52 protein-coding genes are annotated in these 47,557 nt (G+C 63.4%); 33 read left to right on the top strand and 19 right to left on the bottom strand.

The genetic code is table 11. From position 1 onward, the window contains the following. A partial coding sequence (locus tag CXY71_RS05540; protein WP_146071654.1) for a YeeE/YedE family protein occupies positions 1 to 571 on the bottom strand: 571 nt, incomplete at its 3' end. A 368-nt stretch (positions 572 to 939) separates the two neighbouring features. Between CXY71_RS05540 and CXY71_RS05535 the strand changes: the two genes are divergently transcribed. From CXY71_RS05535 to CXY71_RS20985, 10 genes are all read left to right on the top strand, one after another. Beyond that, positions 940 to 1,971 carry an NADPH:quinone reductase gene (locus tag CXY71_RS05535; protein ID WP_104134666.1) on the top strand — a complete coding sequence of 344 codons (1,032 nt, stop codon included), beginning with the start codon at positions 940 to 942 and terminating at the stop codon, positions 1,969 to 1,971. Between the two features lie 67 nt (positions 1,972 to 2,038). Next, the gene (locus CXY71_RS05530) at positions 2,039 to 3,727 is read left to right on the top strand and encodes a long-chain-fatty-acid--CoA ligase (protein ID WP_104134665.1); all 1,689 of its coding nucleotides are present in this window, start codon (positions 2,039 to 2,041) and stop codon (positions 3,725 to 3,727) included. 80 nt (positions 3,728 to 3,807) lie between these two features. Beyond that, complete coding sequence (locus tag CXY71_RS05525; protein WP_104134664.1) at positions 3,808 to 4,473, top strand: SDR family oxidoreductase; 666 nt, start codon at positions 3,808 to 3,810, stop codon at positions 4,471 to 4,473. 327 nt (positions 4,474 to 4,800) lie between these two features. Next, positions 4,801 to 5,829: a LacI family DNA-binding transcriptional regulator gene (locus CXY71_RS05520; RefSeq protein ID WP_104134673.1), complete on the top strand. Its 1,029-nt coding sequence runs from the start codon at positions 4,801 to 4,803 to the stop codon at positions 5,827 to 5,829. A 1-nt stretch (position 5,830) separates the two neighbouring features. After that, a complete protein-coding gene (locus CXY71_RS05515; RefSeq protein ID WP_104134663.1) occupies positions 5,831 to 7,345 on the top strand; it encodes a sugar ABC transporter ATP-binding protein in 1,515 nt (504 codons plus the stop codon). 11 nt (positions 7,346 to 7,356) lie between these two features. Next, positions 7,357 to 8,328, top strand: a complete 972-nt coding sequence (locus CXY71_RS05510; protein ID WP_104134662.1) for an ABC transporter permease — start codon at positions 7,357 to 7,359, stop codon at positions 8,326 to 8,328. Positions 8,329 to 8,387: 59 nt separating this feature from the next. Continuing rightward, positions 8,388 to 9,332 carry a substrate-binding domain-containing protein gene (locus CXY71_RS05505; protein WP_104134661.1) on the top strand — a complete coding sequence of 315 codons (945 nt, stop codon included), beginning with the start codon at positions 8,388 to 8,390 and terminating at the stop codon, positions 9,330 to 9,332. Continuing rightward, on the top strand, positions 9,329 to 10,297 hold the full coding sequence (locus tag CXY71_RS05500) for a ribokinase (RefSeq protein ID WP_368665859.1): 969 nt from the start codon (positions 9,329 to 9,331) through the stop codon (positions 10,295 to 10,297). The genes CXY71_RS05505 and CXY71_RS05500 overlap by 4 nt, the downstream gene beginning before the upstream one ends. Then, positions 10,294 to 10,677, top strand: a complete 384-nt coding sequence (gene rbsD / locus CXY71_RS05495; protein WP_104134660.1) for a D-ribose pyranase — start codon at positions 10,294 to 10,296, stop codon at positions 10,675 to 10,677. The genes CXY71_RS05500 and rbsD overlap by 4 nt, the downstream gene beginning before the upstream one ends. Before the next feature lie 107 nt (positions 10,678 to 10,784). Next, positions 10,785 to 11,123 carry a hypothetical protein gene (locus CXY71_RS20985; protein ID WP_158252986.1) on the top strand — a complete coding sequence of 113 codons (339 nt, stop codon included), beginning with the start codon at positions 10,785 to 10,787 and terminating at the stop codon, positions 11,121 to 11,123. Between the two features lie 144 nt (positions 11,124 to 11,267). Here the strand turns inward: CXY71_RS20985 and CXY71_RS05485 are convergent, their stop codons facing one another. Continuing rightward, positions 11,268 to 12,101, bottom strand: a complete 834-nt coding sequence (locus CXY71_RS05485) for an ATP-binding protein (RefSeq protein ID WP_233204439.1) — start codon at positions 12,099 to 12,101, stop codon at positions 11,268 to 11,270. A 614-nt stretch (positions 12,102 to 12,715) separates the two neighbouring features. Between CXY71_RS05485 and CXY71_RS05480 the strand changes: the two genes are divergently transcribed. The 5 genes from CXY71_RS05480 (at position 12,716) to arfB (ending at position 15,888) form a co-directional block, all read left to right on the top strand. Then, entirely contained in the window at positions 12,716 to 13,270 is a 555-nt protein-coding gene (locus CXY71_RS05480) for a hypothetical protein (protein WP_104134659.1), read from the top strand. Positions 13,271 to 13,418: 148 nt separating this feature from the next. Beyond that, a complete protein-coding gene (locus CXY71_RS05475; RefSeq protein WP_104134658.1) occupies positions 13,419 to 14,126 on the top strand; it encodes a histidine phosphatase family protein in 708 nt (235 codons plus the stop codon). A gap of 9 nt (positions 14,127 to 14,135) precedes the next feature. Continuing rightward, positions 14,136 to 14,675, top strand: a complete 540-nt coding sequence (locus CXY71_RS05470) for a DUF3090 domain-containing protein (RefSeq protein ID WP_104134657.1) — start codon at positions 14,136 to 14,138, stop codon at positions 14,673 to 14,675. Further along, positions 14,675 to 15,442, top strand: coding sequence for an SCO1664 family protein (locus tag CXY71_RS05465; protein WP_104134656.1), 768 nt, complete (start codon positions 14,675 to 14,677; stop codon positions 15,440 to 15,442). The genes CXY71_RS05470 and CXY71_RS05465 overlap by 1 nt, the downstream gene beginning before the upstream one ends. Positions 15,443 to 15,465: 23 nt before the next feature. Next, positions 15,466 to 15,888, top strand: coding sequence for an alternative ribosome rescue aminoacyl-tRNA hydrolase ArfB (arfB, locus tag CXY71_RS05460; RefSeq protein ID WP_104134655.1), 423 nt, complete (start codon positions 15,466 to 15,468; stop codon positions 15,886 to 15,888). A gap of 70 nt (positions 15,889 to 15,958) precedes the next feature. On the opposite strand, the gene CXY71_RS05455 is transcribed toward arfB, so the two are convergent. Next, entirely contained in the window at positions 15,959 to 17,830 is a 1,872-nt protein-coding gene (locus CXY71_RS05455) for an FAD-binding monooxygenase (RefSeq protein ID WP_104134654.1), read from the bottom strand. Positions 17,831 to 18,104: 274 nt separating this feature from the next. Between CXY71_RS05455 and CXY71_RS05450 the strand changes: the two genes are divergently transcribed. Next, positions 18,105 to 18,548 (top strand): VOC family protein, encoded by a 444-nt coding sequence (locus CXY71_RS05450; protein WP_104134671.1) that lies wholly within the window; start codon positions 18,105 to 18,107, stop codon positions 18,546 to 18,548. Between the two features lie 491 nt (positions 18,549 to 19,039). Further along, entirely contained in the window at positions 19,040 to 20,278 is a 1,239-nt protein-coding gene (locus tag CXY71_RS05440; protein WP_104134670.1) for an MFS transporter, read from the top strand. A gap of 26 nt (positions 20,279 to 20,304) precedes the next feature. Here the strand turns inward: CXY71_RS05440 and CXY71_RS21420 are convergent, their stop codons facing one another. The 3 genes from CXY71_RS21420 to CXY71_RS05430 all read right to left on the bottom strand — a co-directional run bounded on the left by CXY71_RS21420 (position 20,305) and on the right by CXY71_RS05430 (position 23,188). Then, a complete protein-coding gene (locus CXY71_RS21420) occupies positions 20,305 to 20,667 on the bottom strand; it encodes an FBP domain-containing protein (protein WP_233198173.1) in 363 nt (120 codons plus the stop codon). Between the two features lie 5 nt (positions 20,668 to 20,672). Continuing rightward, positions 20,673 to 20,801, bottom strand: coding sequence for a hypothetical protein (locus CXY71_RS22350; RefSeq protein WP_255411365.1), 129 nt, complete (start codon positions 20,799 to 20,801; stop codon positions 20,673 to 20,675). A 389-nt stretch (positions 20,802 to 21,190) separates the two neighbouring features. After that, complete coding sequence (locus tag CXY71_RS05430) at positions 21,191 to 23,188, bottom strand: HNH endonuclease signature motif containing protein (protein ID WP_104134652.1); 1,998 nt, start codon at positions 23,186 to 23,188, stop codon at positions 21,191 to 21,193. Positions 23,189 to 23,895: 707 nt separating this feature from the next. Between CXY71_RS05430 and CXY71_RS05420 the strand changes: the two genes are divergently transcribed. The 3 genes from CXY71_RS05420 (at position 23,896) to CXY71_RS05410 (ending at position 25,797) form a co-directional block, all read left to right on the top strand. Further along, positions 23,896 to 24,258, top strand: coding sequence for a helix-turn-helix domain-containing protein (locus CXY71_RS05420; RefSeq protein WP_104134650.1), 363 nt, complete (start codon positions 23,896 to 23,898; stop codon positions 24,256 to 24,258). Further along, positions 24,255 to 24,752, top strand: a complete 498-nt coding sequence (locus tag CXY71_RS05415) for an SRPBCC domain-containing protein (protein WP_104134649.1) — start codon at positions 24,255 to 24,257, stop codon at positions 24,750 to 24,752. The genes CXY71_RS05420 and CXY71_RS05415 overlap by 4 nt, the downstream gene beginning before the upstream one ends. A 70-nt stretch (positions 24,753 to 24,822) precedes the next feature. Further along, the gene (locus CXY71_RS05410; protein WP_104134648.1) at positions 24,823 to 25,797 is read left to right on the top strand and encodes an NAD(P)-dependent alcohol dehydrogenase; all 975 of its coding nucleotides are present in this window, start codon (positions 24,823 to 24,825) and stop codon (positions 25,795 to 25,797) included. Here the strand turns inward: CXY71_RS05410 and CXY71_RS05405 are convergent. Continuing rightward, positions 25,769 to 26,347 (bottom strand): CGNR zinc finger domain-containing protein, encoded by a 579-nt coding sequence (locus tag CXY71_RS05405; protein ID WP_199184221.1) that lies wholly within the window; start codon positions 26,345 to 26,347, stop codon positions 25,769 to 25,771. The genes CXY71_RS05410 and CXY71_RS05405 overlap by 29 nt on opposite strands. Before the next feature lie 81 nt (positions 26,348 to 26,428). Between CXY71_RS05405 and CXY71_RS05400 the strand changes: the two genes are divergently transcribed. Next, entirely contained in the window at positions 26,429 to 27,418 is a 990-nt protein-coding gene (locus tag CXY71_RS05400) for a DMT family transporter (RefSeq protein ID WP_104134646.1), read from the top strand. Between the two features lie 108 nt (positions 27,419 to 27,526). Continuing rightward, on the top strand, positions 27,527 to 28,180 hold the full coding sequence (locus CXY71_RS05395) for a YigZ family protein (protein WP_104134668.1): 654 nt from the start codon (positions 27,527 to 27,529) through the stop codon (positions 28,178 to 28,180). Positions 28,181 to 28,641: 461 nt separating this feature from the next. Here CXY71_RS05395 and CXY71_RS05390 read toward each other — a convergent pair whose 3' ends face one another. Continuing rightward, positions 28,642 to 29,184, bottom strand: a complete 543-nt coding sequence (locus tag CXY71_RS05390) for a GNAT family N-acetyltransferase (protein WP_104134645.1) — start codon at positions 29,182 to 29,184, stop codon at positions 28,642 to 28,644. A gap of 287 nt (positions 29,185 to 29,471) precedes the next feature. On the opposite strand from CXY71_RS05390, the gene CXY71_RS05385 reads away from it, so the two are divergent. After that, entirely contained in the window at positions 29,472 to 29,792 is a 321-nt protein-coding gene (locus CXY71_RS05385; protein ID WP_104134644.1) for a hypothetical protein, read from the top strand. Positions 29,793 to 29,832: 40 nt separating this feature from the next. On the opposite strand, the gene CXY71_RS05380 is transcribed toward CXY71_RS05385, so the two are convergent. Then, positions 29,833 to 31,686 carry a DEAD/DEAH box helicase gene (locus tag CXY71_RS05380; protein ID WP_104134643.1) on the bottom strand — a complete coding sequence of 618 codons (1,854 nt, stop codon included), beginning with the start codon at positions 31,684 to 31,686 and terminating at the stop codon, positions 29,833 to 29,835. Between the two features lie 216 nt (positions 31,687 to 31,902). On the opposite strand from CXY71_RS05380, the gene CXY71_RS05375 reads away from it, so the two are divergent. Beyond that, positions 31,903 to 32,229, top strand: coding sequence for a hypothetical protein (locus CXY71_RS05375; RefSeq protein WP_104134642.1), 327 nt, complete (start codon positions 31,903 to 31,905; stop codon positions 32,227 to 32,229). Positions 32,230 to 32,887: 658 nt separating this feature from the next. After that, entirely contained in the window at positions 32,888 to 33,319 is a 432-nt protein-coding gene (locus CXY71_RS05370) for a VOC family protein (RefSeq protein ID WP_104134641.1), read from the top strand. Here CXY71_RS05370 and CXY71_RS05365 read toward each other — a convergent pair. Further along, positions 33,316 to 34,092 (bottom strand): alpha/beta fold hydrolase, encoded by a 777-nt coding sequence (locus tag CXY71_RS05365; protein WP_104134640.1) that lies wholly within the window; start codon positions 34,090 to 34,092, stop codon positions 33,316 to 33,318. The two genes, CXY71_RS05370 and CXY71_RS05365, sit on opposite strands and share 4 nt — an antisense overlap. Positions 34,093 to 34,553: 461 nt before the next feature. On the opposite strand from CXY71_RS05365, the gene CXY71_RS05355 reads away from it, so the two are divergent. After that, positions 34,554 to 34,955: an ankyrin repeat domain-containing protein gene (locus CXY71_RS05355; protein WP_104134638.1), complete on the top strand. Its 402-nt coding sequence runs from the start codon at positions 34,554 to 34,556 to the stop codon at positions 34,953 to 34,955. A gap of 185 nt (positions 34,956 to 35,140) precedes the next feature. On the opposite strand, the gene CXY71_RS05350 is transcribed toward CXY71_RS05355, so the two are convergent. Further along, the gene (locus CXY71_RS05350; protein ID WP_104134637.1) at positions 35,141 to 36,001 is read right to left on the bottom strand and encodes a 3-methyladenine DNA glycosylase; all 861 of its coding nucleotides are present in this window, start codon (positions 35,999 to 36,001) and stop codon (positions 35,141 to 35,143) included. A 106-nt stretch (positions 36,002 to 36,107) separates the two neighbouring features. Between CXY71_RS05350 and CXY71_RS05345 the strand changes: the two genes are divergently transcribed. The 3 genes from CXY71_RS05345 (at position 36,108) to CXY71_RS05335 (ending at position 37,923) form a co-directional block, all read left to right on the top strand. Beyond that, positions 36,108 to 36,269, top strand: a complete 162-nt coding sequence (locus CXY71_RS05345) for a hypothetical protein (protein WP_233204437.1) — start codon at positions 36,108 to 36,110, stop codon at positions 36,267 to 36,269. Between the two features lie 106 nt (positions 36,270 to 36,375). Next, positions 36,376 to 36,846 (top strand): isoprenylcysteine carboxylmethyltransferase family protein, encoded by a 471-nt coding sequence (locus CXY71_RS05340; RefSeq protein WP_104134636.1) that lies wholly within the window; start codon positions 36,376 to 36,378, stop codon positions 36,844 to 36,846. 78 nt (positions 36,847 to 36,924) lie between these two features. Beyond that, entirely contained in the window at positions 36,925 to 37,923 is a 999-nt protein-coding gene (locus CXY71_RS05335) for an LLM class flavin-dependent oxidoreductase (RefSeq protein ID WP_104134635.1), read from the top strand. Positions 37,924 to 38,088: 165 nt separating this feature from the next. On the opposite strand, the gene CXY71_RS05330 is transcribed toward CXY71_RS05335, so the two are convergent. Continuing rightward, complete coding sequence (locus CXY71_RS05330) at positions 38,089 to 38,748, bottom strand: histidine phosphatase family protein (RefSeq protein ID WP_104134634.1); 660 nt, start codon at positions 38,746 to 38,748, stop codon at positions 38,089 to 38,091. A gap of 122 nt (positions 38,749 to 38,870) precedes the next feature. Here CXY71_RS05330 and CXY71_RS05325 point away from each other — a divergent pair, with 122 nt between their 5' ends. Further along, complete coding sequence (locus tag CXY71_RS05325; RefSeq protein ID WP_104134633.1) at positions 38,871 to 39,197, top strand: antibiotic biosynthesis monooxygenase; 327 nt, start codon at positions 38,871 to 38,873, stop codon at positions 39,195 to 39,197. 23 nt (positions 39,198 to 39,220) lie between these two features. Here the strand turns inward: CXY71_RS05325 and CXY71_RS05320 are convergent, their stop codons facing one another. From CXY71_RS05320 to CXY71_RS05305, 4 genes are all read right to left on the bottom strand, one after another. Next, positions 39,221 to 39,514, bottom strand: coding sequence for a putative quinol monooxygenase (locus CXY71_RS05320; RefSeq protein ID WP_233204435.1), 294 nt, complete (start codon positions 39,512 to 39,514; stop codon positions 39,221 to 39,223). A 31-nt stretch (positions 39,515 to 39,545) separates the two neighbouring features. After that, the gene (locus tag CXY71_RS05315; RefSeq protein WP_104134631.1) at positions 39,546 to 40,001 is read right to left on the bottom strand and encodes a hypothetical protein; all 456 of its coding nucleotides are present in this window, start codon (positions 39,999 to 40,001) and stop codon (positions 39,546 to 39,548) included. Further along, positions 39,998 to 40,891, bottom strand: a complete 894-nt coding sequence (locus CXY71_RS05310; protein ID WP_146072750.1) for a DUF6545 domain-containing protein — start codon at positions 40,889 to 40,891, stop codon at positions 39,998 to 40,000. Before CXY71_RS05310 ends, CXY71_RS05315 begins: the two co-directional genes overlap by 4 nt. Positions 40,892 to 41,016: 125 nt before the next feature. Continuing rightward, complete coding sequence (locus CXY71_RS05305) at positions 41,017 to 41,511, bottom strand: hypothetical protein (protein ID WP_146071652.1); 495 nt, start codon at positions 41,509 to 41,511, stop codon at positions 41,017 to 41,019. Positions 41,512 to 41,841: 330 nt separating this feature from the next. On the opposite strand from CXY71_RS05305, the gene metH reads away from it, so the two are divergent. Beyond that, positions 41,842 to 45,459, top strand: a complete 3,618-nt coding sequence (gene metH / locus CXY71_RS05300) for a methionine synthase (RefSeq protein WP_104134628.1) — start codon at positions 41,842 to 41,844, stop codon at positions 45,457 to 45,459. Positions 45,460 to 45,595: 136 nt separating this feature from the next. On the opposite strand, the gene CXY71_RS05295 is transcribed toward metH, so the two are convergent. From CXY71_RS05295 to CXY71_RS05285, 3 genes are read right to left on the bottom strand one after another with little or no spacing between them, the layout of a single operon-like run. Further along, positions 45,596 to 46,048, bottom strand: a complete 453-nt coding sequence (locus tag CXY71_RS05295) for a hypothetical protein (RefSeq protein ID WP_104134627.1) — start codon at positions 46,046 to 46,048, stop codon at positions 45,596 to 45,598. Then, positions 46,045 to 46,545 (bottom strand): permease prefix domain 1-containing protein, encoded by a 501-nt coding sequence (locus tag CXY71_RS05290; RefSeq protein WP_104134626.1) that lies wholly within the window; start codon positions 46,543 to 46,545, stop codon positions 46,045 to 46,047. Before CXY71_RS05290 ends, CXY71_RS05295 begins: the two co-directional genes overlap by 4 nt. A gap of 49 nt (positions 46,546 to 46,594) precedes the next feature. Then, entirely contained in the window at positions 46,595 to 46,819 is a 225-nt protein-coding gene (locus CXY71_RS05285; protein WP_104134667.1) for a hypothetical protein, read from the bottom strand. A gap of 154 nt (positions 46,820 to 46,973) precedes the next feature. Between CXY71_RS05285 and CXY71_RS05280 the strand changes: the two genes are divergently transcribed. Beyond that, a complete protein-coding gene (locus CXY71_RS05280) occupies positions 46,974 to 47,330 on the top strand; it encodes a GntR family transcriptional regulator (RefSeq protein ID WP_104134625.1) in 357 nt (118 codons plus the stop codon). Continuing rightward, complete coding sequence (locus CXY71_RS05275) at positions 47,327 to 47,524, top strand: hypothetical protein (RefSeq protein WP_104134624.1); 198 nt, start codon at positions 47,327 to 47,329, stop codon at positions 47,522 to 47,524. Before CXY71_RS05280 ends, CXY71_RS05275 begins: the two co-directional genes overlap by 4 nt. Positions 47,525 to 47,557 lie beyond the last annotated feature (33 nt).

Here is a 47,557-nt window from a genome sequence, read left to right as displayed (position 1 = left end):
GAAGGTGGGCGATGCCGCTTTTGCGGGGCGGCAGGGTGGCTAGGCGAGCTCCTGGGCGTTTGCGCAGGTGATGCCGGGTCAACAAACCAACCGCGCTGGCCAGCACGGCGATCAGGAGCCAGGGCGAGACGCCAAGCAGCCCGTGCACGGTTGAGGCTTCCACCGTTACGCTGCGCAGGCCGGAGACTCCCGTAGCCAGCACGCCGGTCTTCGAGATCGCGGAGAACAGCGCGTAGAAGATGAGCGCCAGCCAGCTGCCCACCAGACCCTCACCGGCCCGATAGTAGGTGCCCGTGGCGCAGCCGCCGGCGAGCACGATGGCGAAGCCAAAGAGGAAGGCCCCAAGAATTGTGGCAAGCCAGGGAAAGGCGCTGGACGCCAACGAGATTACTCCGACTGCATCCAGGGTAAAGACTCCGACGCTCTGCACGGCGATCACGATCAGAAACGCCGTAATCCAGCGAGTGTTGCCGGTGACCCAGAGATCACGGAACGCGCCGGTAACGCAGAAACGACCGCGTTGCATCGCGAAGCCGAGGGCAATGCCCAGGCCCAAACCAGTAAGAAGCATGTCGTATCCCCGTTCGTTACGGCCTTCGCTGCAGTCGTGAAGGCACTATTGACGCTATGACTCATCATTCGAAGCAGCGCCGCAGAAGTCGCCGGGTGACCCTGTGAGACGACACATTTGACTGCTTTGAGGTTGAGCGCTACGCCCCGAGGCCATGAACCCGTGAATGCGATTCATTGTGGCGGTCGCTGGGGCTTTTCATCCGCCAAGAATTGCGCCGTCTCGCCGCGTTAGCGAGGTCACCTCAACTCTGAATCGGGAGCCGGATTCATCGGCGCCATCGTGCTCACTTTCGCGCGCGGCCATGGAGCATCGACTTGGTCCTCGGCCGCGGGAAACATTTTGACGCACGATGCGTTGCGTTTTACATGAAGACCATTGTGTATAGCCAGACCGGTGACCCGTCCGTACTCCAACTCGTCGATCGCCCAGTGGGTGAACCCAAGGCGGGGGAGGTGCGGGTGCGTATCGTGGTGAGCGGGGTCAATCCCACAGATTGGAAGTCACGTCGCGGCACGGCGCCCGGAGAGGCGCTGGCATTCACCGACGTCGTACCCAATCAGGACGGCGCCGGCATAGTGGATGCGATCGGTGACCGTGTCGAGAACGTCGCCGTGGGCGACCGGGTGTGGCTCGCTCTCGCCGCGTACCAGCGTGCGGATAGCGGTACCGCGCAGGAATACGCGGTACTGCCGGCGGAGCGCGTGTTCGCCTTACCGCCCGAGACGAGTTTCGACCAGGGAGCGAGCCTGGGGGTGCCGGCCGTCACGGCGTACCGAGCGCTATCGGTGGCCGAAGACGGTCCGGACACGCTGTATCCGGGCGCCCTGGCCGGCAAGATTGTGCTCGTGGCCGGCGGTGCTGGTGCAGTCGGCCACGCCGCCATTCAAATGGCACGTTGGGCTGGTGCCACCGTGATCACGACGGTAAGTGGGCCGGCCAAGGCAGCGCTCGCCACGGCCGCCGGTGCTCACCGAGTGCTGATCTATACCGATTCTGACGTGGTGACCCAGATCCGCAACGTCGCTCCCGACGGAGTTGACCTGATCGTGGAGGTGGCCCCAGCCCAGAATTCCGCCCTGGATCTAGCCGTCATCCGCAACCGAGGTTCGATCGCGGTCTACGCCAACAATGGCGGCGACCTGGTGACTCTCGACGTACGCAAACACTTCAGCCTCAACGTGCGCTACCAGTTCGTGCTGCTCTACACGGTCGGCGCCGAGGTCGTGCACCAGGCCGCCGCCGGCATCAATGCCGCACTCGTCGACGGCGCGCTGAACGTGGGAGCGGATGCGGGACTGCCGCTGCATCGCTTCGACCTCGCGCACACAGCGGATGCCCATGCGCTGGTCGAAAGTGGTGTCACCGGCAAGGTGCTCATCGACGTGGCCGCTGCCTGATCGCATCGGTCGCGGCATCCGCAGGGCACGCGCAGGATTCCGCTTCAACTCACGGGAGGATGGGGTCATGGCAAACAATGAACACGAGCAGTGGGTTAAGAACTATCAACCGGGCGTTCCCGCCCAGATTGAACTCCCAACGGAGTCCCTGGTGGCGATGCTCGAGCGGGCAGTAGCCGAGGCCGGCGCCCACCCTGCACTGGAGTTCTTTGGGCGTCGAACGACCTACACCGAGCTCGGCGACCAGATCGACAGGGCCGCCGAGGGGTTGCGCCATCTCGGGGTGCAAGCTGGCGACCGGGTGGCTCTGATCTTGCCGAACTGTCCCCAGCATGTCGTCGCTTTCTACGCGGTGCTCCGCCTCGGTGCGGTGGTGGTGGAGCACAATCCGCTCTACACCTCCAGAGAATTACGTCACCAGTTCGAAGATCACCAGGCCCGCGTCGTCATCGCGTGGGACAAGGCGACGGCCGCCGTGCGTGAGTTTCCGGCCGACATCGAGATTGACCACGTCGTCTCGGTCAATCTCCTCATGGAGTTTCCCACCCTCAAGCGCCTCGCCCTGCACCTGCCGGTGAAGAACCTGCGCGAGTCACGCGCGGCGCTTACGGGCCCGGCGCCGGGAACGATGTCGTGGAAGGACCTGCTCGGTCATGGTGCTATCGACTTCGCGCATCCGCGCCCGTCGGTGGATGACTTGGCCGCCATTCAGTACACTTCGGGCACCACTGGCACGCCGAAGGGGGCCATGCTCACTCATTTCAACCTGTATTCCAATGCTTTGCAGGGTGAGGCGTGGATGCACGGAGCGCAGTACCGCAAAGAAATCTTCTATGCGATCCTGCCGATGTTTCACGCGTTCGGGATGACTTTGTACCTGACGTACGGCATCCGCAAGCAGGGTTTGCTGGTGTTGTTCCCGAAGTTCGAGCCCGGTCTGATTCTCGACGCCATGAAGAAGTCACCCGCAACGGTGTACTGCGCGGTGCCGCCGATCTACGAGCGCACGGCGCTCGCCGCGAAAGAAAGAGGGATCTCGCTGCGATCGTGCAAGTACTGCATTTCGGGCGCCATGAATCTACCCGATCACGTCGTAGAACTGTGGGAGTCAGTATCGGGCGGACTGCTTGTGGAGGGATATGGCATGACCGAGTCGTCTCCGGTCGCCCTGGGTAATCCGTTTCATGCCAGCCGACGTACGGGCACGATCGGTGTGCCTTTTCCATCGACCCTGATGAAAGTAGTCGATCTGGATGACCCGAGTACCGAGGTGCCCGTAGGCCAGCCAGGAGAGTTGTTACTGAAGGGACCTCAGGTATTTCAGGGTTATTGGAACAACCCGGAGGAGACAGCGAAGACGCTTCTGCCCAATGGCTGGCTGCGCACCGGTGATATCGTGATCGTGGATGAGGATGGCTTCACCACGATCGTAGACCGGGCTAAGGAGCTCATCATTACCGGTGGCTTCAACGTCTCGCCCTCCGAAGTGGAGGCCGTTCTGCGCCTGCACTCGAGTGTCAGTGACGCCGCCGCGTTCGGCCGTCCGCTCGAACGGGGCGGGGAGATGGTCATAGCCGCGATCGAGCTCAAGTCGGGTGCCACTCTCGACGAGGATGCCTTGCGGGCGCACTGCCGGGAACACCTCGCGGCGTACAAGATTCCGCGGCGAATCGTGCAGATCGAAAACACGCCACGCTCGATGCTCGGCAAGGTCTTGCGCAAGCAGGTTCGTGAGCAGGTTCTGCCGCTGCTCTGATACCAGGCCAACGATGTTGCTGGGTCGCTCATGATGTTTCCCGAGGGAATATTTCCCCGTAGAGGGGTCTTGCAACCGGTATGACTACTATCGCAATTATCGGTGCAGGCAAGGGACTCGGTGCAGCAGTAGCGCATCGTTTTGGTAAGGAAGGATTTACCGTTGCGCTGATTTCGCGTAACCAGGGGCGAGTGGATGCCCTGGCTGAAGAACTGCGCCAAGAGGGAATCACCGCGAAGGGTTTTGTCGCCGACGTGCGGGACCAGCCGTCGATCACGCGAGCGCTCGAGCAGGTAGCGGAAACCCTCGGCGCGATCGAGGTGCTGCAGTACAGCCCCCTGCCGCAGAAGGACTTCATGCGTCCCGTGCTCGAAACGACACCCGCTGATTTGGTCGGACCGATCGAATTCTCCGTTTATGGTCCCGTCGCGGCGGTGCACCAGGTCGTACCCGGTATGCGTTTCTTGGGAAAGAACCGGGGCACCATCCTGTTCGTCAACGGCGGCACCGCAGTGACTCCGGTACGCAGTCTGACGGGTACATCCATTGCCTTTGCCGGACAGGCCGCCTACGCGCAGCTGTTGAATGAGGTTCTTGGTGAAGAGGGTATCCAGGTGTCCCAGCTCATCATCGGCGGTGGCATCATTGCTGGCCACCCCGAAAAGGACCCGGCAAAGCTGGCCGAGCACCTCTGGAATTTGCACGCGAAGCGCGACCAGTTTCGCCTGCAGATCAGCGCCGACTAATCGGCGTCAGTTTGACGTAATCGACCGCGAGCACCTCACAGCACGTGTTTAAGAAGCCCGCCCGTGTTCACACACGGGCGGGCTTCTCGCGTGCGTGCCACGACGACGCGAAATAGCACTAACACTAACCAGCCGAGACCCCATTTTTCTTGACGTGGTTCAGGGAACCATCCGTAGATTCCGCAGACCCAAGATCTAGGTGCCGTCTCAAGCACGCTTGAGGATCAAGTCCAGTTTGGCGGGTCACGTTGACACACGTTCACTCCGCGATCTAGTATGGAATCGATTCCATGGAATCGATTCCACGACCACGATGAGGTGAAAGAGATGGTGGACATCACAATTAAGGATGTGGCCGCGCTCGCTGGCGTTTCTGCAGCCACCGCGTCCCGCGTACTCTCTGGTAATCCCGCCACCTCTCCCCAGGCTCGGGACAAGGTCGCAGCGGCAGCCATCGAGCTGGACTACCGGCCCAACGCGCAGGCCAGGGCCCTGCGCTCGACCCGGAGCGATTCCATCGGCCTGCTGGTACCAGACGTGCGCAACCCGTTCTTCGCCGACCTCGCCCATACTGTTGAGCAAGCAGCCCTCTCCGAGGGCTATGTCACCCTGCTCGGCAATGCCAACGAGCAGAAGGAACAGCAGGACCGGTACCTGGAGACGCTGATCTCTCGGCGGGTGGACGGCATCATCGTGGCGCCACTTGGCGACGGTGGCGGCAGCATCCGTTCCCTGATCGAGCGCGAAGTTCCCACCGTCTTCGTAGACCGCACAGTCGACGGCATCGACGTGCCGACCGTAACCACCGACAGCGCAGTAGGCATTCGTCAGACCGTAGAACACCTCGCCTCCCTCGGGCACACCAGGATCGGGTATATCTCCGGTCCGCAGGCGACCTCGACCGGACGCGACCGGTACGCAGCCTTCGCTGCGGCTGTGACCGACGCCGGTCTCAGTCAAGACCTTGACCTGGTCTACTTCGGTGACTTTCAGGCGGCGAGCGGCTCGGCGGGCGTGCACGTTCTGCTCGAACTGAACGACCCACCCACGGCGTTGCTTGCCGCGGACAGCCTGATGGCCGTCGGCGCGATCGCCATCCTGCACAAACTCGGTTTGCGCATCGGCACGGACATCGCCCTGGTTGCCTTCGATGACATCGAGTGGTTCGCCCTACTCGACCCGGCCCTCAGCGTCATCTCTCACAGCGTGGAGGACATGGGCCGGATCGCCTTCGACCTTTTACTTGAGGTCATCGCCGGGCAAACCCCCCAATCGGTGGTTCTCCCCAGCGAACTCGTCATCAGGGCCTCGTCGTCGGTGCCCATCCTGCCCGCATCCAGCCGAAGGAAGAACTGACATGACTCAACAACCACTGCTGACCTTGCAGAATGTAGGAAAGGTCTTTGGGTCGGTCACGGTCATCAACGATGTCACGGTCAGTGTGTATCCCGGCCAGGTTCAGGTGTTGCTCGGGGAGAACGGCGCTGGCAAGTCCACGCTGATCAAGATGATGGCGGGCGTTTACCAGCCGGACTCCGGCCACATCGTCGTTGATGGAAATACGGTTACCCTGCCGAACACTCGCGCGGCGGAGGCGCTGGGCATCGCCACGATTCATCAGGAACTGAACCTTGTTCCCAGCATGAGCATTGCCGAAAACGTCATGCTCGGGCGGATGCCGACTAAGCACGGTCTCGTAGACCGCCGGGCCTTACGCCAGCAGGCCCGTGCCGCTCTAGCCCTGATCGGGTTGGATATCGACGTCGATGCCCTGGTCGGAGACCTGGGCATCGCCCGGCAGCAGCTGGTCGAGATCGCCAAGGCGCTGAGCATCAACGCCCGCATTTTGATACTCGACGAGCCCACCGCGGCGCTGACGCGCCACGAAACCGAAAACCTGTTCGCTGTCATGGCCGACCTACGCCAGCGAGGCGTCGGCATGCTGTTCATCAGCCACCACCTCGACGAGATCGCCGAGGTCGGAGACACCGTCACAGTACTGCGCGACGGCGAATTTATCGGAGAGGTTCCGGCTTCGACATCCGAAGACGAGCTCGTCAAGCTAATGGTCGGCCGCGGCATTGAGGACCAGTTCCCCAGAGTGTCCGAAAATCTGAGTCAGGCCGTGGAAGTGCTCACCGTAGAGAACCTCACCTCGACCGGACTATTCAGCAACATCAGTTTCACCGTCAAGGCGGGCGAGGTACTCGGCATCGCGGGTCTGGTCGGCGCCGGACGTACCGAACTCATCCGGGCCATCGCGGGCGCAGATCGGTACACTTCCGGCACGGTGGCCGTGCGCGGCCAGAACCTACCGAAGGGCGATATCAAGGCCGCCATCGCCGCGGGCATCGGGCACGTACCGGAGGACCGCAAGGGACAGGGGTTGGTGCTCGACGCGTCCGTCAATAACAACCTTGGCTACGCAACCCTTGCGTCTACCGCGAAGCTGGGACTGGTTGATTTTGCCGGTCAACGCAGGCGGGCAACCGAGGTAGCGAAGAGACTTCGCATCCGCATGCACACGATCGACCAGCCCATCGGCGCACTCTCCGGAGGGAACCAGCAGAAGGCCGTGTTCGGCCGCTGGATCATCGCCGCCTCCACGGTCCTGCTGCTCGACGAACCCACTCGCGGCGTGGATGTGGGAGCCAAGGTCGAGATCTACGAATTGATGAACACGATTACCGCGGCCGGGGGAGCGATTCTCATGGTCTCCAGCGAACTGCCCGAGATTCTCGGCATGAGCGATCGCATCCTGGTGATGCGCGACGGCCGGCTGGCTGGCGAGCTCAGTTCCGCAGAGGCTACCCAAGACGCAGTTATGACACTCGCCGCCCGCGATGTCGACGAGAAGCACGAACAGAGATAGGGAAGCACCTCATGTCCACCACCACCCTGCCGACGCGGCGACGCGGCGTCGACTACAAGAAGTTCCTCGCCAACAACGGCGCCCTGGTCGGCCTTGTTGTTCTCTGCCTCGCCCTGTTCATCGCAACCCCGGACTTTCTGACGGGGCCGAACCTGCTCAACATCGGTATCCAAGTATCCACTGTTGCCGTGCTGGCCTTCGGGATGACCTTCGTCATCGTGGCTGGCGGCATCGACCTGTCCGTCGGAAGTGTGGCGGCTCTGTCGGCTATGTCCTCCGGTTGGATGTTCGCCAGTGCTGGCCTCCCCGGCTGGCTCGCTCTCGTAGGCGGTCTGGTAGTCGGAGCGCTGGCCGGAGTAATCAACGGTTTGGCGAACGCCTATGGAAAGCTGCCGTCCTTCATCGCCACCCTCGCAATGCTCAGCGTTGCCCGCGGACTGACCCTGGTCATCTCCGATGGCCGGCCGATCAAGACCGCGCCCGAGGTTTCCTTTCTCGGCGGCAACCTGGGACCGGTGCCGATGCCGATCGTCATTCTCGTGATCGCTGCCCTGGCCGCGTCGTTCCTGCTCAACCGCACCGTGATCGGTCGTTCGATGTACGCCGTCGGCGGAAACGCAGAAGCCGCACGGCTATCGGGTCTGCCGGTCAAGCGCATCCTTGTCACCGTCTTTGCCCTGGCCGGACTCTTCGCTGCCCTCGCCGGACTGCTGCTCGCCGGGCGCCTCGATTCCGCGCAGCCCCAGGCGGCGGCCGGTTATGAACTCGACGCCATTGCGGCCGTCGTAATCGGTGGCGCCTCGCTCTCCGGTGGTCTCGGCCGAATCTCGGGCACCCTCGTGGGGGCTCTGGTCCTGGTCGTTATCCGCAATGGCCTGAACCTGCTCAATGTCACTTCATTCTGGCAACAGGTCGTCATCGGCCTCGTGATCGCCCTCGCAGTGGGCATCGACGTGCTTCGTCGCAAGACCCGCAATAGCTGACTCGTCGGCTGCTGGCAACTTTTCATCATTTCCACTCCATCTCACTCAAAGGAAACACAATGAAGTCATCCCCGTTCCTCAAAATCGCGGCATTGACCGCTACGGCCGCCTTGATCCTGGTCGGAACCACTGCCTGTGGCCGCGGCGGCGGCGCAGAGGCCTCCGGCGACAAAATCGTGATGGCCATTTCCACCCTGAACAACCCGTTCTTCGTGGAACTGCGCGACGGTGCAGAGGCGGCAGCCAAGGAAGCCGGAGTGGAGCTGAGCATCGTTGACGCGCAGAACGACTCTGCCACGCAGGCCAACCAGCTCGCTACGGCCGCCTCCAGCGGTGCCAAGGCCGTCATCGTAAATCCGGTGGACTCGGATGCCGCCGCCTCGGCAGTGGAGGCCTTGATTGGTGCCGGAATTCCCGTCATCGGAGTTGACCGCACCGTCACCGACGTCGACCTGGCATCACTCGTCGCCAGCGACAACGTGGCCGGCGGCCGTCAGGCGGCCGATGAACTCGCCAAAGCCATGGGCGAAACGGGCACGGTCATCCACCTGCAGGGGGTAGCCGGAACGTCAGCCAGTCGGGAGCGCGGCGCCGGCTTCGACGAGGGCATGCAGGCATACCCCGACATCACCGTGGTCGCCACGCAGACGGCCAACTTCGACCGCGCCGCCGCGCTCGATGTCACGACCAACCTGCTGCAGGCCAACCCGGGTGTCACCGGTCTCTTCGCGGAGAACGATGAGATGGCCCTCGGCGCCATCCAGGCGTTGGGCGCACGGGCCGGCTCTGAGGTCTTTGTCGTCGGCTTCGACGGCACCACCGACGGACTCGACGCCGTCGAGGCCGGTACCCTCGTCGCCACCATCGCCCAGCAGCCGGCCGAACTCGGCAAGCTCGCCATTGAATTCGCCATCAAGGCCATCAAGGGCGAGACGATCGCGAAGACCGTTCCGGTCGAGGTCGTCTCCGTCACCAAGACGAATGTCGGCGACTTCGCCAAGTGAGTCACCTCGCCAGGAGTGCCCTCATCTCACCCGCCAGCACTAGCACCAGCGCGCACGGTTCGGTCGTCGTCGTTGGATCCATCAACGTCGATCAGCTGATCCGCGTGCAGCGCCACCCGAAGCCGGGAGAGACGCTCATCGGAACGTCGATGGAATACTTACCCGGCGGTAAGGGGGCCAACCAAGCCGTGGCCGCGGCCCGGCTCGGAGCCAGTGTGCGCATGGTTGGAGCAGTCGGTCGGGATTTGCAGGCCGACGTCGCGACCGCGATCCTGACCGATGTGGGTGTCGACCAGTCGGCCGTGCGAACGGTCGGTGAACCCACTGGGCTGGCCCTGGTCAGCGTGGATGATGACGGCGAAAACACGATTGTGGTCATTCCTGGCGCCAACGCTCTGATGGGTGCACAGGCTGTTCAGTCCAACGCGGGCATCATCGCTGCTGCTTCTGTAGTGGTGCTCCAAGGTGAGATTCCCGCCGAGGGAATCGCGCAGGCGGCGCGGTTGGCAACGGGACGGGTGGTGCTGAATCTGGCTCCCGTGATCGAATTGGATGCTGCGACGATCCGGCGCGCCGACCCGCTGGTCGTCAACGAGCACGAGGCTGCCCTCGTGCTCGCACAATTAGAACCGCATCGCGCTGTCCCCACCGAGGAGGCCAAGCTGGTGAGCCGACTGCTGGGGTCGGGCGTCGCATCCGTTGTGCTGACGCGCGGCGCCAAGGGAGCCATCTGTGCTGATCGGGATGGTACCAACATTGTGGCATCGCCGACGGTCGTCGCCGTCGACAGTGCGGGGGCCGGCGATGCATTCGTGGGAGCGCTCAGCGCCCAGCTGGCTGCCGGGGTGAGCCTGCCTCAGGCCGTTCGCCTGGCCGTACGAGTCGGGGCGTTTGCGGTGCAGAGCCGTGGAACCCAGACCTCATATCCCACACTGGCCGACGTGCTGCCGACGGTGAACGCATGAAAAGGAGAGGCATCCTGAACGCCGAGCTGTCGGGTGCACTGGCCCGGCTCGGTCATACAGATATCGTTCTGCTCGCGGACTGTGGCATGCCGATCCCGCAGGGGGTTCCCGTGATCGACCTTGCTGTGGTGCACGGTATCCCGCGGTTCGAACAGGTTCTGGACGCACTGCTCGATGAGATGCTGTTTCAGGGTTGCGTCGCGGCGGAGGAAGCAAAGACCGCCCCCGCTGGAGCTTGGCTGGCCGAGCGTTTCAACGAAATCGAATACATCAGCCACGCAGAGTTGAAAGCATTCTCCGCGTCGGCGAAGCTGTTCATTCGCACGGGGGAGGCAACGCCGTTCGCCAATGCGGCGCTGGTCTGCGGGGTCTCCTTCTAAAACCGACCGCCCGCTCCGCTCGACGAAGCTGAGCAGCACTGTGCCCGAGTACGCCCCCGATCTCGTTCACGAGCATCCCCATGCTAAAGAGCTCGGCGGTCTCTTCGATGATCGAAAAGACCGCCGAGCCGTCGTGGGTGGCGGTGACGATCCTGGCGGTGGCTCCGGTGGGCACGATGACGAGGTTATCGCCGGCCCCGGCCGGCGATACGACCGCGAACGTGCCGAAGGTATCGTCTGCCCCGGATTGCACGGTGTCGGCCCTGGGCGAGAACGATGTTCAGGTCGACGAACCACCAGATTCCCAGGCCGCCAAGCGTCAGCAGCTTTGCAATACCCGAGTCGACCTTGCCCAGCGGGTCCGTGATGCACGCCATATTCGCGGCCTGACCCGAGTCAACCTTGCTGCGGCCGCCAGAGTGGAACCGGCCTGCTTTCACCGATGACGAGGATGCCCCGCACACGCCGATTTGCCAGCCTCTTCGTCGTCATAAGAGCTGGACAAAGCGGGCATCCGCGAACTTCCTGCAGAACTGCACCCGAAGCACGACTCGCTGTGTGCGCCGTTTGCGACGGGAAGCCCTCAACCGTTATTCGTTCTTGGCGCGAAGGTAAGCACGGAGATGAGGTACCGCAAAATCGATCAGCCCCCAGCCCGCGTCAACGATGACTCCCGCGTCGATGAGCCGGCGGCGGTATACACCGGCATATTTCTTGGTTCGCCCGAGTTGGTCGGCGATGAGGGCAAGCGCGACCGGTCCATCGTTTCCGGCCATTTTCGCAAGAAACGCTCGGTCGACGTCGGATAGATCGGCCAGTGATGCTTGGAGGACGGTCGTTCCGAGTCGATTGCGTGCTGCGACGATGCCGGCGTCAACCGCTTCGTCGGTCAGAGCGCCGTCGACTGCGCGCCGCCACACTTGGTGGCCGACCAGCTGAATCAAAAACGGGTAGCCTTCGGTCGCTGCCGCCGCCCGCGTGAGCTGTGTGTCGGTGAGCGAAATTCCCGTGTCGATGAAGGTGCGAGCCAGTGCCGCGCGCACGTCCGAAAGCAGGACGTCACCCAGGTCAATGCGGTCCGCTCGACGCAGGAACGTGGATACGTCCTCGTTCAACAGATCGCTGACGGCCTTGGGGATTCCCGCCATCAGCAAGCTGATCGGCAGATCTTCCCGGATCAGATGTTGGATGACCGCTGCGAGTTCGAGCAGATCGCCACGATCGACAGCGTGGATCTCATCGATGGTGATGAGAAGGCCGGTGGCGTGAGTGTCGAGAACACGAAGGAGGTCGGTGGCCAGTTCACGCCACGCCACCTGATGCTCCGGGGGCAGCTCGGTTGTGAGGCCGAACCCTGCGGCGATAAACGCGGTGATGCGTCTGTTTGGGGGGCCGTCGCCGAGCTCGTCACGGTGAGCGATCATTGCTTCAGCAAGTCGCACCATGAGTCCACGAGTGGCGGTNTTCAGCAAGTCGCACCATGAGTCCACGAGTGGCGGTTTCGGAAATGACGATCCAACCGTGCTCCTTGGCCAGATCCTCGGCTGCGGACAGCATGACGGTCTTGCCTATACCCCGGGGGCCGGTGAAGATGGTGAGCAGGCCAGGTGAACCGGAGCCGTCTTCCAGGCCCTCGCGGAAGCCCTCCAGAGCGTCGGTGCGTCCAACGAGGAGGGGCGGTCGGGCGCCCGCAGTGGGTTTGAACGGGTTACGCATCGCACTTCCTTTAGAAGTTTTTAGGAGGTTTTTCTCCTTTGTGCATGTTGCCTGAATGCTAGCTGATGTCGGCATTTGTGCAAGTCCTGGTGCAGAGCCGCGGCTGTGAGTGCGGCGGAGGCGAGAGAATCGATCAGTCCGTCCTGCGCGTAGAGCGTGCCGCCAAGGAAGCTAGTCGAGAGTAGGACGAGGCAGTGAGCCTGACGCCCTTCCGATATATCCGCTCCAGGGAATTTCGCAGGATTCACGCAGAACGCTATTGGATTCTCCCGTTGATGTCAACGGAAGAATCACGAAGGGCGGCGCGACGTACGATCAATGGATGCCGCCGCGCTCTCCACTGCCGCAACGTCACGGCCTCGAGGCCGCGTGGGTCTGCACGCCGGAACGGGCGCAGTATCCGCTTCGGAAGACGATGGGTGCCTGGCTGGACGAACGCTTGTCGGAGTTCGTGGACGTGGCCGGTTTTCTGGCTCAGGGGCGCTTTGTCTACGAGACCGGCACCGCGGTCGCCGGTCGTGACCCCTACCGGCCGCACACCTTCGTCTGGTTCCACCGCGATCTGGCCGAGGAGACATTCGTTCCAGGGCCAATTCACTTGATTTATCGCGACGATCGCATCGTCGTGATCGACAAACCTGCCTTTCTCTCGACCATTCCTCGCGGGCGCCACGTCGTGCAGAGCGTGGTGGTGCGCCTGCGGATTCCGATCAGTGACGACCCGATCTACCCGATCGTGCAGGAGATCGCGAGCGACGATTTCACCCGGCCCCTGCAACTGCTGGCGAACGAGGTGCGCTTCACCGACCCGATCGACGGTCGCCTGCGGCAGTTTGCCAGCGGGCGCACGCCTCCGTTGCGCAGCGCGGTCAGCTGAGCACGGAGTTCTGCCGCCGTGTTGCAGCAGGCGGTCCTGAAGCTGGCACGTGTTCAAACCCGGGCGAACTTCTCAAACATGTACCGCGAGCCCTGGGGATCGACAGTGCGCGTCCAGTGCTCGTCAAACGAATGCCTAGGCTAGACCTATGGCCACAGTCATTCTCGTGCGGCACGGCCGCACCACCGCAAACACCGCCGGGATACTCGCCGGGCGGGCAGCCGGAGTGCGGCTCGACAAGATCGGGCAGGACCAGGCAGCTCTGACGGGAAAACGCCTCGCGGTGGTGCCCCTGGTCGGCGTGGTCTCAAGCCCCTTGGAACGCTGCCAGCAGACTGCGCAGCTCATCCTCGACCAGCAGAGCGGTTCCCCGATCACGCCGATTGACGACGATCTCACCGAGTGTGATTACGGCCGCTGGCAGGGCCGGACCATCAGCGATCTGGCCAAAGAAGACCTCTGGTCGGTGGTGCAGACGCAACCCTCGGCCGTGATCTTTCCCGGCGGCGAATCGATGGCGGCGATGCAGGCGCGGTCGGTGGCCGCGATTCGACGCCACGACGCCGCCTTCGAGGCTCAGCACGGGCCCGGTGCCGTGTGGGTGGCGGTCAGCCACGGCGACGTCATCAAGTCCATTTTGGCTGACGCGCTTGGCATGCACCTCGACCTGTTCCAACGCATTAACGTCGGCCCCGGGTCGGTGTCGATCGTGCGCTACGGCTCCGGCCGGCCGAGCGTCTACGCCACCAACACCGACGGCGGCGATCTATCGTGGCTGGCCAACAGCATCCACTCACCGGATGCTGCTGTCGGCGGTGGAGCCGGTCATCAGCCGCCGCGCACCTCGAACGCGTAAAATATTCACATGCCTACAATCGTCCATGAGTTTGACTGGCCCGACCGGGTCGTCGTCGGCACCGTCGGCCTGCCCGGGTCGCGCACGTTTTACCTGCAGGTGCGCAGTGGCACCCGTATCGTGAGTATCGCGCTGGAGAAACAGCAGTCGGCGCTGCTCGGCGAGAAGATCGATGAGATCCTCGACCAGTTGATCACCTTCGAGGGAAACCCCTTCAGTATTCCGACGACGACCCCCATTGAGCTCGTCGACAACGACCCGCTTGAGCAACCCGTTGCCGAGGAATTTCGCATCGGGGCGATGAGCCTGGGCTGGGACCCCTCAACGGTGCAGGTCGTGATCGAGGCCTACCCGATCACCGACGATGACGAGGAATTGCTCGATCCGGCAGACGTGGCTGAAATGCTGCTGGTGCGCATCCCCGTCGGCACGGCGCGGGCATTCGCGAAACGCACGCGTGAGGTCGTCGGCGCCGGGCGACCGATGTGCTCCCTCTGCGGTTACCCCGTCGACGCCGACGGGCACACCTGCACCCTGCCCGAAGCCTGATGCCGATTCCCGACCTGGTCAATGGTGAGTTGAAGCTCACCGGCCGCATCACGACGGCCTCGAATGCAACGTTCCTGGGGAGCATCGACGGCACGGTGGTCGTCTACAAACCGGTAGCGGGGGAGCATTCGCTGTGGGATTTTCCCGACGGAAACCTCGCCAGTCGCGAGGTAGCCGCCTACCTGGTCTCACAGGTCTTCGGCTGGAACGTCGTGCCGCGTACCTGGCTGCGCGACGGCCCGATGGGCGAAGGCATGGTGCAACTGTGGCAAGAGTCTGACGCCGCGCAGGCCGCTGTCGACGTCGTCGCGGCTGATGCCGTTCCGGATGCCGGGTGGCGACACGTACTCGATGGGAGAGACGAGCGCGAACGCATGGTCACCCTCATTCACGAAGACAGCGCGGCGCTTCGCCGCATGGCTGTGTTCGACATCGTCGTGAACAATGCCGATCGCAAGGGCGACCATATTCTCGCGATGCCCGACGGTCACCGGCACGGCGTTGACCACGGGCTCACGTTCCATGTCGAACACAAGCTGCGCACCGTGCTGTGGGGTTGGCTCGGTGATGCGCTCACGGCCGACGAGCTTGAGGGCATCGACCGCGTCACCGCTGGCCTGTCTGCTGAGCTCGGCAACACCCTCGCCGGCCTGCTCCGCCCCGAAGAAGTCGCGGCGCTCGCCGAACGCTGCGGCCGGTTGCGGTCCGAGGGTGAGTTCCCCGCCCCGAGCGGCGACATGCCCGCCGTACCCTGGCCCCTGTTCTGAGTCATCTGTGGGACGCTTGACGCATGGATCTTGAGGTGTCGCCGGCGCTCACCATTCCCGAGCGCGAACTGGGCTGGCGCTTCTCGCGGTCGTCAGGCCCGGGCGGCCAGCACGTCAACACCTCCGACAGTCGCGTCGAGCTGTCCTGGAACGTGGCCGAATCGACCGTTCTTTCCGATGACGAGCGGATGCTGCTGCAAACTCGCCTCGGGCACCGTCTCGTTTCCGGGGTGGTCACCATCGCCGCGAGCGAGCAGCGTTCCCAGCTGCGCAACCGCGAGATCGCCCTGCGGAAGCTCGCCGACCTGGTGGCCGCGGGGCTGGCTGCGAAACCACCCGCCCGCCGCGCGACCAAACCCACCAAAGGCTCAGCCCGGCGGCACCTCGCCGTCAAACAGCAGCGCTCAGCCACGAAGCAGAACCGCCAGCGGCCGTCGGCGGAGTAGGCCGGCGACGCGGTGGCATCCGCTCGCAGAGAAAGCTGCCGCTTGACGCAGCGGCATCCGCTCGAAGCGGCTACCGCACGAGCAGCATCTGCCGAAAATACACCGCGAGCTCGTCGGTCGCCGTCAGCGGCAGCACGTTCGCGACGTACTGGTCGGGGCGCACGACGACGATGGCACCGTCGCGGCTGATTCCGCGCAGGGAGTAGATGTCGTGTTCTGGATCGGTGGCATAGAGCTTTTCGTAGTCGATCAACCCGAACGGGCCGGTTTTGGGTAAGAAAACCTCGGAAACCCGGCTGATGTCGACCTCGGCGTGGGCCTGCTGGTAGACCACCTTGATGTCGAAGACGCTGTCGATGTCCGTGCCGGCGGGGGTGTGGGCGAGCAGCGGCGAGTCGCCAGCCGTGCGCATCCACTCTGCCCATGTAGCTAGTTCAACGGAGGCGGCGTCGGCAAACGCGTAGATGCGCCAGCGGCCGTCGGCGCGGTGGTGGTGGCCAAGTTCGACCTGGTTGGCGTCACCGACGCGCACCACCGAGGCGGACTTGAAGCGCTTACCGATCGGAAACCCGGTCGCGAGCGACTGGTGGGTCGCCTCGCCGATCAGCATCGACGGCGGATACTGGGTCATGAAGCCGGCCGGAAACTCTGCCGTCTGCGTGTAGAACTCCTCGAGCGGCACCTTGAGGTCTTCCGGCTTTGCAGCCATGAGCGAAGACCACTCCTTGTCGAAGTCGATCAGGTTCTTGGCGATGACCTGGCGTTCTGCCGAGTAAGTGCCGAGCAGGCTGTCGGGGCTACGCCCGTCGAGCACGTAGGCGAGCTTCCAGCCCAGGTTGAAGCCGTCCTGCATCGAGACGTTCATGCCCTGGCCGGCCTTGGCGCTGTGCGTGTGGCAGGCGTCACCCAGAATGAAAACACGCGGCGAGCGGATGCCGATCTCCGCCGACAGCACATCGTCGAAGCGGTCGGTGAGCCGGTGGGCAACCTCGTACACGCTGTGCCAGGCGACGTTTTTCACGTCGAGCGTGTAGGGGTGCAGAATGGCGTTCGCCTTCGCGATGATCTGCTCCATCGAGGTCTGGCGCACGGCGCCATTGTCGTCCGGAGCGACTTCGCCGAGGTCGACGTACATGCGAAACAGGTAGCCGCCCTCCCTCGGAATGTGCAGGATGCTGCCGCCGGTTCCGGACTGGATGGCGCACTTGGTGCGAATGTCGGGGAAATCGGTGACGGCGAGCACGTCCATGACGCCCCAGGCGTGAAAGGCCTGGTCACCGGCAAGGGTGCAGCCGATCGAATCACGCACGGCGCTGCGGGCACCGTCGGCGCCGACGACGTACTTGGCGTGCACGATGCGTTCCTGGCCTTGCTTCTCGCCGGTCGTATGCACGAGTGTCACGGTGACGGGATAATCACCTTCATTGGTGTTTACCAGGCGGAGAAACTCGAATCCGAAGTCGGGTGTCATGCGGGTGGGCGCATTGGCCATCACCTCGGCGAAATAGTCCAGGACGCGCGCCTGGTTGACGATGAGGTGCGGAAACTCGCTGATGCCGGTGGGGTCATCGATAGCACGGGCCGTGCGGATGATGTTTGCCGGGTTAGTGGGGTCGGGTTTCCAGAAGGCCATCTCGGTGATGCGGTAGGCCTCGGCGATGATGCGCTCGGCGAAACCGAAGGCCTGAAAGGTTTCGACGCTGCGGGCCTGGATTCCGTCGGCCTGGCCGATCGCCAGGCGCTCGCCGCGGCGTTCGACGATGCGGGTCGTGATGCCTGGAAACTGGGAGAGTTGGGCGGCCGTGATCATGCCGGCCGGGCCCGTTCCGACGATGAGAACGTCGACGCTGTCGGGCAGTTCGTCGGGTCGATCGATGCCGACCCCGGCGGCGTTCTGAACGCGGGGATCGGTGGACACGTATCCGTGGTGGTGAAACTGCACGGCTTCCTCACTTCTCTGTGTGGTTCCTCGGAGTGGTTCCTCGGTGTGGTCTCGCGTGGCGATTGTGTCACCGTTCGATAATAGAACGCACTGTTCTATTATCGCTTTATGAATCATATATGACATCGGTTGATTCACAAGGCGCCCTGACAGCATCTGTTCAAGGCTGGCTTACCCGGTGACCAACTCCACTCTTGACACAGCGCTGGTTGTTGAAAGCATAGGAATGAGCCCGTATTTTTTCGGGCCACCCTCGACCGATAAAGGAGTCACCATGGTTACCAGCATCTTCGTCAATCTCCCCACGAGCGACCTCGAACGCTCGAAAGCATTCTTCGAGGGGCTCGGTTGGACGATCAACCCGGCGTTCACCGATGAGAACGCCGCCTGCATCGTGATCGACGATAACCTCTACCTCATGGTGCTCACCAGAGACTTCTTCGCCACCTTCACCGACAAGCCGATCGCCGACCCCAGTACCTCGATGATGACGCAGACCGCGTTCAGCCGGGACTCCCGCGAAGCCGTCGACGCCATGCTCGACAAAGCGCTCGCCGCGGGCGCTTCCGAGCCTCGCGTGGCCCAGAACTACGGTTTTATGTACGCGCGCGACTTTCAGGACCCCGACGGCAACGAGTTCAGCGCCCTATGGATGGATCCGGTGGCTTTCGAAAAGGGGCCGGCAGCGTACCTGGCCGAGCATCCCACGAACGCCTGAGTCTGGGGAAGACGCCCGCCGCTACCGTCGGCGAGCGGTGGACGCTCCTCATCATTCGCGACCTGGGTTCGCGGCGCTAAACCTGAAACCCGGGAATCTGAATGACCACAGGAACACTCGCATAAGCATCTCCACGCCCACGGCGGCCGACTGCACCCACATTACGCTGCGCGATGGATCGCACGCCGTGAGACATCGGTTTGCTACCCGCTGCACCGAATCGGATGTCTCCATCCAGCATTTCCAGGAGATGTTCAGACTCGGAAATGGAGACCATTGCCTTTCTGATGCTTTCCCGCCGAGCCCGATCGCCCTGGACTCTGTCCGGCGGCTGCCTCGGATAGCGGGCTATCCACCCGCTCTCAGCGGGTCGAGCATTCCTGTGGTCAAATACGCGAGGCCGATCGGTTGCAGGTCGTGAGCTGGCTAGCCATCCGCGCTGTGTGGGTTGATGATTGCTCTGTGAATACATGCAGCGTTGGGTGCGGGTTGTGAACCCGGCGGCCCGGCGTGTGCAGCGCGTCTACCTCACCCTGATGCTCGGGAATACGCTCGCGGCCTCGTTCATCTGGGGCATCAACACGCTGTTTCTGCTCGACGCTGGACTGTCGAACTTCGAGGCCTTTGCCGCCAACGCGTTCTTCACCGTGGGCATGGTGATCTTCGAGATTCCGACCGGGGTGGTCGCCGACACGGTCGGGCGCAAGGCGTCCTATCTGCTCGGCACCATCACCCTGTCGGTCACGACCGGGCTGTACTGGATGCTGTGGCTCTGGCAGGCGCCGTTCGTCTGGTGGGCGCTCGTGTCGGTGCTGCTCGGACTCGGCTTCACCTTTTTCTCCGGCGCCGTCGAAGCCTGGCTGGTTGATGCCCTCGCCGCGACCGGGTACACCGGCAGCCTCGAGGCCGTGTTTGGCCGGGGCCTCGTGGTGACCGGAATCGCCATGTTCTCCGGCTCCGTGCTCGGCGGGGTGATCGCCCAGGTGACAGACCTGGGTATGCCGTTCCTGGTGCGTGCCGGGGTGCTCATGCTGATGTTCGTGTTCGCGTTCATTGTTATGAAAGACCTCGGTTTTACTCCGGATCGCTCCGCCGGCCCACTGAAAGCGATCCGCAACGTGCTCAGTCAGTCGATCGAGCACGGCCTGAAAAGGCGTTCGGTGCGCTATATGATCCTCTCGGCGCCGTTCGTCGGCGGTGTCGGAAGCTATGCCTTCTACGCGCTGCAGCCCTACCTACTCGAGTTGTACGGCGACCCGACCGCGTATTCCATTGCCGGGTTGGCCGCGGCCGTGCTGTCCCTGGCGCAGGTGGCGGGCGGACTGCTGGCGCCGCGCATCCGCTCACTGTTCGCCAAACGCACCAGCGTGGTGTTGGTAGCGGTAATCATCAGTATCGGCACGCTCGTGGCCCTCGGCCTGAACAGCTTGTTCTGGCTGGCCATCGTTCTGCTCGTGGTCTGGGGCTTCGTGTTCGCCGTCGTCGGGCCGGTGCGGCAGGCGTATCTCAACGACATGATCCCGTCAAAGCAGCGCGCGACCGTGCTGTCGTTCGACTCGCTGTTCGGCAGCCTTGGTGGAGTGTTCATCCAGCCGGCCCTCGGTCGCGCGGCCGACCTGCAGGGCTACGGCACCTCGCTCGTGATCGGCGCCGTGGTCGAACTCATCGGTCTGCCGCTCCTTCTGGCCAGCCGCCGCCAGAAAGACCCCGCTGACGCCCGCACCATATAAGCGGATGCTGCACCATCCGCTGGCTTTTAGCTCCCGTCGCGCACGTCTTGGAGGAACTTGCGCACATGCTGGCCCAGCGCTTCGATGCGCTGCTGGCGCGCGGCCTCCACGTCGAAGCCAATGTAGGCGACCGAAGGGAGGTTGCGCACGTTCGCCGAGCACTCGAAGTTGGCGCAGGCGAGAATACCGATCGTGTCGCCGTTTCGCCCAGCCTGCCCGGCCCGTTTGGAACTGAAGAACGCCACATCGTTGGGCAGCTGCACGGCGTCGAAATTCTCCTCGAAGCGGATGTGCGGCTCACCCTCGAGATCGACCCAGCGTTTGAGCATGGCGTTCTGGTCGACGTGGGGGTGCTCTTTCTGGTCGGCACGCGTGTGGCGAAGGACCACCTCGCTTACACCCCGGCGGTCGGTCGTCGCTCACCCTGGTCGCTGGAGCCGATCCCGTGCGTCTGCTGCTCATCGGTGGCGAACCACTCGGTGAACAGATTCTGATGTGGTAAAACTTCGTCGGCCGCAGCCACGAAGAAATCGTCAGCTACCGAACCCAGTGGCAGGCCGAGATCGGTGCGGCCGACGGTGACCTCGTTGACCCGCGATTTGGTACCTTTCCCGCGGGCGAGCCCGCCCCGATCCCGCCGCCAATTCTCCCCACAGTGCGGTTGCGCCCACGTAGTTAGTCGCTCGGCGCGCGCGCTGCTCGTGCACGCGTTGAATGAAGCCGCAGAAAGCTTCTACGGCAAGTTCGGATTCGTGCCCCTATCGCGAGTTCTCCACTCTCTGTACCTGCTCATCAGCGATGCCGGAGCCACTCTTGCAGCGGTGGCGCACTGACCCAATATCGGGTCGTGCCCATCTCCTTACGCGTAGCCGACTGCGGTGCCCGCCACAGGCACGCCGTTCGGGCGAGCGGCTAGTTGTGGTAGTCGCGGTACGGGTGGCCCGGTGTCGGGTCGTTTCCATCAAGGCGGTCGAGATCGCCATTTCGCGGCTCGTGACTGTCAACGGTGCCCGGCACGATCCGAGTGGATGTCGGCGGGTCAGGGTGGAAAGATTTGTTCACGAGCGGGTTCTTGCTGGGTAGGGCGATCAGTGTCCGTTCGGGGTCGATTTCGATTGGTGGTTGCAGCCAATATAAAGAGTCGCTAAACCAGATCTTCCAATGCCGGTTATGGAGCAGCATGTGATGCAGACTGCAAAGAAGAATGGCATGGTCAATGTCGGAAAGTCCCCGGTCAATCCAATTTTCGATGTGGTGCGTTTCGGTCCAGGCGGGTGGCTTGTCGCAGCCGGGCCAGCGGCATCCTCCGTCGCGCACGGCGAGGGCGCGGCGTTGCTCACGATTGAAGAGGCGTTGGTCGCGCCCGACGTTGAGGGGTTGTCCGGTTTGGTCGAACAGGATGCCGAGGTAGCCGGTGTCGCAGAGGTGCCGGTCGATCGTTTCCGCCGACACCGGTGCGGGGTTGCCTTCGATATATCCAAATGACGAGTTGGGTGTGGCGTCCGTGGTCACCGCTGTTGTCGGCCCGCCCATCCGCTCGACCATCCGCCCGCCCGCCAGGTCGCCGGTCAGTCTGTTGGTCGGTTCGCCCGTCATTCGGCTCAATTCGCGGCCCGTCTGGCCGTTGCTCGGCGCTTTCCTGTTGGTCCCAGTAAGGCCATCCGGTTCGCCACTCTCGACGGTCTCGGCAGCCTGCAGGCCTTCATCGGTCGCCGTTTCGGGGGCTGGCGTGCTGGGGTCATCACTGGGGGTGGGGAAGGAAAAGGGGGCGGGGAAGAAAGAGGGGTCGGGGAGGGTGGTGGGGCGATCGTGTTCGGTGACGATGACCTGCACCACTGGGCGGCGACCGCCGAACAGAGTGTTCGGGTCGGCGTCGGCGCCGAGCTTGAGCAGCTGAGTGAAGGAATCCGCGGCGATCTGGTCGAGGGTGCGCGGGTCGTCCTTCACACTCTGCGCCCAGGCGGCTCGTTCTGGGTCGACGAACCGTACCCCGCCGCGACGCGGACTGGTCAGCGCGTCGTAGGTTGCCATCCACATTTCCCCCTGCTCCGGCGGAAAGAGCGCGTGCAACGTCACCATGCCGTCGGCGCGCCGCCACAGCGACCAGGTCGTGTCATCGCGAGCCTGCTTCTCCCGCGCCAGAATGCCCGCCGCGTCCAGGTCGTCCCGCATGCGCCTGGCCCGTTTGTAGGCCTGCTCGGTGTTCATCCCTGAAGCCTCGACCAGCAACACGCGCAGCGCGGCGGCAAGCTTCTCGGCAGTGATCGCCTGATCTAAGGTGCCCAGCCCCCGCAACAGGGCGTCGCCGACGCCGGGCGAGAACGTGCCGGCAGTGACGGCGTGCACGATTGGCGCCTGCCACGGCACCACCACCGGTACTGGCGCGATGATCGGTTCGATCGGCAGCACGGGGCGGGAAACGAAGACGGGCAGCGGTGGCAGATCCGGGTGAAGCACCGCCCAGACCGCCGCCCGCTCCGCCTCGCGAGCAGCCTCCCGCTCAGCCTCCGCTGCAGCCTCTTCAGCAGCTCGGGCAGTTCGCTCCACGTCCCGAGCAACGTCTGCCGCGCGGCGTTCAGCAGTTTCGGTGTCGCCCATCAGTACTCCGACGGCTACCAGCCGGCCGGCCTCAACTCGGCTGAGCCCGGTGGCCTCCTGCACCATCAGCGTCGGGTTGCCAAACCCATGCCGCGCCGCCAAACCCGACTGGCCCAGCTCCGGCCGGGACCGCTGCGCAATCGTGCCCGCCAGCAACGCCGCCGCAGTGTTACTCAGTCGCAGCAGGTCAGCGATCGAACCACGCGCCGCCAGCACCTCTGCCTCAGACAGACCAGCGAACTCAGCACAGGAGCCACCGAGCGCGGCCACTGTGGCCGCCGCCCGGGTGAGTTCCACTGCCATGTTGCTCATGATTCAACCCAACACCCAACCACTGACATTCCCGAGGAAAAATCATGCTTACAAGCACTAAGTCGGCGAAATCCGCCAAAGAATACCCAAAGAAATGTTTCGAGGGCAGAAGACGCTCACCATTTCACAACGGTCGGCCGGAGCTCGAGGGACCGTGGCCGCCACGACGCGGGCGGGCCGGGTCTGGAAAATCACTGCATCTTGAGTGCCCAAATGCGATTGCAGCGTGCGGCACTCCCGCCCGGGTAAGCACGAAAGTCGGCGCTGCCGACTGCTCATGCTGCGCCGGTTGCCAAACCTGCCTGTCCTGCGCCGGCACGGGCTCGGGGCAGCCCGGACGGCCGTTTGGCTGGCGGCGGTAGCCACTGTGACCTACGACATCATCCTCAGACAGCCAATGGGGCAGGCGCTTTACCGTTACCGTCGTGGAACTACGTGTGGTTTACGCTCGCGGCGATTGCTGCTCTCGGTTGGCAGATTTTTGTACTGTGGAAGTGTCGTGACCAGGCATCGCGAAATGACGAGCACCGCATTGCGGCCGCTTTGGCTTTCGCTTCAAAGGATCTCAAGCCAGGCGAGCAGCGCGGAGCAACGGACGTGATCGCGACTATCGACTAGTAGTAACCGCTCGACATTTGTGATGTGAATTGAATCGAACTTGACGATCGCCTTGTGCGCTCGTTGGTGTCGGCCTAGAGTACAACCAAATGGTTGTATATGAAACAGTGAGTGACGAGACGGATCGCATTTTTCATGCGCTCGCCGATGCCACGCGTCGCGACATCATGATGCGGGTCGTGCAGCGCGAGCAGTCGGTGTCGACGCTCGCCGCGAGCTATGCCATGAGCTTCGCGGCGGTGCAGAAGCACGTGGCCGTGTTGGAGCGGGCGCATCTCGTCGTGAAAGAACGCCGCGGACGGGAGCAGCTGGTGCACGGTAACCCCGAAACGATGCGCAAGGCAACCCTGCTGCTGCAGCACTATGAAGAACTGTGGCGGTATCGCGCCCAGCGCATGAGAGACATCTTGTCCCGAGATGTCTCGCCAAAAAAAGAAGGAGAAGATTCATGACCGTCGTTAGTTCACACACAGATCCTGAGGCACTGACCCTCACCTTTGTGGCCGAGTTCGACGCGAGCGTCGAACGGGTGTGGCAACTTTGGGAAGATCCGCGCCAGCTTGAGCGTTGGTGGGGGCCGCCTATCTGGCCGGCCACCTTCGATCGCCACGACTTCGTTCCCGGCGGGAAGTCGCGCTACTACATGACCGGACCAGACGGTGAGAGGGCGCGTGGCTGGTGGGTGACCACTGCCATCCACTCGCCGGAACGGCTGGAGTTCGACGATGGTTTCGCCGATGACAACGGTGAGCCCACGGGCGACCTGGGGGCAACCCACGCGGTGGTCACCCTGGAGCAATTTGACGCGCGAACGCGCATGACGATCTTCAGTACCTTCGAGAGCGCCGATCAGCTCCAGAAGATGATGGAAATGGGCATGGAGGAGGGTATGCGCGAGGCGATGGGGCAGATCGACAGCCTGCTCGCCGAGAAGGTGCGGGCGTAGCGACGTGCCGGGCGAATCGCTCCCGAGAATACTCGGGAGCGATTCGCCGCAGGCGGGTACGCTGTGCCGCATGAGAGCTGTCGTGTACCGCCACTATGGGCCGCCGGGCGTCGTAGAAATAGAGGATGCGCCGGTGCCGGTCGCGCAGGCCGGCGAACTGCTCGTGCGAGTAGTTACTAGCACGGTCAACCGTACGGACTGCGGATTTCTCAGCGGTAAGCCTCGCGTGGTGCGTTTGTTCAGCGGGCTGCGAGTGCCGCGGGCAACCATCCTGGGCTGCGAATTCGCCGGCTGGGTCGAGCAGGTCGGTGCCGGTGTCAGCTCGTTCACGGTCGGCCAACGCGTGTTCGGCTACGACGGCGTGAAATTCGGCGGGCACGCTGAATACGTCACGATTGCCGAAACCGGGCTCGTGGCCGAGATTCCGGCTGGGCTGTCGTTCGAGGAGGCAGCACCGATCGTTGAGGGTGCTCACTATGCGCTCAATATGATTCGCGCGGTGAACGTCACGCCGGGCCAGAAGGTGCTGGTCAATGGGGGTACCGGCGGCATCGGCTCCGCCGCTGTGCAGTTGTTCGTGCACTACGGTGTTCGGGTCACGGCGGTCTGCGCCACCGAACACCTGTCAACGCTGAAATCGCTCGGCGCCGAGCGGGTCGTGGACTACACCCGGGAAGATTTCACGGCCCTCGATGACGTGTTTGACGTCGTGGTCGACGCGGTCGGCAAGAGCTCCTTCGGGCGCTGCCGCCGGTTGTTGGTGCCGGGCGGAATCTACGTTTCTTCGGAACTCGGCGTCGGCTGGCAGAATCCGCTTCTGGCGCTGACGACGCCGCTGCTGCGCAGGAAACGCGTGCTGTTTCCCATTCCCAAAGACACTCGAGAAGACGTTTTGTTCCTGAAGGGGCTGGTCGAGACGGGTGATTTTCGGCCGCTGATCGACCGCAGCTACCCACTCGAGCAAATTCGAGAGGCGTATGCCTACGTCACGTCCGGTCAGAAGATCGGCAACGTCGTCATTCGTGTGCCGGCCGAGGCGGAATAGTCTCACCGGCTTTTCGCTCGCGGAAGGCGATCATGTTCATGCGGTTGCCACAGCGCACACTACAGAAACGCTTGGACCCATTGCGGGACAGGTCGAGGACCAGGCCGGTGCAGGAATCCGCTTCGCAGAGTCGCAGGCGGCTCATTTCGTTACTCCGGATCACGTCGATCAACGCCAACGCCGCCTCGACGCGCATGCGCTCGCCGAGCGGCGCTTCTGGCACGGTCGCGTGCAGGTGCCAGTCCGACACGTCGTGACGCGCGAGTTGGGGGAGGGCGCGAGCCTCGCGTAGCATTCGGTTGACCTCGATCACCGCGTCGTCGCGGCCCAAGGTCCACACCCGACGTAGCAGGGCACGGGTCTGCCGAACATCGCGCAGTTCGGCGTCATCCCCGTCGATGCGTCCGGTGAACGAAATTGGGGCGAGCAGTGCTGCCAGGTCGGCGAGCGTTTCGAGCTCGTCCAGGCCGCTCCGGGATGCACCGGGGTCGGTATCGCCAAGCGATACCACGAACTCCAGCGCCTCCTCCATGTCAGGGGCAAAATGCAAGTTGACTCCTTGTGAGTTCGGTCTTATCGTCAGTGGCGAAGGTAAGTTTAACCTATGACAGGCTCGATCGAAGGGTTTCCCATGAACCGGTCATCGATCCCCGGTGGTCTCGCCGTCGCGGTGCTCTCAGCCGTCTCGTTCGGCACCTCCGGTGCTCTCGTCAAGCCCCTGCTTGAGGCCGGTTGGTCGCCGGCTGCCGCCGTCACAGTTCGCGCCTTCACCGCCGGAATCGTGCTCCTGCCCCTGGCCGTCATGGCGTTGCGAGGGCGCTGGGGCGCACTGTGGCTCGGGCGCTGGAGGGTGCTCGGCATGGGCGTCGTCGGCGTGGCGTGCACCCAACTCGCCTACTTCGCCGCCATTCAGACCATCCCGGTCTCGACCGCACTGCTCATCGAATTTCTCGCCCCGCTCATTCTGGTCGGCGTCGCCTGGGCCGTTTCCAAGCGGATGCCCAGTCCGGCCGTGTTCCTCGGCTCGGCCCTCGCAGTCGGTGGCCTTGTACTGGTGATCGGGCCCGGAGCGATCCAGGCTGTCGACCCGATCGGCCTCACGTTCGCGTTTCTCGCCGCGATCGGTTGCGCCGCCTACTTCTACATTGCCGCGCGCCCGGACCGCGACCTGCCAGCCGCCGCGCTCGCGGCCTTCGGTCTGATCGTTGGCGGCATTATTCTCGGTCTGCTCGGGGCCACCGGCCTACTCCCGATCACGGCGACCTTTGGTGACCTGCCGCTGTTCGGCGCGATGGCACCGTGGTGGGTGCCTCTGGTTCTACTCGTGATCGTCAGCACTGCCGTCGCGTACGGCACCGGAATCACGGCGGCCGGCGTGCTCGGCTCCCGGCTCGCGTCCTTCGTCGGACTGCTCGAGGTGGTCTTCGCCTCACTGTTTGCCTGGCTGCTGCTCGGCGAGCAGCTCAGCCCGCTGCAGTTAATCGGCGGGCTGCTGATCCTCGGTGGTATTGCGGCGGTGCGGTCCGAGCGGGTCGAGGCCTTGCCAAAGAACGAGCCGCTCCACGACGAGCCCGCGACCGTCGGTCGCGGGGAAACGAGGGCAGCGGCATCCGCTCACTGAGCCGTTAGCCGTTAGCCGTTAGCCGTTAGCCGTTAGCCGTTAGCCGCTGACCGCGACGAGGTGGCGCTCAAAACCGGACGCGGGCCGTGGATGCGGGAGACTGGACTCATGTCTGATCTCACCCTGCGCGGCGGCGTCGGCAGCCGCGTTGACACTGAGATCGAGGTCAAACGGTCTCGGTTTCTCTGCCGGCTGGTGCGCACCGAAACCGAGGATGCTGCGCACGCTGCCATCGAAGAAGCCCGCTCGGAGCATTGGAAGGCACGCCACCATTGCTCGGCGTTCGTGCTCGGTCCGGGCGGTGCTACCGACCAGGTGCGTCGGTCGAATGATGACGGTGAGCCGTCGGGAACGGCGGGCCGGCCCATGCTTGAGGCATTGACCGGACGTGGTTTCGTCGACTGTGTGGCCGTTGTCACGCGCTATTTCGGGGGCACGCTGCTTGGTGCCGGCGGCCTCGTGCGCGCCTACTCTGAGGCCGTGCTGACCACGATCGACGCGGCGCAGTCCCGCAGGCTCGTCGTCGGGCGTGAACGCCGCGAACTCTTCACGCTCGCGCTGTCCCATGCGGATGCCGGTCGCATCGAGGCCGAGCTGCGCCAGCGGGGCGTGCTCGTGCTCGGCACGGACTACGGGCGTGAAGCGGTACTCCGACTGGCCGATGATAACGCCGATCGGCTCGCTGCGGTCGTGGCGGGGGTGACGGCCGGAGGCGCCGAACTCGAATCGGTCGGCCACGAATGGATCGACGCCCCGGCTTGAACCCACGTCCCTGGTTGCAGAGCGCGATATCGTCGAGCCAGGCATCGTGGACGTTGCCGGCTCAAAAAACCCCTCGCCCTAACGAAAGGAGCTTCATGGCTCTCCGCCACGATCTGACCACCGAGCCCACCCTGCAGGCTGACCTTGTGCAGCGGCGCCTCAGCACAGCCTTCTTCGCTCGCTCGCACCCTCGTACGCTCGCTGAGCTCGACGATGTCGAGCTGGACGACACATCGTTGCTCCCCGATTGGAGTCGGCGTCACGTTGTCTGTTATATAGCCTCGCCCCGCTCCGCGCTGGCTCTGAGACGCTTCGTTCTGCGATTCGCGCTGCCTATCGCGCAATGCCTGTCGCAACCGCGGGGACTACGAGCGAATAGGCAAATTTTGCTTGGGATACCAGATGGAAATCTTCGCGGATGCGAATGGCACTGCCGGTTCCGACCGTCAACTCGCGTCGGGCTACCCGCTCAGAATGTGCTGAAACAGCAGGTGGTCCTGCCACCGTCCCGCGATCTTGAGATACTTTTCGGCGACCCCGATCGGTTCGAAACCGACCTTGCGCAGCACGGCCTGCGAGCGAGCGTTGTGCAGGAGGGTTCCGGCCTCGAGGCGATGCAGGTCAAGGTCGTCTCGACTATGCGAGACCAGCTCGTGCATGGCAGCCGTGGCCAGGCCCTGACCGGCATGATCCTGATCGACCCAGTACCCCACGCTCGCGCTCTGAAAGGGGCCGCGCACGATCCCAGACAACGTCACTTGGCCAACCACGGTGTCTTTTTTGACCATCACGAGCGGGTAGCCGGTTCCGACGGCGAGCTGCGCCAAACGACCTCCCAAAATGCTGGTTTGGGCCTCCAACGTAAAGAAGGTGTCTTCGCGTTTTGGATCCCACGGTGCCAGGTATTTGCGGTTGCGCCGAAAGGCATCGAGGACAGGCGCGACGTCGTGCACGGTCAGCAGTCGGAGGGTCGTGTCGTTCGAGATCGAGACGGAGTAGGGCATCCGTCGATCGTATCGGGCGCGTGTCTCCGCCGGTCGCCGACGGTGACGACGAACTGCGGGGTTCGCACTGCACCACCAGCAGCGACGCAGCATTATGGCGCGCGCGGCCGCGACGCTCGCAGCCATGACCTAGGGCGAACGCCGCCGCACCCGTTCTCGCTGACCCTGCTGCGCAGCGCACGATCGAGCGGAAGGTTGGGCGCATGATGTTGGGCCGATGCTGATGGATGTCGCTGCTCCCCTTGCCGCTTCGCGTGACGTTGGACAGCCCACGAGAAAGTCGCTCCATGACGAAAATAACTGAATCGGGCCTATCGGCCGCGAGCACCGAGGCCCTGAGCGTGCAAGCGCTCCACGAAATACTCGAACAGCGATTCAACGGCAAGACCTGGTCGCTCAACGAAATGGCGATCGGCTATACCAATGACGTCGGGTACATCGGGCGGCTGTTGCTCGCCCACGACGGAATCTGGCCGATCGACGGAGACGCGACCGCCGGGGTCAAGCACAAGCTGGCCGAGTCACTCTGGTGGTCCTTCGTACTCGCGAACAAACTCGACATCGACATCGACATCGACGAGGCACAGGCACAGGCACAGGCACACTAAAGCACCCCCGTCGCAAACGACGAGGGTGCTGTGAGCGGATCTAGTATTCGCGGCGCGGAGCGCGCGGCGGGCGGTCGCCCTGCTCGGCAGAGCGCGAAGCCCCACTCTTGTCGGCACGCAGCTCAATCAGCTTGCCGCTGATGCGGGTATTCTCCAGCTTGGAGAACACGTCGCCCGCCAGGTCGGCGGGGAGCTCGACCAGCGAGAATTCCGGCAAAATCTTGATGTGGCCGAAGTCGTCGCGGCTCAGGCCACCCTCGTTAGCGAGCGCGCCGACGATCTGACGGGGCTCCACCTTGTGACGCTTGCCGACCTCGATGCGGTACTGCGCCATCGGCTTGCCGCTGGAGCGCACCGGGCGTTCACTGCGCACGGGCCGGTCGTCGCGGGCGCCGTAGCTACCGCGGTCATTGCGGCTGCCGCGGTCGTCTCGATTGAACCGGTCCCGACCGCCGCGCTCTGGCCGATCGCCGCGCTGCTCGGAGCGTTCGACCCGCTCGTCGCGTTCGAGGCGCTGCTGGGCGCGAACATCCTCGGCCGAGAGCAGCAGGGGAGTCTCGCCCTGTCCGACGACGGCGAGGGCCGCGGCCACATCGACCTCGGGCACGTCGTGGTGGGACACGTAGTGCGCGATGATTTCGCGGAACTTGCTGATCCGGTCGGTCTCGTCGAGTGCTGCCGTGATGGCATCGTCGAAGCGGGTGAGGCGCGTCACGTTGACGTCCTCAACGCTCGGCAGCTGCATCTGGGTCAGCGGCTGGCGGGTGGCCTTCTCGATCGCGGAGAGCAGTCGACGCTCGCGCGGCGTGACGAAGCTGATCGCTGCGCCCGAGCGGCCGGCGCGGCCGGTACGGCCGATGCGGTGCACATAGGACTCGGTATCGATCGGAATGTCGTAGTTGACGACGTGGCTGATGCGTTCCACGTCGAGGCCGCGAGCGGCGACATCCGTTGCAACGAGGATGTCGAGCTTGCCGCTTTTGAGCTGGTTGATCGTGCGTTCGCGCTGCACCTGCTGCACGTCGCCGTTGATCGCCATGGCGGAATAGCCGCGCGCACGCAGTTTCTCGGCCAGTAACTCGGTCTCGTTCTTGGTGCGGGCGAAGATGATCATGCCCTCGAAGTTCTCGACCTCGAGAATGCGGGTGAGCGCGTCCAGCTTCTGCGGGTAGGACACCATCAGGTAGCGCTGGGTGGTGTTCGCGCTCGTTGTGGTCTTGCTCTTGACCGTGATCTCTTCGGGATCGTGCAGGTACTTCTTGGAGATGCGGCGAATCTGCGCTGGCATGGTGGCCGAGAACAGGGCGACCTGCTTGTCGTCCGGGGTGTCGGCGAGAATGGTCTCGATGTCATCGACGAAGCCCATGTTGAGCATCTCGTCGGCCTCATCGAGTACTAAAAATTTCAACTCCGAGAGGTCGAGGGTGCCCTTGGCGAGGTGGTCCATGATACGACCGGGAGTACCGACGACGATGTGCACGCCGCGACGCAGGGCCGACAACTGCTGGCCGTAACCCTGTCCGCCATAGACCGGCAGCACGTGCACACCGCGCATGTGAGCAGCGTATTTCTCAAACGCCTCACAGACCTGCAGTGCAAGCTCACGCGTGGGCGCGAGCACGAGTGCCTGCGGGTTCTTCTGGGACAGGTCGAGCCGGTTCAGAATCGGCAGTGCGAACGCAGCCGTCTTGCCGGTGCCGGTCTGAGCGAGTCCGACAACGTCGCGACCCTCCAGCAGTGGGGGAATAGTGGCGGCCTGAATGGCCGAGGGGGTTTCGTAGCCGACGACTTTAAGCGCCTTGAGCATGGCGTCATTGAGTCCGAGATCGGCAAATGTCTTGGTTGCAGTGGCAGTTTCTGCCTCGTTCTGTGCTGTGGTGTCTGGTGCGGTCATAATACCAACGGTAGTCGAAGACGGGGCCCCCGGTGTAGAGGCTCGTTGATGACCTTTAAAGCGGATGCCGCCGGCCGCAGCATCCGCCTTTCTGCCGCACTCAGCAACGGCATGCTCGAGCTCGCCTGAACGGTCTGGGCCGAGCGAACGGGGCACTACCGGCACCATACTCACTCGGTATCGATCAACAACGACTCAATCAATCTTGACCACCGGATGAGTTTGTCGATATCCAGCACGAGCGTCCGTTTTCTCTTGCCGGCCGACGTCGCCGAACTCAATATCAGCACCGTGCGGTATGGCCTGTACGGCGAAGACTTCACAGTGGGCGGCACGGCATCGCTCGACGCCCAAAAGCGCAGCGTCACTATCGCCCTGTCAGCCGGATTCTTCGCCGTGACGCCAGGTCATCGGCCCTTGATCGGCCCGTCGGACGAAAACGGTGATCCACTGCATGCCGCTGGTTACTACCGGGTGGCGTTTTCGGGGCCGAACCATCGGCGCAGCCGCCGCGGGTGGGCTTTCCCTCCGGGGACAGCCTGAAAGCCAATCTGATTCTGGAGCGCGGTACGAGTGTCGGCGAGCGTACTCCTGCCCTCAGCTTCGCTTGCGGAAATGTTGATGTGGCGAGACAGATCGTTCTTGGATCAGACCTGAACAATGACTCGTTCATCAACATCCCCTTGCCTATGCAGCGTCCGCCGATGGCAGCAAACTCAGACTCACCATTCGTGACCGCGCGGGGTCGACTCCTAACATCAATAAACAGCCAGGGGTAGCACCGTTGATCGCAATGACCATGACAACTGGCGTCTTGTTCGGCGGCGTGGGAGACGCCGACTAGGTCGCCGTGTATGCGCCCGTTCGCACGGTACCGGGGGCCGTGACGGTCGGACGACCGATCACGGAAAAGGCATCCGCTCCGGTGCGCTGGACGGCGCCCACCAACGGCAGAGCAGCTATTCTCGGCTATCGGGTGTGTGCCTACACGGGCGGAAAGTTGGCGACGACCAAACTCGTGGTCGGTCGGACGCAATCGGTGGTGGTGGCGGACTCGGGAACGGTACCGCGTAAACCTTCGACGTGGCGGCGGTCGATAAAGCCGGCATCGGACCGGTCGGGAAACGCTCGGCGACGGTTACTCCCCGGGGTCAGTTCGGGTGTATTTTTAATCCACAGTCTCTTCTGGGAGAATCGCCTTATGGAACAACGAGTGCACTTCATCACCCTGGCCACGAGCGACCTCGAGGCGGTGCGCAGGTTTTATCGCGACGGCCTCGGCTGGGCGCCGCTCATGGACGTTCCCGGTGAGATCGTGTTCTTCCAGGTCGGACCCGGCTTGATGCTCGGGTTGTTCGAGGCCGAGAAATTCGACGCGGACCTGCAGCTTGAACACACGACGACCGGCGCGACCGGCGTTACCCTCTCGCACAACGTTGCGAGCCGGGACGAAGTCACCACGACGGTTGCGGCAATGGCGGCCGCCGGCGGTACGGTGCTGAAACCGGCCCAGGACGGCGCGTTTGGCGGCATCTTTCACGGCCAGGTCGCCGACCCGAACGGTGTCATCTGGGAGATCGCGCACAACCCGGGCTGGCACGTTGACGACGACGGAACAGTCTCGCTCGGCTAAGCCGTCAAGAAGGCAATCGCCGTCTCGCGGAAGGGCCGCGAGGTGGGTGCATTGAAGTGGTTGCGCCCGGGGATCTCGAAGAAACTGCCGTGCGGCGCGGCCTCAGCCAGTGCCCGCGAAGCGTCCAGAATGCTGTCCTCGCTGCCGGTCGCGAACAGCAGTGGCTGCTCCGGGGCATTCTCGCGGCCGGGCTGCGGGCCGCCGCGCATGCCTTCAACCAGGGCGACGAGCGCCGTAAGATCGTTGCCCGGCAGTGACTTCGCCATCTTGAGGTAGGTGCCGGTGAGGCGGTCGGTGACGTCGGCGCCGTGTTCGAGGTGGGCGCGGGCATCCGCTATCTGAAAGCGTTTGAGCGGGTCACCGTCGGGGATGCCGCCGAGAACGGCGTGAGTGATGCGGCCGCCAAGATCGCGGGAGGCCTGCCAGCCGACCCGGGCACCGAGTGAGTAGCCGACGTAACGCACCTCGGTAAGCAGGTACGCGTCGAGTACTGCTTCAACGTCGGCGACGAGCAGTTCCATCGTGTAGGCGTCAGGGGAGTGCGGTTTATCGCTTGCTCCGTGGCCGCGCTGGTCGATGCCAATCACGTGAAAGCCCGCCCGGACCAGGTCGCGGGTCCACCCGGTGGCGTGCCAGTTGGCGATCGCGCTGGAGGCGAAGCCGTGTACCACGAATACTGTCGGGAGCTCGGGGTCGCCGAGCTCGTAGGTGGCCAGCTGCACGCCGTCCGGCGATAAAACGAAAAGGTGCTCGGGGGCGGTTCGGTGCAACATTCCCCTATTCCACCACGGATACCGCGACACCGGTTCCCCAGATTTGCTCGGACTAATGAATTCTGTCGGGCATCCCCTCGATCCCGACTCGTACCCGCGCGCCGCATAATCAAATAAACAATATGGCTGCGTAAACGAAACGTTTACTGAGGAATATATTGTTTTAGTTGTGGACCTTTCTGCGAATCCCTTTAGTCCTCGTGCTGGAAGAGTTCCGCCGGTATTTTTGTGAGGATGGCCTTATCGCTCACGCCCGCGTTCTCCGGGTCCTGGCACAAATCGGGCGAACAGGTCGGCGAGTACAACGACAACGGAATCGGCGGCTGGGTCTGGGTGAGTGTGGCATCGACCAGGAAAGGTCGCCAGCGTGGTCGGTGTTGGTCGCCGAATCGTGCCTTTTTCACGATCACGCGCAGCCGCCAGTTACGCTGGACACACGGTTTAACGAGCAGGAGCAGTCAGTGAACGAGAACACATCCGGGCCGATCCCGCAGGTCATCGAGGGTGTTTTTGACCTCGCCCGCGACGGCTTGACCGGCCCGCTGGGTGAAATGCTCGACGCCGGGGTGCCCATCAATACGCTCAACCCGCGCAAAGACACGCTGTTGATCGTTGCGACCTATCAGCAGCACCTCGAGACCGTCGCTGACCTGCTTCGCCGCGGGGCGGACGCATCCGCTATTAATGCGATGGGCCAGACCGCCATCTCGTGCGCGGTCTTTCGCAACAATGAGGCTATTCTGCGATTGCTCCTTGAAGCGGATGCCGACCCTCGCCTCGGCACGCACAGTGGCGTTGCCATCGCCGACCAGTTCGGGCTGCCGCGCCTGCGCGAGATCATCGAGTCGTTTCTGCGCGACTGACCGGGTAGGTGGAGTTACTCGGAAAACTCTGCATAGTTCCAACATCGCTCCTCACGCCGCACAACGTCGGTGAGTTCACCATAACCGGTGAGTTGACGCTGCTGCGCTGTCGTCCGCCGATGCCTAATCAGGCGCAATAGTCCGATCTGATCTGATCTGATCTGATCTGAGGAGCAAGCGCTGCGTCAGCCGAGCAACTTCACCACGCGGCCGCGCAGCAGGTTGCTGCGCGCGGTGAAGCCGCGCTGCCGGCGCACATACTCGGCCTTGCCTGCGGCGGTCTCGACCTCGACCGGCTCATAGCCCCAGTCGGCGAGGTCGTATGGTGAGGCCTCCATGTCGAGCTGGCGAATGTCGCGCGCCAGCTCGAAGGAGTCGAGCAGAATCTCGCCGGGAACCAGAGGGCCGAGCTTGATCACCCATTTGTAGATGTCCATGCCGGCGTGCAGGCAACCGGGCTGCTCCATCACCGGCTGATTCTCCCGCGACGGTTGCAGCTGGTTGAGCGGCAGTGCTGCCGGGGTGAAAAACCGAAACGCGTCGAAGTGGCTGCAGGTGATGCGGTTGTCGTCGACGACGGCGTCGGTATCACTCTGCCCGAGTCGCAGCGGAGCGACGTGCCGGTGCTCACCCTGGCGGTAGACCATCGCCCACTCGTGCAGACCGAAACAGCCAAAGTGGGCCGGCCGTTCCCGGGTCGCGGCGAGGAGTGAACCGATGAAGTGGATGACGCGCTCATTTTTTGCGAAGAAGGCGGCGACATCCACTTGACTGTCGCTGCCCGTGCTGCGGTACCACTTCCACGTTGCGCGAGGAAGATCGGCCGCGCCCTGGAGCAGCACGTCTGCGCCGGGATGCCATCGGCGCAGCAGGCCTGGGCGAAAAGGGTAGTAGGTGAACAGAAAATCGTCGACCGGATGCGTCTGGCCGGTTGCCGCGCGTTCCCGGCGGCCACGAGTGAAAGCGTCAGAGCGTTCCTCGTGGGACTGTTCGAGGCCCCGCCAATCGGTGGGCTCGAGGGTTTGGGTCTGTTCAGTACGTTGCACCCGTCGACACTACGCCGTCAACCGTGATGATGCTGGCGGCCCACGCCAACGGCGGGCAGCACGACGACTGACCCCGGACCCCCTTACATCAACGTCGTCATCGCCGATGCAGACCGGTCTGTCTTTCCTGTCGATGATCGCCATGCTCGTGCTGGCCGCGCAGCTGTCGACGAACATTTTTATGCCACGATTCGGGCCCAAGATTCTGGTGCCGATCGGCATAAGCCCGGTCGCGATCGGCATGTTTATCTCACACGCCTCGACCTGAACAGCGCGTACTAAATCGACGTGCGATCGCCGCTGATGATCATCGGGCCGCTGATCTGGCATCAGCCTGCCTGGGCCCGCTACCAGCCTGGGCGTACTCTCAGACCATGAAACGTGCACTCGCACTCGGTCTGGTCGGCACACAATTCCTGCTGCTGGGGGCATTAGCCTTCTTGCCACACGGCTCTCTCTGGTCGGCTAGCCTTGGTATCATTGTGGCGGCGATCGCGTTAGGCCTGATCGGCGCCGCGCTCGCGGTACTCGGTGTCATCGGCCTGGGCCCGGCGCTTTCGGCGAGTCCGATTCCGCGCGAGAATGCCCCGCTCATCACCGGCGGTGTATACGGGCTCATTCGCAGCCCGATCTACGCGGGACTCCTGACTGGCGGCATCGCACTCGTGCTGGTCGGGGCATCCGCTTGGCATATTGTGGCGTGGATCGCGCTGGTCGGTCTGCTCTCGGTGAAAGCGCGTTGGGAAGAGCGGATGCTCGTGGCCGAGCATCCCGACTACCGCTCCTACGGCGCGCGGGTCGGGCGATTCGTGCCGGGTATCGGCCGGCTGGCCGAGCGCGGCTGACTCGAGCATCGATTCGCCTCGTCCGAGCCCATTTCGGGCACCGGGTAACGATTTGCGCGTGAAAGCGTTGCCCCCAGTATGACTATTCCGCTTTCCATACTTGACCTCGCTCCGATTGCCCCCGGGCAGACCGCTCGGGAGAGCTTTGCAGCGAGCGTCGCTCTCGCCCAAGCCGCCGAAAAACATGGGTATGAGCGCGTCTGGTACGCCGAGCACCACAATATGGCTAGCATCGGATCGTCGGCCACGAGCATTCTGATCGGCCACGTCGCCGGGCAGACCAGCACGATTAGGCTTGGATCTGGCGGCGTTATGCTACCCAACCACTCACCACTGGTGATCGCGGAACAGTACGGCACCCTCGCCGAGCTGTACCCCGACCGCATCGACCTCGGCCTTGGCCGGGCGCCCGGCAGCGACCAGAACACCGCTCGGGCGATGCGCCGCGACCCGCGCGCCTCCGACCAGTTTCCGCAGGACGTCATGGAACTGCAGGCCTACCTGCGCGGCCAGTCGATCGTGCCCGGCGTGCAGGCCGTCCCCGGTGCCGGCACCAACGTTCCGCTCTACATTCTCGGCTCGTCGCTGTTTGGCGCCGGCCTCGCCGCTGCACTCGGCCTGCCATACGCCTTCGCCTCGCACTTCGCGCCCGATGCGCTGCACGAGGCTATCGCGCTCTATCGCCGCGACTTCACGCCCTCGGAGCAGCTCGCCGCCCCGCACCTCATCATCGCCGCCAACGTGATCGCGGCCGATGAGAAAGCGGATGCTACCCAGCAGTTTGAGACGACCCGCCGCATTCGGGTGCGCGGCATGCTCTCCCGCGGTCCGGCTGCGCCCGAGTACAGCGACGACCAGATCGACGTCTTTCTGACGACCCCCGAGGGCCGAAACATCGCCAACATGATGCGGTATTCTGCCGTCGGAACGGCGGACGAGGTGCGCGCCTATCTCGAGGAGTTCGCCGAGGGGACCGGGGCCGACGAGCTGATTCTGGCCCACCAGTCGCCGCTGATCGAGGAACGCCTGCGCTCGGTCGTACTCACTGCAGATGCGATGAATCTCGTCGCGGCCTAGATTGGTGTGATGACCCCGGATGAGCTCGGCGACCACGTGCCCGCCGAACTCGCCCGGCAATTCCTGCGCGACAGCTACGCCCTCGTACGCCCCCGCGGGCCCCGGGCCAAGCAGCAGTAGATTCCCGGAGACTGCTCACCTTTAGCGCTGGCGACCTGCGCGAGGTCAGTCAACGAGCGGTTCGCCCAGTGGGTCGGCCGCGCTGAGGTCGGCCAGCGCCATGCCGCCGACCGGGAGGCCTGCCCACGACAGCAGGGTCCAGCCTCGCTCGGGCGAGCCGGTGAGCTCTACCACGCCGGTGTTGTCCAGCTCGTTCTCACTGGCAAAAGAGGGCGGCACGTTCTGAGCGCGCGCTGCCGTCCAGACCCGAATCGCCGCGCCATGGCTGAATATCGCTGCCACTTCTGAGCGCCCCGCTGCCGTTGCAATGTCAGCGTCGTACCGACGCAGAAAATCATGGCCGTCGTGAGCACCCGGAATCCGCTTATCAAGATTGCCGGAAGCCCAAGCCAACGCGGTCTCCAGATAGGTACGAACGGATGCCCGATCGCGCAGCCCCTCCAGCGACCCGGCTTCGATCTCGTGCACACCCTCGGCGACCTGCAGCTCGAGGCCGCGATCGGCGGCGAGCGGATGCGCCGTCAGCTGGGTGCGCAACAGCGTCGAGACAAAAATGGCGTCGATCGGGTCGGAGCGCAGTGCATCGGGAATGGCGGCGGCCTGGCGCATACCGAGATCGGTCAGCCCCGGGCCGGGATGCGCGGTGTCGAGCCGCCCGAGAACGTTGCCGGGAGTCTGGCCATGGCGGATCAAAAGAAGTCGCATAGTCCTTCCAGCATAAGCAACCCATCTGAGCGGCAGAGCCGTGTGATGCGCGGCCGCAGCCGGCTGCGGAGAGTGGCAGCATGGGACACACACCCACAAGCGTTCGAACAGAAAGCAGTCCCATGACGATCATCAAAATCAACGCCATCACCGTGCCGCGCGATGGCGGCAACGAGCTCGCCCAGCGCTTCGCCGCCCGCGCCGGTGCCGTCGACGACCGCCCCGGTTTTGAGGGCTTCGAACTTCTCAAGCCGACCGATGACCGGCTGACGTGGCTTGTCATTACCCGCTGGGCCGACGAAGAATCCTTTCAGGCGTGGCTCGCGTCCCCGTCCTTCGCCCACGGACACCGCAGCGAGACACCGAAAGAGGGAGAGCCGGCTGCGCGCCCGGTCGGTGTGAGTAGTGAGCTGTGGTCCTACGCCATCGCCGGTGGCACCAGGCGCTGACGATCTCCGATCGGGCTGCTGCGTTAGATATCCAGGGCGATCTCGAACTTGGTCAGCAGGGGTGGACCGGTCAGGATTGCTCCGAGGGGTGATTTTCCCGGCCCGGCTCGAAAGGTACGATAGGCGGCGTCGTGCTTCAGTGACGCCCACTTCTCCACGAGTACGAAGTGGGTGGGGTCTTCGGTATCGACGAGGACATCCACGCCGAGACATCCGTTGAAGGCTCTGGTAGCGATGAGCGTCTCGTGCAGTACGTCTGGAGCGACAGCGAGTGACTGGGTTTTCACGTGGATGTCGAGAAAAGCGGTGATAGGCACGAAAAGCTCCTTGCGGTTGAGGGTGGGACCACTATTCGTGATCTCTTGAATCGGCAGGTGGATCGGGAGTGTCGCTTTCGAGCAGATCGGTGATCGACTGCAGGGTCTCGGGGGAGACATCGCCGAGCATCCGGGCAGCGAAGCTCACCACGCGTGCAACGCGCAGGCTCTTCACGAAGGCGAGTTGAGCGTCTACCCGTTCGGGCAGGTCGCCATCGGAGCCGAGCATGTACTCCGGAGGGATGCGGAAGAACTCGGCAATGCCGGTCAGTAGTGCCGGATCGGTGACGAGCGGACCTTCGCCGGTGATCATGTATGCCCAGCGGGCCCGGGAGAGGGTCAGGCCGCGTTCCTTCAACCCCGCTTCGAGTTGGCGATAGGTGTGCGGAGTATTTCCCTCGGCGACAACGACGTCGAGCAGCAAATTGAGTTTGCGCGCCAATTCCAGCTGCGGACTCACTGCACCGGAGTTGGGGGTGGCAGTCATTGCGGCGTTCCAACGACGGGAGTGTGATTGGTTGGCGACGGAGCCTGCGTGCGCACCTCGGCCAAGTCGATCAGGGTCCGTTCGGCCGGACTGACGGCCTGCTCGGGGTGAAGCAGCAAGCTGTCCCGAATCTCGACGTGCCGTCGATAAAGGTGCGCGCCGGGCCCACGCACGACGAGTAGCTGAAGCGGTGACAGCGCTCGTTCGATGCTGAGTTCGGGAGTGTCGGCCAGGAGGCGTTGCCACAACGGTGTGATGCGCAACAAGAGCCCACGGTCGCGAAAGTTCCGTCCGCTGGCGGTTATCCCGTCGACGGTGGCGGTGAGTCCCAGGCCGACCCCGAGACTGATGGGTGAGCAGAGTAAGACCACTCTCTGTACAAATTCCCGCCAGTTCGGCATGACATAGCTCGGGTCGAGAACGGTCTGCACTGCGCCGACGAGACTGTTCACGGCATAAATAAAAATGCAGAGGCATCCGAGGGTCATGATTGCGCGGGCAACCTGGGTGACCGTCCAGGGCTGGGTACGTAGATCATTCAGGCACGCATAAGACACCGAGACGGAGAAGAGTGCGATGGTGACCCAGGTCGTCGATGCGTAGGCGGTGTAACTCCACTCGGCGATAAACGACTGGGAGATATTGTTCATCGCGTGCCAGTCACTAGTGAAGAACAGGACGGCCTGAAGTGCGATGACCAGACCCGCGACAAGGGCGGTTGTCATCTTTCGTTTCGGTGTGATTCCGGAGGCAGATACCGCCTCCTGAACCATCACGTCGGCCAGGCCAACGGTGACGATCGCCAAGGCATGGAACAGGAAATAGGTGGTATTAGCGCCGCCCAGAAGCGAATCGACCGCGTCGTAAACCGGCTTTGGCTGAAGACTCATGGTAAGGGCGAAAGCCGTCAGGAACCACAAAAGCGACCGCCGGCTTCCCTTGATAGCCGACGGCAGACAGAGGATCGCCGCTAGCCAGAGGGTGGCGGACGCGGTGATGAGGATTGTCGTTTGCACTAGAGAACCCGACCGAATCCGGTGCGGGTGCCGTGGGCAGCCTCTGGCGCATCCTCGAGAATGATGAGGGCCAGTCGATCGCCGATGGCCTCCGCCAGTGCTTCCTGCTCATCGGTGAACTGGCTGCGCGAGAGCGCGTATGTGATGGCATCCATTGGAATCAGCGGAGCGAGCAGCGCGACTCGCTCCACCGAGAGCAGCTCTTGTTTCTGATTGAGAATCATGTGGCCGAACTCGTGATTGATGAACTGCTGACGGTGCACCAGGGAGGTGGTCGGTGCATGATAAATGCGCTCAAAATCCTCCCCGGCCACGGCAATCCACAGCCCGCAGAGCCCCGCCTCAAGCATGCTGGGGGTTGCGCTTTGCACCACGATCTTCTTACCGCGCATCGATTCCATGTGCCGGTGCAGCAATTCAGCCGTCAGTGGGCGGGGAAGACCGAGGTCAGACACTATCGTGTGTGCCCGTTTCTGCCGTGATTCGTAGCTCATGCAATACCCCCTACTAGCTCGTTTAGCCTACCCCTCAGTGGGATTGACCAGCGCGAGTATTTACCCGGCCCAGATAGAGTTACGATAGACATGTCTAACGTGGGTCCTCGGGGGAGGATCGGCCAGGGCATTGCTCGATAATGGGTGGCAACGCGGGGGCTCCAGTACCGGTGTCGTGCACACGGTACGACCACCATTCATCGAGCGGGCCCTGGCTCCACGTAGATGTTGTGTTCTCGAATCAAGCAGATTCATCGGGCCCGGGCCCGCACGCTAAGAATCGTTACGCCCCCGCCTCGGAGTGTCGGTGCGCGCAGTTAAGCTGTGCGCATGAGCACTGTGCGAACTACTGTCGCTGAAACCTCCATCGCTGCGGCGCGCCCGGCTCGATCCCAAGCGCTGCTGGATGCCGTCACTTCCAGCGTCGTCATCGCCGACGGCGCCATGGGCACCATGCTGCAGGAGCACAACCCCACCCTCGACGACTACCAGCAGCTCGAGGGCTGCAACGAGATCCTCAACGTGAGCCGGCCCGACATCATCGCGGCCATTCACGACGTCTACCTCGAAACCGGCATCGACGCCATCGAGACCAACACCTTCGGTGCGAACTGGTCGAACCTCTCGGACTACGGAATCGAAGATCGCATCGAAGAGCTCGCTCGGCTCGGCGCCGAGATCGCCCGCGCCAGCGTTGAAGCTTTCGAAGCGCGGGACGGCCGGGTGCGCTGGGTCCTCGGCTCGATGGGCCCCGGCACCAAGCTGCCTAGCCTTGGCCACACCACCTATGCCAACCTCAAGGCTACCTTCGCCGAGCAGGCGCTTGGCCTGATCAGTGGTGGCGCTGACGCCTTCCTCATCGAGACCTCGCAGGACCTGCTGCAGACCAAGAGCGCGGTGAACGGATGCAAGCAGGCCATTAGCGAGACCGGCATCCGCTTGCCGATTTTCGTCGAGGTGACGGTGGAGACCACCGGAACCATGCTGATGGGCAGCGAGATCGGCGCCGCGCTGACCGCGCTTGAGCCACTCGGCATCGACGCTATCGGCTTGAACTGTGCGACCGGGCCGACCGAGATGAGCGAGCACCTGCGTCACCTCTCGAAGTTTTCGCGCGTGCCCGTCATCTGTATGCCCAACGCGGGCCTGCCCCAACTGACGAAGACCGGCGCGAGCTATCCGCTGACGCCCGACCAGCTGGCCATGGCGCACGAACAGTTCGTGAAAGAGTTCGGGCTGGGCCTGGTCGGCGGATGCTGCGGCACGACCCCCGCACACATGACCGCGGTGGTCGAACGGTTGCGTGGTGTCACGGTGAAACCCCGCACCCTCGAACAAGACCCGGGTGTCGCAAGTCTGTACCAGCACGTCAGTTTCGACCAAGACAGCGCCTTTCTCGCCATCGGGGAACGCACCAACGCCAACGGCTCCCGGGCTTTTCGCGATGCCATGCTCGCTGAAAACTGGGGCGACTGCGTCGATATCGCGCGCAGCCAGGTGCGTGACGGCGCCCACCTGCTTGACGTCTGCATCGACTATGTAGGCCGTGACGGCGTCGCCGATATGAAGCAGGTGGTCTCCCGACTGGCCAGCGCTTCGACCCTGCCGCTCGTCGTCGACTCCACCGAGCCCGCCGTGTTGCAAGCCGGCATGGAACTGATTGGCGGCCGGCCGGTCGTGAACTCGGTCAACTTCGAAGACGGAGAGGGACCCACGTCACGGTTTGGCCGAATCATGCCGCTCGTCAAGGAGCACGGCGCCGCCGTGATCGCCCTCACCATCGACGAAGAGGGCCAGGCCCGCACCGCCGAACACAAGGTGCGCATCGCCACCCGCCTGGTCGACACCCTCGTGAACGTGTGGGGTATGCGGGTCGAAGACATCATCGTCGACGCGTTGACCTTTCCCATCGCGACCGGCCAGGAAGAAACCCGCCGCGACGGCATCGAGACCATCGACGCTATTCGGCAGATCAAGGCCAAGTATCCCGGCATCCACACCACACTCGGCGTCTCGAACGTGTCGTTCGGGCTCAACCCCGCCGCCCGTTCGGTGCTGAACTCGGTCTTTCTGCACGAAGCCACGGAGGCCGGCCTTGACTCGGCCATCGTCAACTCGGCCAAGATCGTGCCGCTCGCCTCGGTGCCCGCCGACCGCCGCAAGGTTGCCCTTGACCTGGTCTGGGACCGCCGCGAATACGACGCCGAGGGAACCCTCACCTACGATCCGTTGGTGGCCCTGCTCGACCTGTTCGCCGGCGTCGACTCCGCCGCCCTGAAAGACGAGCGCGCCGCCGAACTCGCCGCCCTTCCGGTGGGCGAACGCCTGGAACGACGCATCATCGACGGTGAGGCCAAGGGTCTCGAGGCTGACCTCGACCTTGCTCGAGCCGGGGGATTGAGTGCCCTCGATATCGTCAACGTGCACCTGCTCGTTGGCATGCAGGTCGTCGGTGCCCGCTTCGGCAGTGGCGAGATGCAACTGCCGTTCGTGCTGCAATCCGCCGAGGTGATGAAGGCCGCCGTCGCCCTGCTTGAGCCGCACATGGAGAAATCCGAAGCGGCCGGCAAGGGCACGATCGTGCTCGGCACCGTGCGCGGCGACGTGCATGACATCGGTAAGAACCTCGTCGATATCATCCTGACCAACAACGGTTACGACGTGATCAATATCGGTATCAAGCAACCGATCAACGAGTTCATTCGTGTTGCCGAGGAGAACAACGCCGATGTCATCGGCATGAGCGGACTGCTTGTGAAGTCGACCGTGGTTATGAAAGAGAACCTGCTCGAACTCGAGTCGCGCGGACTCGCCGGTAAATGGCCCGTTCTGCTCGGCGGGGCCGCCCTCACCCGCTCGTACGTCGAGGACGACCTCGATAGCGTCTTCGCCGGGCAGGTGCGTTACGCCCGTGACGCTTTCGAGGGCCTAGCCCTGATGGAACCGCTCGTGGCCATCGCCCGCGGCGCCGACCCTCTTTCGGTGGGTCTGCCGGCGCTCAAGAAGCGCATTCACAAGAAAAGCCTGCTCACCCTCACCGAGCCGGAGGAGATGCCCGGGCGTTCCCAGGTCGCTGCCGACAACCCGATTCCGGTGCCGCCGTTCTGGGGCACCCGCATCGTCAAGGGCGTTGCCCTCGCCGACTTCTCCGCGTTTCTGGACGAACGCGCTACATTCATGGGGCAGTGGGGGCTCAAGCCGAGCCGCGCCGAAGACGGCGCCAGCTACCAGGAACTCGTCGACACCGTCGGGCGTCCCCGTTTGCGTTACTGGCTTGACCGTATCCTGGGCGAGGGAATGCTCGATGCCTCGGTGGCCTACGGCTACTTCCCCGTCGTTGCCGAGGGCGACGACATGGTCGTGCTGCACCACGGCGACGACCCCACTGGTTTGGTCGGCCGGGCCGGTCTGCTCGCTCCCGACGGCGGTTCCGGCGGCGAGCTCGGCACCGACCGGTTGCGGTTCAGCTTTCCTCGGCAGCGCCGCGACAAGCACCTGTGCCTGGCCGACTTCGTGCGCGGACGCGCGACCGGGCAAACGGATGTCGTCGCCCTCCAGCTTGTCACCGCCGGGGCCCACGTCGACGAGGTCACGGCCAAAATGTTCGCTGAGAACCAGTACCGCGACTACATGGAACTCAACGGGCTGACCATGCAACTGACCGAGGCGCTTGCTGAGTACTGGCACTCGCGCATCCGCTCGGAATTCGGTGTGGGCGGCGAAGACCCGAGCGACATCGCCGGCATGTTCAAGCTGGAGTATCGCGGAGCCCGCTTCTCGCTCGGCTATCCGGCCTGCCCCGAGATGGAGGACCGACGCAAGGTGGTCGAACTTCTCAAGCCGGAGCGGATGGGGGTGGTTCTGTCGGAGGAACTCCAACTGCACCCCGAACAGTCGACCGACGCGTTCGTGTTTCACCACCCCGAGGCGAAGTACTTCTCGGTTTAGGTGAGCGGCGGTGGGTTGAACGGCGCGGTAGCTGTTGCCCTAGATTGCTTGACTACGAGGGCATTCTTGAAGAGTAGCGCCTTGGTTGTTGGCAACTCTAAGCACCCGGTCATGCATTCTGGGGTCAAGCTACCGTTTAGCGGTTGGATGTTCGAGCTGTCCTGCGCCAACCGATAGCGATACTCCAGCTTGCGAATCCGACAATCGTAAAACCAGCGATCAGTGCCAGGCTTCGCGGCATGTCAGTGCTTGCACTGTACTCGGTGGCGGCCAGAATCAATTCCGGGTTGATCAGTTCGCCCCTCCCGAGGAGGGTGGTCATCAGGCTCATGAACAGGATGGCCAGGGTGGTATTCCCGATCGCCATGGCTGTGGTCCAGTGCCCGGCAATAAAGATCTTGATCGATAGCGCCGCCCGCGCTGCTATCAAGACGTACAGTCCGCTGATCGACCAGGGCCACAGAGCCGGGTTGAGGATCGCTACCGGTTCGGCGTCCAAGCGTGCCGAGCCTTCGAGGCTATCCCAGAGCACCGCCACTGCCACGAGGGTGAGGACAGTGAGTGAGGCAATGAAGTCTCCATGGTTCACGTGACTACTTCGCTGCTCCGGAGGTGATCCACGTTCCAGTGAGCTGCGGTGGTGATACCAATGCGCTCGAGGACGGCGAAGACGAGGGTTACCCAGAAGGCGACAGGCACGCCGACGGAAAGCCCAGCGGGGATCCCGGTGGCGATGATCTCGCCGATGGAATCATTCGAGAATGATTCCACAAGAGCGGCGCCGATGAAGGTGATTAGTGGAAGGGTAGTGAGAAGAATCCTGAGTAGCCGCGCCCAAGTGAGGTAGTGCCGGGGGCCGATCAGGTGCAGCGGGCGGTCGCCGTAGCCAGCGGCGAGGAGCGCGGGGTCGCCGAGCTCGGTCAACACCGCGCGTTCGGCATCCGCTCGCTGCACGCCTTGTTCGATTCGAGCGTCGAGGGCATCCGCATTAGACGCTTCGAGTTCAGCCCGCACGTCACCTTCCGATGCTGCGCCGAGGTTTTTAGTCGTCCCGGTGATGTAGCGCTGGGTGAGTGTGGCGGTCATCTCAGGTCTCCGTTTCGGTAAGGGACGCGAGCGCGGTGGTTAGCGAATGCTATTTGGCGGTGAGGGTCGTGGCGAGACGGATGCCAGCGGACGAAGTGCAGTAGAACTTCCGCGGCCGGGCCTCTTCGGTATTCCATTCGCTGGTCAGATACCCTAGTTTTTCCAGCAGCTTGTAGCCGTATCCAGCTGTCTGGAGAAGCTGTAGACAGGCGAGCACCACGGTTCCACGGCGCACCTCCTGCAAATGGGTGTCGAGAGTATCGGCATCGTTCATGCTGCTCACGTTGCTGTGTGCCACACACTATTGTCAAAGGCGCTGTATTTCGGTGGTGCGATGTTACGTGAGACGTCGGCAGTTGGATGCATCGGCTCTCGACCACAGGACGTTGTTATTTCATAAGCTCGATTGTTCTAGTAACGTTACTAACATGTTGTTCGTGGTGGATGCATCTTCGTCGGTATCGCTGGCGGAGCAGATTGCCGTGCAGGTGCGTTCCGGGGTAGTGAGCGGTGACCTGAGGCCGGGGGACCGGCTGCCTCCGGCACGTGATCTGGCGAAGTCCTTGCGAGTGAACATGCACACGGTGTTGCGCGCATATGCGGAGCTCCGAAACGACGAGGTGATTGAGATGCGTCAGGGGCGCGGGGCGTTCGTGCGCAAGGATGCTGGCGCCGGGCTTATTCACGTGACTGAGCTGGCGGCTCAGTTGATGCACGAGGCGCGAAAGCTGGGGTTGACCCAGTCAGACATTTTGCGATTGATCCAGAGGGGTGGAATGGCATGAGTGACAAGACTGTGAGTGCCGAGATGGTTCGGAGGGTGCTGGCCGGGGCATCGTTGTGCGTACCGGTGTTGGTGGTGATCATCTCGTGGTGGGTCTGGCGAGATAGCCTTCCCGCTGAGCTCGCCTCACATTGGTCGGGTGCGGGGCCGGAACTTGTCAAGGCGGATGAGACCAGTGGGAGTTTAGGCGGCTAGTTCGAGGCGGTCATTCTTGGTGGGTTTGTCGGC

Origin of the sequence: Cryobacterium sp. Y62 (assembly GCF_002929785.1) — a bacterium.
Taxonomy (GTDB): Bacteria; Actinomycetota; Actinomycetes; order Actinomycetales; family Microbacteriaceae; genus Cryobacterium.
The sequence above is the reverse complement of the archived record's forward strand: the minus strand, read 5'-3'. Positions and strand labels throughout refer to the sequence as shown.

Coding starts and splice junctions, on each gene's coding strand:
- CXY71_RS05520 (WP_104134673.1), top strand. CDS start 4,801: ATGGTGGACATCACAATTAAGGATGTGGCCGCGCTCGCTGGCGTTTCT.
- CXY71_RS05290 (WP_104134626.1), bottom strand. CDS start 46,545: ATGACCGCCACACTCACCCAGCGCTACATCACCGGGACGACTAAAAAC.
- CXY71_RS05530 (WP_104134665.1), top strand. CDS start 2,039: ATGGCAAACAATGAACACGAGCAGTGGGTTAAGAACTATCAACCGGGC.
- CXY71_RS05475 (WP_104134658.1), top strand. CDS start 13,419: ATGGCCACAGTCATTCTCGTGCGGCACGGCCGCACCACCGCAAACACC.
- CXY71_RS05525 (WP_104134664.1), top strand. CDS start 3,808: ATGACTACTATCGCAATTATCGGTGCAGGCAAGGGACTCGGTGCAGCA.
- CXY71_RS05430 (WP_104134652.1), bottom strand. CDS start 23,188: ATGAGCAACATGGCAGTGGAACTCACCCGGGCGGCGGCCACAGTGGCC.
- CXY71_RS05410 (WP_104134648.1), top strand. CDS start 24,823: ATGAGAGCTGTCGTGTACCGCCACTATGGGCCGCCGGGCGTCGTAGAA.
- CXY71_RS05515 (WP_104134663.1), top strand. CDS start 5,831: ATGACTCAACAACCACTGCTGACCTTGCAGAATGTAGGAAAGGTCTTT.
- CXY71_RS05390 (WP_104134645.1), bottom strand. CDS start 29,184: ATGCCCTACTCCGTCTCGATCTCGAACGACACGACCCTCCGACTGCTG.
- CXY71_RS05280 (WP_104134625.1), top strand. CDS start 46,974: ATGTTGTTCGTGGTGGATGCATCTTCGTCGGTATCGCTGGCGGAGCAG.
- CXY71_RS05310 (WP_146072750.1), bottom strand. CDS start 40,891: ATGAGTCTTCAGCCAAAGCCGGTTTACGACGCGGTCGATTCGCTTCTG.
- CXY71_RS05485 (WP_233204439.1), bottom strand. CDS start 12,101: ATGATCGCTCACCGTGACGAGCTCGGCGACGGCCCCCCAAACAGACGC.
- CXY71_RS05450 (WP_104134671.1), top strand. CDS start 18,105: ATGGTTACCAGCATCTTCGTCAATCTCCCCACGAGCGACCTCGAACGC.
- CXY71_RS05365 (WP_104134640.1), bottom strand. CDS start 34,092: ATGTTGCACCGAACCGCCCCCGAGCACCTTTTCGTTTTATCGCCGGAC.
- CXY71_RS05335 (WP_104134635.1), top strand. CDS start 36,925: ATGACTATTCCGCTTTCCATACTTGACCTCGCTCCGATTGCCCCCGGG.
- CXY71_RS05465 (WP_104134656.1), top strand. CDS start 14,675: ATGCCGATTCCCGACCTGGTCAATGGTGAGTTGAAGCTCACCGGCCGC.
- CXY71_RS05315 (WP_104134631.1), bottom strand. CDS start 40,001: ATGACTGCCACCCCCAACTCCGGTGCAGTGAGTCCGCAGCTGGAATTG.
- CXY71_RS05395 (WP_104134668.1), top strand. CDS start 27,527: ATGTCTGATCTCACCCTGCGCGGCGGCGTCGGCAGCCGCGTTGACACT.
- CXY71_RS05305 (WP_146071652.1), bottom strand. CDS start 41,511: ATGAGCTACGAATCACGGCAGAAACGGGCACACACGATAGTGTCTGAC.
- CXY71_RS05480 (WP_104134659.1), top strand. CDS start 12,716: ATGCCGCCGCGCTCTCCACTGCCGCAACGTCACGGCCTCGAGGCCGCG.
- CXY71_RS05535 (WP_104134666.1), top strand. CDS start 940: ATGAAGACCATTGTGTATAGCCAGACCGGTGACCCGTCCGTACTCCAA.
- CXY71_RS05375 (WP_104134642.1), top strand. CDS start 31,903: ATGAGTTTGTCGATATCCAGCACGAGCGTCCGTTTTCTCTTGCCGGCC.
- CXY71_RS05345 (WP_233204437.1), top strand. CDS start 36,108: ATGCAGACCGGTCTGTCTTTCCTGTCGATGATCGCCATGCTCGTGCTG.
- CXY71_RS05510 (WP_104134662.1), top strand. CDS start 7,357: ATGTCCACCACCACCCTGCCGACGCGGCGACGCGGCGTCGACTACAAG.
- CXY71_RS05380 (WP_104134643.1), bottom strand. CDS start 31,686: ATGACCGCACCAGACACCACAGCACAGAACGAGGCAGAAACTGCCACT.
- CXY71_RS20985 (WP_158252986.1), top strand. CDS start 10,785: ATGATCGAAAAGACCGCCGAGCCGTCGTGGGTGGCGGTGACGATCCTG.
- CXY71_RS05470 (WP_104134657.1), top strand. CDS start 14,136: ATGCCTACAATCGTCCATGAGTTTGACTGGCCCGACCGGGTCGTCGTC.
- rbsD (WP_104134660.1), top strand. CDS start 10,294: ATGAAAAGGAGAGGCATCCTGAACGCCGAGCTGTCGGGTGCACTGGCC.
- CXY71_RS05340 (WP_104134636.1), top strand. CDS start 36,376: ATGAAACGTGCACTCGCACTCGGTCTGGTCGGCACACAATTCCTGCTG.
- CXY71_RS05505 (WP_104134661.1), top strand. CDS start 8,388: ATGAAGTCATCCCCGTTCCTCAAAATCGCGGCATTGACCGCTACGGCC.
- CXY71_RS05370 (WP_104134641.1), top strand. CDS start 32,888: ATGGAACAACGAGTGCACTTCATCACCCTGGCCACGAGCGACCTCGAG.
- CXY71_RS05275 (WP_104134624.1), top strand. CDS start 47,327: ATGAGTGACAAGACTGTGAGTGCCGAGATGGTTCGGAGGGTGCTGGCC.
- CXY71_RS05400 (WP_104134646.1), top strand. CDS start 26,429: ATGAACCGGTCATCGATCCCCGGTGGTCTCGCCGTCGCGGTGCTCTCA.
- metH (WP_104134628.1), top strand. CDS start 41,842: ATGAGCACTGTGCGAACTACTGTCGCTGAAACCTCCATCGCTGCGGCG.
- CXY71_RS05330 (WP_104134634.1), bottom strand. CDS start 38,748: ATGCGACTTCTTTTGATCCGCCATGGCCAGACTCCCGGCAACGTTCTC.
- CXY71_RS05415 (WP_104134649.1), top strand. CDS start 24,255: ATGACCGTCGTTAGTTCACACACAGATCCTGAGGCACTGACCCTCACC.
- CXY71_RS05285 (WP_104134667.1), bottom strand. CDS start 46,819: ATGAACGATGCCGATACTCTCGACACCCATTTGCAGGAGGTGCGCCGT.
- CXY71_RS05420 (WP_104134650.1), top strand. CDS start 23,896: ATGGTTGTATATGAAACAGTGAGTGACGAGACGGATCGCATTTTTCAT.
- CXY71_RS05325 (WP_104134633.1), top strand. CDS start 38,871: ATGACGATCATCAAAATCAACGCCATCACCGTGCCGCGCGATGGCGGC.
- CXY71_RS05385 (WP_104134644.1), top strand. CDS start 29,472: ATGACGAAAATAACTGAATCGGGCCTATCGGCCGCGAGCACCGAGGCC.
- arfB (WP_104134655.1), top strand. CDS start 15,466: ATGGATCTTGAGGTGTCGCCGGCGCTCACCATTCCCGAGCGCGAACTG.